The following is a 48,574-nucleotide window of genomic DNA, read 5'->3' on the forward strand; positions in this document are numbered from 1 at the left end:
TACCGGGCGGGCGCGCGGGCCGCCGCCCGGGTCACCGAGGACCGGCAGCAGGCCGACCGCACCCCGGCCGACCTCACGAAGCCGACGCCGCCCGGGGGCCGAGCCGCCCCGGAAGCCGACAGCCCCGGATCCGCACCCGGCACCGACGCCACGGACCCGGGCACGAACACCGACGGCACCGACACCGCTCGCGACACCACCGGCAGCGCTCGCGGCACCACCGGCACCACCCCCGACGCCCACGCCCTGCCCTTCCAGCGCTCGGCCCCCGGTGCTCCCGACGCCCCCGCCACCCCCCGACTGACCGCACCCTGGGGCAGCCCCGCCGACGACCCCTACGACGACGAGGACGACGAGGACGACGAAGAGGGCCCCCGGCCGCCCGGCCGTCGCGTTCACCTCGCGGGGACCTGGGACGACGGGCCAGGGTCGGGGCGGTCCGTCTCCGCGGGCGGCTCCGGCGCGGACGCGCTGCGCGCCGACTCCCGGCGGCCCGGACCGCCGGCCCCCGCGCCCAAGCAGCTCGCCCGCACCGCACCGCCCCCGGACGGCCGGGCCGCCTCCCGAGCCTGGGAGGACGCCGTCGCGGGCGGTGGCGAACCCGCCGTCTACCGCGGCCCCACCACCCCGCTCGCCGCCGAACGCGCCCGCCAGGCACGGATAGCCGTCGTCGGAGCCGTCACCGAGCGCTGGGCCCCCGAGCAGGCGGGCCCGGTCCACGACAACTGGCAGCTCGCGCCCCCGATCGGCCCCTCCACCGACCTGTGGGCGCTCGGCGCGCTGCTCTACCGCGCCGTCCAGGGCCACGCCCCCTACCCCGAGGAGAACGCCGCCGAGCTCGTCCAGATGGTGTGCGGCGAGCCGCCCGCCTTCGCCGAGGAGTGCGGCCCGCTGCGGCCCGTCGTCGAGTCGCTGCTGCGCCAGGACCCCACGGAGCGGCCGGACTTCGAGGAGCTGCGCGGCTGGCTGCGCTCGCTGGTGCGCTCCGCGCCGGAGCCGGAGGCGGGCGCCGATGTCGTCCCGCTGCCCGCGCCCGACGCCACCCGGCTCCCCGTCGTACGCCGCAGGGGCGAGCTGGTCCGTCGGCGCCGGGGCCGTTTCGGCGGCGGGGCCGCGCACGGCAGGCACCGGCAGGGGAAGCGTCAGCAGCCGCCGAAGCAGCGCGGCGGCGGCAAGCAGCGCGACCGCCACGACTCGTTGCTGCCGCCCGACCGGTCCGTGCGGATGCCCATCGAGTCCTGGGAGGAGGAGCGCCCGGCCCGTGCGCCGCGTGCGCCCAAGGGCCCCCGGGTGCTGCGGGAACCGCCGCGCCGGGGCGAGGGTTCGTCCTCGCCGCGCAGTCTGGGCCGGCTGCTGCTCGTCCTGATCCTGCTCCTGATGGCCGCCGCCGTCGCGTACGCGGTGATGTTCCTGCCGAAGCAGGGGGAGGGTGAGGACAGCGGCGCGCCGACGTCGCCCACCGGCTCCGCCGCACCGCCCGCCGCCTCGGGGGAGCCCGAGCCGTCCGCCTCGTCGGACAAGTCCGCCGATCCCGGCTCCCAGCAGCCGCAGACCAGCCGGTCGGCGGTCGCGCTCGCCTCCGGCTACACGCTCCGCAAGGACGCGGAGGGCTTCGAGGTCGGCGTACCGAAGGACTGGCAGCGCAGCCCCGCCAACGCGGACCGTCAGATCCGCTACGGCAGCGACGGGTTCACCCTGCTCGTGGTGCCCGGCCGGGACACGGTGAAGGCGGGCGGCAGCGATCCGCTGGACTACCAGCGGAACAAGGAGCCCGAGCTCCAGCCGTTCCGGGACTCCAGCTGGTCCTCCTCGTCCGGGCTGCGCCGGGTCGACGTCGGCCGGCAGGCCATGGCCGAGGGGCAGTTCACCTGGCAGGAGAGCGGCGGGCGCGAGGTGTACGTCCGTAATCTCGCGATGATCGTCGACGGCAGGTACCACGTCATCCAGGTCATCGGGCCGGAGAGCGACCGGGACAAGGTCACCGAGATCTACGAGCAGGCCATCGCCTCGTACCGGGTCGACGCCTGACCCGCCGGCCCCGGACGCGCCTGACCGCACGTCATCGTGAGCGCCCCGTCACGGGCGTTGTGCGGTGTCGACAACCATCACAGTGCGGTCTCGTGGGCGATCCCCGGTTCCGCCTTTCCGCTCCGCCTCCGTAATCTGGCAAGCCGAGGAACGGGGCGGGGACATCACGTGGATCGATCACAGGGCACGGACGCGGGACCGGTGCTGGCGGGGCGCTACCGGCTGGGCGACGTCCTGGGCCGGGGCGGCATGGGCAAGGTCTGGCGCGCCCACGACGAAGTGCTGCACCGCACCGTCGCCGTCAAGGAGTTGACCGCCGGGCTGTACGTCGCCGAGGCCGACCGGCTCGTCCTGCACGCCCGGACGCAGAAGGAGGCGCGGGCGGCGGCCCGCATCACCCACCCCGGCGTCGTCACCGTCCATGATGTGATCGAGTACGACAACCGCCCCTGGATCGTCATGCAGTACGTCGACGGGCCCTCGCTCGCCGACGCCGCCAAGGAGAGCGGCGAGGTCGCCCCGCGCGAGGCGGCCCGCATCGGGCTGCATGTGCTCAGCGCCCTGCGCGCCGCCCACGGGGCCGGGGTGCTGCACCGCGACGTCAAGCCCGGCAACGTCCTGCTGGCCCGCGACGGGCAGGTGCTGCTGACCGACTTCGGGATCGCCGCGATCGAGGGCGACTCCACCATCACCCGTACCGGCGAACTGGTCGGCTCCATCGACTACCTGGCCCCGGAACGGGTACGCGGCGGCGACCCGGGACCGGCCTCCGACCTCTGGTCGCTGGGCGCGACGCTGTACACGGCGGTCGAGGGCACCTCCCCGTTCCGCCGTACGTCCCCGATCTCCACCATGCAGGCCGTCGTCACCGAGGAGCCGCCCGCCCCGGTCAACGCCGGACCGCTCGGTGCCGTGATCATCGCGCTGCTCCGCAAGGACCCGGCCGACCGCCCCACGGCCGCCGAGACCGAGCAGATGCTGCTGGACGCCATGGAGGGCCGCGAACCCCGCGCGGCCCATGCGCATGTGCCGACCCAGCGCTTCCCCGAGGACGCCCGGTACGCCCACCCGGACGCGAACGGCCCCGGCGGCGCGAACGGCTCCCGCGCCTCGGACGGCTCCGACGGCGCCACCGCCCGGCTGCCCGGAACGGCCCCCGCCCCGGCCGCACCGCCCGCCACCGGCCCCGACCACGCGAACCCGGCCGGCGGCCCCGCCTCCGCCCCGGTGACCCGGCGCGCCGGATCCCGGTGGCGCACGGTGCTCGTCGTGGTCGTCGCCGCCGCCGTCCTCGGCGGCGCGGGCGGACTGTTCGCGATGAAGTACGGGGACGGCTCGGAGACCCCGGGCGGCACGGACGGCGGTACGTCCGCGGGCCGTACCCCGCCCGCGAAGCAGACCACCCCGGAGCCCACGGACCCCGCCCAGGGCGCACCGGAGATACCCGACGGCTGGCACCGGGTCGACGACCCGGCGGGGTTCAGCCTGGTCGTGCCGAAGAGCTGGACCCGGCAGTACCAGGACGGCCAGATCGACTACACCCCGGACGGCGGGGCCCACCGGATCCGCATCAGCGTCGACCCGGACCCGGACTTCGACCATCCGTATCTGCATATGCAGAACATGGAGGACCAGCTCTCCGGGCGGCTGCCGGGCTACCAGCGGATCGGGATGGAGAAGAACACCTTCCGCGACCGGCCGGGCGCCCTCTGGGAGTTCACCTGGAACGAGACCAAGGACCATCCCGGGCCCCGGCACGGGATCGACCAGATGTACTACGGCGGCTCCGGCGGACCCGAGTACGCGCTGTATCTGACCGCCCCGCAGGAGGGCTGGGAGGACAGCCGGAAGAAGTTCGACATCATGCTGCGCAGCTGGAGTGCCCCGAAGACGTGACCGTGAGCGCCCGATGCCCTGCCCGGGTCGCCGAACGGTCACGGCTCTGCATCCACCGGCCGCCGCCGGTGGTGCCCGGCCCGGCCCGTGAACCAGGATGGGCGCATGACAGATCACGGGGGACGGGCGAACGAGCCCACCAGCTACGGACTCCAGCCACCGCACGCTCCGGGCGGCTCCGGCGCGCAGCATCCCGCGCCCCCGGCGTACATCCCTTCCCCGACCGCCCCGGCGAGCGCCCCCGACCATGCGGCGAACCGCCTCATCGGCGGCCGCTACCGGCTGCTGGCCCGGCTCGGGCACGGCGGAATGGGCACGGTGTGGCGGGCGCACGACCAGGTCGTCGACCGCGAGGTGGCCGTCAAGGAACCGCGCGTACCGGAGCACCTCGGCGAGCGTGAACACAGCACCGTGCACCAGCGCATGCAGCGCGAGGCGCGGGCCGCCGCCCGGATCGACCACCCCTCCGTCGTCACCGTCCACGACGTGGTGATCGAGGACGGCAAGCCGTGGATCGTCATGGAGCTGGTGCGTGGCCCGTCGCTCGGCGACCGCCTCCAGGAAGGCACCCTGGACCCCCGCGAGGCGGCCAGGATCGGTCTCGCGGTACTCGACGCCCTGACGGCCGCCCACGCGATCGGCATCCTGCACCGGGACGTCAAGCCGGACAACGTCATGCTCGGCACCGGCGACCGGGTCGTCCTCACCGACTTCGGGATCGCCCAGGTCGAGGGCGAGCAACAGCTCACCGAGACCGGCGCGTTCGTCGGCTCGCCCGAGTACATCTCGCCGGAGCGGGTCCTCGGGCAGCGCCCCGGTCCGGAGTCGGACCTGTGGTCGCTGGGCGTCGTGCTGTACGCGGCGGTCGAGGGGATGTCCCCGTACCGCCGCTCGCACACCCCGGCCACCCTCCAGGCCGTGCTGTCCGCCGAGCCGCAGGCGCCCGCCCGCGGCACGGGCGCGTTCGGCACGCTCGTCATGCAGCTGCTCCGCAAGGACCCGGCCGCGCGCCCGCCGGCCGCCGAGGTCCGCCGGACGCTCCAGCAGCTGGCCGCCCCGGCCCCGGCGCCGGTGACCTCCGCGTACGGACCGGTCACGGCCGGCGGTGGCGGCGGCAGCAAGTGGGTGCCGCCGGTGCTGCACCGCAACCGCGTCGCCCAGTTCGCCCTCGGCGGCGGGGCGCTGGCGGTGGTGGTCGCGCTCGTGCTGATCCTGCTGAACCCGTTCGCGGGCGACGGACCGCCCGAGAGCTGGCAGATCCGGCCGGAGAACGAGGTCCTGTCGGCGGACGTGGCCGTGCCGGAGGAGTACAAGCGGGTCCAGGACGACGACGGCGAACTGGTCTGGTACGCGGACCCCAGCGGCGTCTTCGAGATCGACTTCTGGCACCGCGCCCCGAAGAGCGACGACGCCTTGGACGACAACCCCGGCGCCGACCCGGCGGCCCGCAAGACGTACTACGAGAAGGGCGGGGCGAACACCACCCAGATGGAGGACGCCACCGTCACGTACGAGGACGCCACGCACCAGGGGCGGAAGGCGGTCGAGATGAACACCGAATACACCCCCTACGCCTCCTCCGACGACGACCCGGTGCGCTACCGCTTCCGGGAGCTGCTGATCCCCGGCGAGAAGAAGAGCGACCCCTACTGGCATGTGCGGGTGCGGATGCCCGCGAAGGGGCAGGCGGCGAAGGACGGCGACGCGATCTTCACCGAGGTCACCGAAGGACTGAAGATCCACGCTTCCTGAGAAGGCCGGGAGTTCCCCGCTTCCCGAGGCGCCGGAAAATTCACGCTTCCCGGTCGTCGCGCGTCGGTCGTCGCCGGGCGGTCGGCCGCATAGCCACTGATCAGCGGTTATGTCGCCAGCGATCACTGGCTCGTTCGAGGAGGGCGTCGGACGGGGGTGGCGGGTCCTGTGAAAAACTGTTACCGACGGGTACCCAAAGGCTGCGGCTGGACATACTCTCGGCCTCATGACGGACTCGCAGGCCCCTGACGCCCCTCTCGGTACGAACCCCGTGGCGGTCGCCCCCGCCGGTGTGCGCACCGCCGCCGACGTGGTCACCCCCGAGGTGATCGCCCAGCTGACCCGTGGCGTCGTCGGGTCGGGTCGCACGGCCAACCACACCCCGTTCACCGGGGAGAAGCTTGCCGACCTGCCCGAGTCCACCCCCGAGGACGTGGCCACCGCCTTCGACCGGGCCCGCGCCGCTCAGCCGGTCTGGGCCGCCGTACCCGTACGGCAGCGGGCCGCCGTCCTGCTGCGCTTCCACGACCTCGTCCTGAGCCGCCAGGCCGAGGTCCTCGACCTCATCCAGCTGGAGACCGGCAAGGCCCGCCTGCACGCCCACGAGGAGGTGCAGGCCGTCGCCGTCGCCGCCCGCCACTACGGGCGCAAGGCCGCCTCCTACCTCAAGCCCCGCCGCCACACCGGTGTCGTCCCGACCCTCACCAAGGTCACCGAACTGCGCCAGCCGCGCGGCGTCGTCGGCCAGATCGCCCCCTGGAACTACCCGCTCGAACTCTCCGTGGGCGACGCCCTGCCCGCGTTCGTCTCCGGCAACGCCGTCGTGATGAAGCCCGACACCGAGACCGCGCTCACCGCTCTGTGGGCCCGCGATCTGCTGATCGAGGCCGGGCTGCCCGCCGAGGTCTTCCAGGTCGTCCTCGGCGAGGGCCCCGTCGTCGGCCCCGAGGTCGTCAGCCGCGCCGACTACGTCTCCTTCACCGGCTCCACCCGCACCGGCCGCGAGGTCGCCGTCGGCGCGGCGTCCCGCCTGGTCGGCGTCTCGCTGGAGCTCGGCGGCAAGAACGCCATGCTCGTCCTGAAGGACGCCGACGTGGAGAAGGCCGCCGCCGGAGCCGTCCGCGCCTGCTTCTCCTCCGCCGGACAGCTCTGCATCTCCATCGAGCGGCTGTACGTCCACGAGTCGATCGCCGACGACTTCGTCCAGCGCTTCGCCACCCGGACCCGGGCCATGCGGCTCGGCAGCGCCCTCGCGTACGGGGCCGACATGGGCTCCCTCGTCGGCGAACGCCAGCTGGAGACCGTCACCCAGCACGTCGACGAGGCCGTCGAGAAGGGCGCGACCCTCGTCGCCGGCGGCGTCGCCCGCCCCGACATCGGCCCGCTCTTCTACGAGCCGACCATCCTCGACGGCGTGGAAGCGCCGATGTCCGTCTGCACCGAGGAGACCTTCGGGCCGGTCGTCGCCATCTACCGCTTCAGCGACGAGGACGAGGTGATCGCGCAGGCCAACGCCACCCCGTACGGCCTCAACTCCAGCGTCTGGACCACCGATTCCCGGCGCGGCCACCAGGTCGCCGCCCGGCTGCGCACCGGCACCGTCAACATCAACGAGGGGTACGCCCCCGCCTACGGCAGCGTCCAGTCCCCGATGGGCGGCATGAAGGAGTCCGGCCTCGGCCGGCGGCACGGCTCCGAGGGCATCCTCAAGTACACCGAGGCCCAGACCGTCGCCCAGCAGCGGCTGATCCCGCTCGCGCCCGCCTTCGGGATGGACGACGAGAAGTACGCCGCGTTCATGACCCGCAGCCTCAAGGCGATGAAGGCGTTCCGGCTGCGCTGACCGCCGTCGCCGATGCCGTAGCGGCTCCGGCAGGCCGTAGCGGCTTCCGCCCTTTTCGTACCGATTCCGTTCCGAGGAGTGCCATGTCCCAGGACAGCCCTGCCCAGAAACAGGCCGTGAGCCCTGCGCCGGCGATCCCTGTTCCGGCCGAGGACGACGCCGCGTACGACTACGACGTCCTGGTCGTCGGCTCGGGCTTCGGGGGCGCGGTGTCGGCGCTCCGGCTCACCGAGAAGGGCTACCGCGTCGGCATCCTGGAGGCGGGCCGCCGCTTCACCCCCGGCACGCTCCCCAAGACCTCCTGGGACCTGAAGAACTACCTCTGGGCCCCGGCGCTGGGCCTCTTCGGCATCCAGCGCGTCCACCTCCTGGGCAACGTCATGGTGCTCGCCGGGGCCGGGGTCGGCGGTGGATCGCTCAACTACGCCAACACGCTGTACGTGCCGCCCGCCCCGTTCTTCGAGGACCGCCAGTGGGCCTCGATCACCGACTGGCAGGACGAGCTGAAGCCGTACTACGACCAGGCCCGCCGGATGCTCGGGGTCCGCCTCAACCCGACCATGACCCCCTCCGACATCCACCTCAAGTCCGCCGCCGAGGCCATGGGCGTCGGCGACACCTTCCACCTGGCCCCGGTCGGCGTCTTCTTCGGCGACGGCAAGGACGCCGACGGCACCGCGAAGGCCAAGCCCGGCGACACCGTCCCGGACCCCTACTTCGGCGGCGCGGGCCCGGCCCGCAAGGCCTGCACCGAGTGCGGCGAGTGCATGACCGGCTGCCGCCACGGCGCGAAGAACACCCTCAACGAGAACTACCTCCACCTCGCCGAGAAGGCCGGAGCGGTCATCCACCCGATGACCTCCGTCGTCGGGATCACCGACGACCCCGAGGGCGGTTACCGGGTCCTCACCGTCCCCACCGACCGCCGCCGCAAGGCGAAGCCCACGAAGCTGCGCGCCCGCAAGGTCGTCGTCGCGGCGGGCACGTACGGCACCCAGACCCTGCTGCACGCCATGAAGGACCGCGGTCTGCTGCCCCGGCTCTCCGCGAAGCTCGGCGAGCTGACCCGCACCAACTCCGAGGCGCTCGTCGGCTCCCAGACCAGCGACCGCCGCTACCGGAAGAAGCACGGCATCGCGAAGGCCGACTTCTCGCAGGGCGTCGCGATCACCTCCTCGATCCACCCCGACGACAACACCCACATCGAGCCCGTCCGCTACGGCAAGGGCTCCAACGCCATGGGCGCGATGTCGATCCTCCAGGTCCCCTACGGGGCCCACCGGGTGCGCGGCTGGCTCGCCAACATGATCAAGCACCCCACCCTCGCCGCGCGTTCGCTCTCCAACCACCACTGGTCCGAGCGCACCATCATCGGCCTGGTCATGCAGTCGCTGGACAACTCCCTGACCACGTACCGCAAACCGGGCGGCATCGGAAAGGGCCTGCTCACCGCCCGCCAGGGCCACGGCGCGCCCAACCCGACCCAGATACCCGAGGCCACCCGCAGCGCCACCCTGCTGGCCGAGGAGATCAACGGCTTCGCCGGGTCCAACGTCGGCGAGCTGATGGGCACCCCGCTCACCGCCCACTTCCTCGGCGGCTGCCCGATCGGCGCGAGCGCGGAGGAGGGCGTCATCGACCCGTACCACCGCCTCTACGGCCACCCCGGCATCAGCGTCGTCGACGGCTCCGCGGTCTCCGCCAACCTCGGCGTCAACCCCTCGCTGACCATCACCGCCCAGGCCGAGCGCGCGATGTCCTTCTGGCCCAACAAGGGCGAGGCGGACCCGCGCCCCGAGCAGGACGCGGCCTACGAGCGGCTCACCCCCGTCGAACCGCTCGCGCCCGCCGTGCCCGAGGAGGCGTTCGGCGCGCTGAAGCTGCCGTTCCTGGGCGTGCCCGTGGTGCCGCCGAAGGGGACGGCGGAGGCCGGGGCGGACGTGAAGGGCGTCGGGAACACCCCCGTACCCAATCCGTGATCCGTGCCCAATCCGTGATCTTGGGGAGGGCAACTGTTCGGGGAGCTGCGCGGTCGAACCCGTACTGCCTCACAGCAGTCACACAGCTCCTGCCGCGTACCAGAAGGTCCCCGATGACACGCTTCTCCCCGAGAACCGCCCTGCACCGCGCAGCCGGTTCACTCGCCGCCGCGGGCCTGCTGGCCGTGGCCTCGCTCGCCGGGGCGGCCGCCCCGGCGAACGCCGCCGACCTCCCGGTGCTCGCCCTCGGCGGCCCCGCCGAGACCGCTCTGCACCCGTACCCGGAGAGCGGTGAGGCGCAGCGGTCCACGGCCGAGTTCACCGTCAACCACCCGAGCGGGGACGCGGAGGACGACGACTACGAGACCGAGTTCACCGTCACCTTCGACCTCAGCGGCATCGCGGGCGTCGCCGACGCGGCGGTGGAGGACACCTCGGACTGCGAGATCACCGGCACGAAGGCGGTCTGCACGGACCGGGGCATCTGGGCCGGCCTCCGGGGCATCGACGACCTGCTCCTCACCGCCGCCAAGGGCAGCGAGGTGGGCGACACCGGCACGATCACGGTGACCGGACAGTCGAAGGGCGCGACCTTCACCCCGTTCACCACCAAGGTCACCGTCGGCGGCCCCGACCTCGTCATGGAAGAGCTGCCCTTCAAGGAGCAGACGAACCCGGGCGACAAGCAGCAGGCCCCGATCACCTTCACCAACCGGGGCACCCGGGCCGCCGACGGCGTCCTCCTCGGCCTGGTGTACTCCCGCGGCCTCGACATCCCCGAGCGCTACTCCAACTGCGAGTACACCGAGGACGACCCGGCCTCCCGGGGCATCGGCTGGACCACCGCCCTGTGCTCGGTCGAGGGCTCCTTCGAGGTGGGCGAGACGTACACCCTGGCGACCCCGCTGACCATCGAGGTCACCGACCGCGCCTACTACGACATCTTCGTCTACGGCATCCACGAGGACAGCGCCGCCCAGCGCACCGCCCAGCGCGCGGGCGCCCCCTTCGAGCGCGGCTCCGGCAGCGTGCTGAAGGCGGTCCCGGTGAAGGCGGAGAAGAGCGCGGCCGCCGCCCGCGGCGGGGACCTCGACCCGTGGGACAACCAGCACGAGGCCGACTTCCGTACGAAGAACACGGCCGACTTCGTGGCGTACGGCGACAAGGTGGCCGGGGCCGAGGGCTCCACCGTCACGGCCGACATCGGCTTCCGCAACGAGGGCCCGGCGTGGATCGGCCACCTCCGCTCCGGCGAGCCCGTCGCCTCCCTCGACTTCACCGTCCCGCAGGGCGCGACCGTCACGGCGAAGCCGGACCTCTGCCGCGCGGTGACCGCCGCCGGTGGGTACCGCGAGGACCAGACGAGCCCCGCGCCGCGCTACGTCTGCGGCCGCTCCGCGATCGTGAAGGACGGCGGCGGCCTCGACCTGTCGTTCGAGCTGCGGATCGACAAGAGCATGGTCGGCGCGGAGGGCGCGGTCACCGTCCGCAGCCCCTGGCTCCAGGACCCGAAGCTGCCGTTCGACCCGAAGCCGGCCAACAACACCGCGTACCTGATCCTGAACGGTGAGGGCGAGGGCTCCGACTCCGGCGGCTCGACGGGCGGCTCCGACGGCGGCTCCGGCGAACCGTCCACCCCGCCGACCTCGGCCCCGGACCCGGCGGAGAGCCCGTCCGGCACCCCCGGACCCTCGGCGTCCACCACCTCCGCCGGAGGCGCGGCGGGCACGACCGGTGGCTCCGGCGGCGGGGGCGGCCTGGCCTCGACGGGGTCGGTCGCGCTGATCGCCTCGGGCACGGCGGCCGCGGCGCTGGCGGCGGGCCTGCTGCTGTTCACGGCGGCACGGCGACGGTCCGCCGCGCGGCACGCCTGACGCCTGACCGACGGCGGAGGGGGAACAGGGCCTCCGCCCGGACGTTCCGATGCGGCCGACCCGGGCGTCCCCGGGTTCGGCCGCATATGGGGTGACCGGGCTGCTGTCCCCTGCGGACCGGTCACTTACGCCGGGTCGTGGTCCCACGACGCACCTGCAGTACGTCACACTTCCCGGCGGAGCCACGCGTGGTTTCCTACCGATGCCGCCCCTGGTTGGCACGGACATCAGGACCAACGAAGGCACCGCGCCCCCGGTCACGCGCCGTACGGGTGAGACGGGGTCCGAACGCAGATACGGCCCCTGTCCGGCAAGCGGAGAACCGTTCCCGCGGAGGTTTTCCCGGCGGTCTTCCCGGAGGTCCTGCCGGGGGTCCTGCCTGGGGCCTCACACCCGGCCGCGGCACAGTTCCAGGAGCGTCATCGCCAGCGCGGTGCCCGGCTTGCCCAGCGCGTCCCTGTAGTGGCCGAGCACGGCCGTCTCCCGGGAGAGGTTGACCCGGCGGCCGCCGGAGGTGATCCGGGCCTGCTGGATCACCGCCGAGACGGCCATCCGTTCCTGGACGAGACCGATGATCCGGTCGTCGAGGGCGTCGATGCGCTCCCGGGCGCCGCCGATCAGGGCCGCGGCCTCGTCGGTGTGGGCGCCGGTGGCCGTGGTGGTGTCCGTGGCGGTGGTGGTGCTGCTCATGGTGGTGACTCCCGGTGGGGTGACGGCCCCCCGGAGCTACCGGCCCGGATACGCGAGACGCCCCGGGCCTGATGGCCCGGGGCGCCTGGAACGTTGCTTGTCAGTAGCTCAAGCAGCACGACCATGGCAGCCGGCGGGCCGGATGCCATAGGTAAAGACGAAGATCGTGTGCTGACGCATGGGCACAGTATGGCCCCGCTCCCGCGGCCCCGACAAAACGCCGCCCGGATCCTGAGACGCGGAGCCCCGCGCCCGGCCCGGCGGAGGGTGTGCGCACGGCCGGTAGAATCGGAAGAACCGACCCCCTTCACCACCGCCGGAAGGCCGCCCCGTGCCAGCAGCACCCCCCGCCGCCCCCGACGCCACGGCCGACGTGGTCCTCGTCGTCGACTTCGGCGCGCAGTACGCCCAGCTCATCGCCCGCCGGGTCCGTGAGGCCCGGGTCTACAGCGAGATCGTCCCGTCCACCATGCCGGTGGCGGAGATGCTGGCCAAGAACCCGCGCGCGATCATCCTGTCCGGCGGCCCCTCGTCGGTGTACGCGGAGGGCGCGCCGTCCCTGGACCGCTCGCTCTTCGAGGCCGGGGTGCCCGTCTTCGGCATGTGCTACGGCTTCCAGCTGATGGCCACCACGCTCGGCGGCACGGTCGACGACAACGGGGCCCGTGAGTACGGCCGTACCCCGCTGCACGTCACCAAGGCGGGCTCGACGCTCTTCGAGGGCACGCCCACCGAGCAGCCGGTGTGGATGTCGCACGGCGACGCCTGCTCGGCCGCGCCCGAGGGCTTCACCGTCACCGCGTCCACCGACGTCGTGCCGGTCGCCGCCTTCGAGAACGACGAGAAGAAGCTCTACGGCGTCCAGTACCACCCCGAGGTCCTGCACTCCACCCACGGCCAGCAGGTCCTGGAGCACTTCCTCTACCGCGGCGCGGGCATCGAGCCGAACTGGACCACCACCAACGTGGTCGAGGAGCAGATCGCCGCGATCCGCGAGCAGGTCGGCGACAAGCGCGCCATCTGCGGCCTCTCCGGCGGCGTGGACTCCGCGGTCGCCGCGGCCCTCGTCCAGAAGGCCATCGGCTCCCAGCTGACCTGTGTGTACGTCGACCACGGTCTGATGCGCAAGGGCGAGACCGAGCAGGTCGAGAAGGACTTCGTCGCCGCGACCGGCGCGAAGCTGAAGGTCGTCGACGCCGAGAAGCGCTTCCTCGACGCGCTGGCCGGGGTCTCCGACCCGGAGCAGAAGCGGAAGATCATCGGCCGCGAGTTCATCCGCGTCTTCGAGCAGGCCCAGCTGGAGATCCTCCAGGAGGACGGACCCGAGGTCGCCTTCCTCGTCCAGGGCACGCTCTACCCGGACGTCGTGGAGTCCGGCGGCGGCACCGGCACCGCCAACATCAAGTCCCACCACAACGTCGGCGGCCTCCCCGACGACATCGAGTTCCAGCTCGTCGAGCCGCTGCGCCAGCTGTTCAAGGACGAGGTCCGGATGGTCGGCCAGGAGCTGGGCCTCCCCGAGGAGATCGTCCAGCGCCAGCCGTTCCCCGGCCCCGGCCTCGGCATCCGCATCGTCGGCGAGGTCACCAAGGACCGCCTGGACCTGCTCCGCGAGGCCGACGCCATCGCCCGCGAGGAGCTGACGGCGGCCGGCCTGGACCGCGACATCTGGCAGTGCCCGGTGGTCCTCCTCGCCGACGTCCGCTCGGTCGGCGTCCAGGGCGACGGCCGCACCTACGGCCACCCGATCGTGCTGCGTCCGGTCTCCTCCGAGGACGCCATGACGGCCGACTGGTCGCGCCTGCCGTACGAGACGCTGGCGAAGATCTCCACCCGCATCACCAACGAGGTCGCCGACGTCAACCGCGTCGTCCTCGACGTGACGAGCAAGCCGCCGGGGACCATCGAGTGGGAGTGACCCCTCCCGCCGCCTGAGAGCCCCCGGAGGCCCCAGGTCAACGCCGATGCCGTCGCTCATTCGTTTGGGCGGCGGCATTGTCGTATCGGATGGGTACGCTGAGTGAAGAGACGAGACTTCGGCGTATGGGAGTAACTATGAGCGCCGCACCCGAGGACAGGCTTGAGCAGGAGCCGAACCGGTGGCCGGTTCCGCCCGAGGGCGGCTGGACGGCGGACGACCTCGACCGGATTCCGGGCCTCCCGCCCCACACCGAGCTGATCGACGGGAGTCTCGTCTTCATGAGTCCGCAGCGGAAGTTCCACACGCGAGCCATGTGGCTGCTGGAGTCCGCCCTCCTCGCCCACGTACCCGCGGATCTGGACGTCGACCGGGAGATGACCATCAGGCTGGACACCAGCAACCGCCCGGAGCCTGATCTGCTGGTGTACAGGGCCGACGCCGACACCGGCCCCGACCAGACCTGGTACGCACCGGAGGACGTCGTTCTCGCCGTCGAGGTCGTGTCCCCCGATTCCCTGGAGCGCGACCGGGGCGTCAAACCGCGCAAGTACGCCGAGGCCGGGGTCAAGCACTTCTGGCGGGTCGAGCAGGGCGACGACGATCTGCCCGTCGTCTACGTCTACGAGCTCGACCCGGCGACGCGCACCTACACGCCCACCGGAATCCACCACCAGAAGATGAACCTGTCTGTTCCCTTCCCGATCGACGTGGACCTCAGCGAGATCTACCGCCGGGGCCGCCGGTAATTCCCTGGCACCGGCCTCCCCGCCCGTGCCACCCGACCCCACCCCTTCTCACCGACCCCACCTGGCGGTAACTTCCGGTCCCGTACGCCCTGGGAACCCGAGGAGCCGCCATGTCCGAGCCGGTCGCCGTGCCCGCCCCCGCCCCCGCCCCTGCCCCGATCCCCGTCGACCAGCTCCAGTTCGCGATGCCGCCCGTGCACTCCTCGCCGGACGAGGAACGCGCGTACCGCAGGGAGCGACTGGCGGGCGCGCTGCGGCTGTTCGGGCAGCTCGGCTACGAGGACGGGGTCTCCGGGCACATCACCGTGCGCGACCCCGAGCTGGCGGACTGCTTCTGGGTCAACCCGTTCGGCGCGCCGTTCGCCGACATCGCCCCGCAGGACCTGATCCTCGTCAACGGCGACGGCCAGGTGGTCCGGGGCCGCTTCCACGTCAACCAGGCCGCGTTCGCGGTGCACGCGGCGGTCCACCGGGCCCGGCCGGACACCGTGGCCGTCGCCCACACCCACTCCACGCACGGCCGGGCGCTCGCCGCGCTCGGGGAGCCGATCGAGCCGATCACCCAGGAGTCCTGCGCCTTCTACGAGGATCACGCGCTGTACGACACCTACTCCGGGGTCGTCGTGGACGAGGAGGAGGGCCGGCGGATCGCCGCCGCGCTCGGGCCGCACAAGGCGGTGATCCTGCGCAACCACGGGCTGCTGACGGTCGGCGACTCGGTGGACGCGGCGGCCTGGTGGTTCCTCACGATGGAGCGCGCCTGCCAGGTCCAGCTGCTGGCGAGGGCCGCCGGGAAGCCCGTGCTCATCTCGCACCGGGACGCGGTCACCACCCGCGACCACCTCGGCAGCGACCTGGTGGCCTGGATCAACTACCAGCCCCTGTGGCAGCGGATCGCTCGAACGTTCTGACGACACCCGCCCCCGGACCGCCCCGATGCACGGCCCGGCCGCCCGGTACGGCACAATTCGCGGATATCGCAAGTGAGTTGGCTGTACCGGGGCGGGAAAGGGCGTAATCCTCCGTGGCGTTGGACGAAGCAAGGACGAGCGGCACGCACGGCGGCGGCTGTACCTGCGGCGACTGCCCGCACGGAGCCCGTCGCGGACACCGGCGCGCGGTCGCCGCGTTCCTGGCCAAACGCGACGAACTGGCGGCCGGCAACGGGCTGCCCGCCGCCGTCGCCCAGTCGCCGTCCGCCTCCCGGCAGTGGGTCTCCGACGAGCTGACCGGATCCGCCCGTACCGTCGCGGAGCGGGCCCGCGAGGCCGGTGACGCCTGGCTCCACCAGGTGTGGCGGGGCACGCTGTTCGCCGTCTGGGGCGCGGCCGGGGCGCTGCTCGTCGGGGCGAGCCTCACCGCGATCGGGGCCGGCTGGTCCACCGCCCGCACCGCCGGTCTGATCGCCGCCCTCGTCACCGCCGGGCTGCTCACCGCCGCCGCCCGGCTCCACCGCGCCCGGGGCGGCCTGCTCGCCCCGTTGATCGGTGAGGACAACCGGCTCTCCACCTCCCGGACGGTCGCCGCCGGCTGGGTGCTGCTCGCCGTCTTCGCCGTCCTCGTCCTCGCGCTGCAACTGGCCGGGGCCTCCGACCCGGACGACCGGGACGCGCTGATCGAGGGGCTCGACCTGGTGCGCTCCGCCGGGGTCGTGGCCGTGCTGGCGCTGGTGTGCGCGGTCGCCGTCGTCGTGCGCCGCGTGGTGACCGTACGGGTGCTGAGCCAGCGGCTCCAGAAGCTGCGCGCGGACCGGCCGCGCGCCGCCGACCTGCTCACCGACGACTCGGGGCGCGGCTCCTTCACGGATGTGCAGTACGTGCTGGTCAGCGCCGTCGCCGTACTGTTCGCGGCGGTCCGCCTGGCCCGCCGCCCCGAGCAGCTGCCCGACCTGCCGTGGGGGCTCGCGCTGCTGGTGGCGGTCTCGGCGGCGACCTACTTCGCCGGGAAGTACGCGGAGGGCGGCCGGCCCGTCGTGCTCTCCGTCGTGCGGGCCCGGGAGGCCGGGGACCTGGACGGCGCGATCCGGACCGGCGACGACATCGAGATCCGGGGCGCGGGCTTCGTACCGCCCGGCGCGGGCGGCCCCGACCGGCTGGCCCGGCTCGTCGTGCGGATAGGGACCGTCCATGTGCACGTCCCGCTGGTCCCGGTCGCCGGAGGCTTCGCCAACCCGACCGACACCGTCCTCACCGTGCCCGTCCCGGTCGAGGTCGAGCCGGGCACCGTGGACGTCCAGGTCGTCACCGCCGCCGGGGTGGAGACCAACCGCTGTCCGATCGACGTGACGGACTGACGCTCCGTCCTTTCTTCCGCTGATTGCCCCGCAGCCCTGGTGAGCAGCGCGCCGAAGGCGTACGTATGGTCGAGGTGACGGGACTTCGGGAAGTAGGGCAGTGGCGATGAACGGTTACGGCGGCGGTTCGTACGGTCTGGGCGAGCGCAGGACGCTGCGGGAGCAGGCGGGCACGTACGCCCTGCTGCCGCTGCGGATCTTCCTCGGCGTCACCTTCGTCTACGCGGGCCTCGACAAGCTCACCGACAGCGGGTTCCTGTCCGCGACCGGCACCGGATCCATCGGCGAGATGATGCGCGGGGTGCGCGACTCCTCCGCCATCCCCGCCCTCGTCGACCTGGCGCTGAAGAGCCCCGAGGGCTTCGGGTACGCCATCGCGATCGGCGAACTCCTCGTCGGCCTGGGCACCCTCGTCGGCCTCTGGGCCCGGCTCGCGGCGCTCGGCGGCGCACTGATCTCGCTGAGCCTCTGGCTGACCGTGAGCTGGCAGGCCACCCCGTACTACTACGGCAACGACCTGCCCTATCTGATGGCGTGGCTGCCGCTGGTGCTCGCGGGCGCCACCGTGTTCTCCGCCGACGCCTTCCTCGCCTCGCGCCGCCGCCGGAGCATGTAGGCGGCCCAGGTCACCGTCGCGGCCAGCCACAGCCCGCCGAGGAACAGCGGCAGGAAGAACGTCCACGGGACCTCCCAGGCCCCGGCGGCGTCGGCCGCGTACCCGCCGGCCAGACCCAGCATCGCCAGGCCCGCCACCGCGCGGCCGGGCCGGAATTCATGACGCAGCACGGGTGACCTCCACCTGTCCGATGCCGACTTCCAGTTCCAGTTCGATCGTTCCGGCGGCCTTCGTGCCCGCCGGCGGTGGCAGCGTCCGCTGCGTCGACTCGTCGCTGTTGATCCGGACCTGGACCCGCTGGCCCTCCTCCAGCCGGATCTCCCCGAGACCCGCCTCGGCGCGCACCTTCACCGTCACGTTCGCCGGGACGACGACGGCCGCCCGGCCCGCCGCCACGTCGAGCCCCGTGCGCACGGTCTCGCCCTTGGGCACCTTCAGACCGGACAGGTCCAGCCGGGCGTCGCCCGTACGCAGCTCGTAGTGCGGCTCGACGGCGGCCACCGAGGCGGGCCGCCACTCCTGACGGGCCCACGAGGTGTCGATGTCCTTCGGCACCGCCGCGGCGCCCGCCAGCAGACCCGCCGTGATCATCGCCATCAGGACCGTGCCGAAGCCGGTCCGCCCCAGCACCGAGGCGATCAGCAGACCGAGGCCGAACACCGCGAGGGCGGCGACCAGACCGATCTGGAGCGCGGTGCCCAGCGGCTGGTGCTGCCAGCTCAGCCCGGTGCCGAGACCGCCCGCCACCAGCGCCGTCAGAAAGACCAGGCCGCCGATGGAGCGCGGCCCGCGCGGTGCGGGCGACGGCCGAGGCGCGGTGAACGGGGCGTCCGGCGTGGGCCGCCCGGCCTTCACACCGGCGCGCGCCGCGCCGACGTCCGTGTCCGACGGCCCCCACAGATAGCCGGAGCCGACCGGGCCCGTGGTCCCGTCCTTGACGATCGGGTCCCGCCACCACGACGGGCCGCCGGGCGTCGGCGGGGCCTTCACCTCCGGCGGCGGCGTGCCGAGCCCGCCGGCGTGCGCGGGCCCGGGCGGGGAAGCCGGTGCGCCGGGCGGGGCCGCCGGGCCCTCCGGGGCCGCCGTCCGCCGGGACTGCGTCCATACGGAGAACCCGACGACCGCCAGCGTCAGCAGCGCGGCGAACGCCAGCATGCCCCGGTTGTGCAGCATCGACAGGAAAAGACCGCAGCCGATCAGCGCCAGCAGCAGCGCCACCAGGGAAGCCCCGTCGACCCGCCCCGACAGCAGCTTGCGCGCCTCGTTCTCGTCGTCGCCGTCCGCGGGCAGCAGCAGCCAGGCGAAGCCGTAGAAGATCAGACCGATGCCCCCGGTCGCCGACAGCACACCGAGCACGATCCGGAAGATCACCGGGTCCACGTCGCAGTACCGGCCGAGTCCGCCGCACACCCCGGCGACGACCTTCTGTCGCGGGGTGCGCCGCAGCGTCGGCTTCGGCGCCTCGGGGGGCGCGACGCCGGGAGCGGTGGGGGAGGGAGCGGTCATGCCTCCATGGTGACGGGCCGGACCGCCCGCCGGGACCCGCGCCGACCCTGGCCGGTCCCTGATATTGCCCGCGCCCGCCCCGGAAGGGCCGTCCACGACGGCCGTACAGCGCTGTTCCGCCTTGCCCGGGCACGTAATCAGGGTCGCCTCCGGGACCGACCCTGATGCCGCCCCGCGTCTGCGCGTGTGACGATCGGGGTATGCCAGCCGCCACCGCCCGAGCCGCCAGCTCCCTCGCCGCCGATCCGGAGGAGCCGCCGCTGCGCAAGCTCTACCGCAGCGCGGACGGCCGGCTGCTCGGCGGCGTCGCGCGCGGGCTCGCCGGGCACCTCGGGCTGCCGGTCGCCTGGGTGCGGTTCCTCTTCCTCGGGCTGTTCTTCACCGACGGCCTCGGCGCGGTGCTCTACGCGGTGTTCTGGATCGTCGTCCCGCTCGGCGTCGGCGGCGTCGACGCCGAGCGCTCGGTGTTCGAGACCTCGACGGACGGCCGCCGCAAGCTCCGCAAACCGGACAAGGGCCAGGTCTTCGCGCTGGTCGCCCTGACCGTCGGGGCCGTCGCGTTCGTCGTCAACGTCGACATGGGCAGCGACGCCGACCGCTACATCTGGCCGACCCTGCTGATCGGCGCGGGCTCCGTCCTGGTGTGGCGGCAGGCGGACAACGCCCGCCGCGCCCGCTGGATGGAGACCGGCCGCAACCGCAAGCTGCTGCACCTGGCCCGCGGCCTCGCCGGAGTGGCCCTCGTCGGCCTCGGCCTCGCCGTGTTCATGGTGGTGCGCGGCTCGGCCGCCCAGCTCGGCAACGTCCTCACCGCGGCCATCGCCGTACTCACCGGCATCGCCCTGCTCGCCGGCCCTTACCTGGTGCGGATGACCCAGGACCTCTCCGAGGAGCGCCTGATGCGCATCCGGGCCCAGGAGCGGGCCGAGGTCGCCGCCCACGTCCACGACTCGGTGCTGCACACCCTCACCCTGATCCAGCGCAACGCGGACGACGGCGGCGAGGTCAGACGCCTCGCCCGCGCCCAGGAGCGCGAGCTGCGCAACTGGCTCTACAACCCCGAGGGCACCGGCAAGGACGAGGACGACGAGCCGGAGACGTTGGCCGAGGCGGTCAAGCGGGCCGCCGCCGAGGTCGAGGACAAGCACGGCGTACCGCTGGAGGTCGTCGTGGTCGGCGACTGCCCCCTCGACGACAAGCTGACCGCGCAGATGCAGGCCGCGCGCGAGGCGATGGTCAACGCCGCCAAGTACGGTGGCGAGGGCGGCGCCGTGCAGGTCTACGCGGAGGTCGAGGGCACTACGGTCTTCGTGTCCGTACGGGACCGGGGTCCGGGGTTCGACCTGGACGAGGTTCCCGGGGACCGCATGGGCGTACGAGAATCAATCATCGGCCGGATGCAGCGCAACGGCGGCAGCGCCCGGCTGCGTTCGGTGCCCGGCGGGGGCACCGAGGTCGAGCTGGAGATGGAGAGGGCGAGCGAATGACCGAGAACACCGAAGCCACCGGGGGCCCGGAGCGGCGGGTACGGGTCGTGCTCGTCGACGACCACCGGATGTTCCGCACCGGGGTGCAGGCCGAGATCGGCCGCACCGAGGAGACCGGCGTCGAAGTGGTCGGCGAGGCCGCCGACGTCGACCAGGCGGTCACCGTCATCACGGCGACCCGCCCCGAGGTCGTCCTCCTCGACGTCCACCTCCCGGGCGGCGGCGGCGTCGAGGTGCTCCGCCGCTGCGCGCCCATGATGGGCACGGCCGAGAACCCGGTCCGCTTCCTCGCGCTGTCCGTCTCGGACGCCGCGGAGGACGTCATCGGCGTGATCCGGGGCGGCGCGCGCGGCTATGTCACCAAGACGATCACCGGCACCGACCTGGTCGACTCGATCTTCCGGGTCCAGGAGGGCGACGCGGTCTTCTCCCCGCGTCTGGCCGGCTTCGTCCTGGACGCCTTCGCCTCCACGGACGCCCCGCCGGTCGACGAGGACCTGGACCGCCTCACCCAGCGCGAGCGCGAGGTGCTGCGGCTGATCGCGCGCGGCTACGCGTACAAGGAGATCGCCAAGCAGCTGTTCATCTCGGTGAAGACGGTCGAGTCGCACGTCTCGGCGGTGCTCAGGAAGCTCCAGCTCTCCAACCGCCACGAGCTGACCCGGTGGGCCACGGCACGACGGCTGGTCTGAGACCGTCGGTCAACCGGCGGCCGGGTCGAGCGAGATGTTGACCTTCTCGCCGATCCGGCGGTAGCCGATGCCCGTGTAGATCCGCTCGACGTCGGCGTCGCCCGGCTCCAGCCAGACGGCCCGGCAGCCCTGGTCGAGGGCCCGTTCCGTCAGCCAGGCGGAGAGCGCGGCGCCGACGCCCCGGCGGCGGAAGGACGCGGCGACGGCGAGACCGGCCAGTTCGCTGAGGCCGTCGACCGCGACCGAGCAGCCACCGGCCCCGGCCGGCGTGCCGTCGAGGACGGCCAGGGCGGCGACCCCGTCGCCGGCGGCCGCCGCACGCAGCCAGTCGGTCGTTCCGCTCTCGGGCTCGCCCTCGCCGCCGAAGCCGTGATGCTGGACGCGGGCGGCGTCGGTGAATTCCGCTTCGGTGCCGGGCACCATGATGCGGAGGCCGTCGACCGGGCTCGGCGTCCGGAGGTCCTCGCGGCCGCAGGCCAGCAGCGGGGCCCGGTTCTCCACGGTGAAACCGGCGGCGAGCAGGGCCGGTTCGACAGCCGGGGCCCAGGCGGGCAGGAACTCCAGGCGGGGCAGCCGCTCGCGCCGCCGGAACGCCTCGACCAGGGCCGCCACCTCGTCCGCCGTGGGTTCCGCTTCGCGGTCGGGGATGGCGTAGTTGGCGTACTTCAGCTCCCAGCCCGGGTTGTGCCGGACGGTGAACGGGCCCACGCGGTAGTGGTCGGGCGACCGCAGCGTGAGCGTACGGGCGTAATCCTGGACGGCGTTCGCCATCGTCATACGGGAGTTCCTTCGGCGGTACGGATCGGCGCCGGGGACTATGCCACGCGCGTCGCCCCGGCGAAAGGCATCTGATCGATGGGCGCGATGCGCACCGGTGCTCCCGGGCGCGGGGCGTGGATCATCTGGCCGCCGCCGATGTAGAGGCCGACATGGCTGATCCCGGAGTAGAAGAACACCAGGTCGCCGGGGGCCAGTTCGGAGCGGGAGACCCGGGATCCGGCGTTGATCTGGGTGTAGGTGGTGCGTGGCAGGCTCACGCCCGCCGCCTTCCAGGCCGCCTGGGTCAGGCCCGAGCAGTCGAAGGCGTTGGGGCCCGTCGCGCCCCAGACGTACGGCTTGCCGATCGCCCCGTGGGCGAAGGCGATGGCCTGCCCGGCGCGGGAGTTCGGGGCCGCTGCCGGGCCGCTCCGGGCGGTGGAGCGGTCGGCGTGGGCGGGGCCGCCCCCGTGCCGGGCGTCGGCGGAGCGTTCGTAGGCGGCGCGTTCGTCGGCGGTCAGGGTGTCCAGGAGCCTGCGGGCGTCGGCCAGCTTGGTGCGGATCGCGGTGCGGTGTTCGCGCAGCTCGGTGCGGCGGGCGGCGAGGCGTTCGGTCTCCTGGTCGGCGGTGGCCTTGACGCGGGTGATCTGGGAGACCTGCCGCTTGATGTTCCGCAGCAGGCCGCTCTGGCGGTCGCCCGCCCGGTCGAGGTAGGAGGCGCGCTGCAGATAGGCGTCGGGGTCGGAGGAGAGCGCCAGTTGCAGGGCCGGGTCGAGGGTGCCGCCGCGGTACTGCGCGGTGGCCAGCGAACCCAGGGCGTTCCGCGTGGTGTTGAGGCGGTCGGTGCGGCGGGCGGCCTCGTCGGTCAGGGCCTCGACCCTGCGGGTGGCGGCGGCCGCCTTCTCCTTCGCCCCGTTGTACTTCTCGGTGGCGACCTCGGCGTCGTGGTAGAGCCGGTCGACCTTCGCCTTGACCTGGTCGGCGGTGGGAGCCGGTTCGGCGGGGGCCGCGCCGGCCCCGCTGACCGAGACGGCGGTGGCGGCCCCGGCGAGCGCCAGGGTGGCGGCGGTGCGGGCAGCAGGGCCGGTGAACGGGCGCTGCTTGGGTTTTCGGTGAGCTGACCTGCGGTGCGCTGCCACGGGGGCGGCATCCTTCCTGTCGGCCGACCGCCGGGGGATACCGGCGGGTCCGTGAAGGACGCTAATCCGGGTGCGCGGAAAAGGGTCACCATGACAGCTATTGCCCTGATGTGACGTTTCGCCGATCGCTGATGATCGAAGCGATCAATGAAGGCTTGCCTCACTGAAAGGTAAAACTTTGGCCATGGCTAGGCTCCGGAGCCATGGACGTACTCATCAATGTCTTCGTCGCCCTGCACATCATCGGCATCGCCTCCCTGCTGGGCGGCTTCCTGACGCAGATGAAGGCCATGGGTGAGGGCACCGCCCGCTTCGGCCCGGCCATGCTCCACGGTGCGCTGACCATGCTCGTCACCGGCATCGCCCTCGTCGGCCTCAACCAGGCCGACGACCAGACCGTGAACAACGTCAAGATCGGCATCAAGCTGGCGCTGCTGGTCGTGATCCTCGCCCTGGTCTACGTCAAGCGGGACGACGAGACGGTCGACGAGGGCGCGTTCGGGGCGGTCGGCGGGCTGACGGTCGCCAACATCTTCATCGCCACCGTCTGGACCTGAGGCCGGACCACGGCCTTCCGGGGGCGGCCGCCGAAGAGCCGCCCCCCGGCCCGTACCCGTACTACGCCGGGCGGACGCTCCCGTAGATCGGCATGTAGTAGATCGACTCCTCGCGCACGTTCGCACCCGGCTTCGGGGCGTGGATCATCATGCCGTCGCCCTTGTAGATGCCGACATGGCTGATGTCGTCGTAGAAGAAGACCAGGTCCCCCGGCCGCAGGTCGGACGTGGCGACCCGGGTCCCGACCTTCACCTGATCCCAGGTGGTCCGCGGCAGGGTCACGCCCGCCTCCCGCCACGCCGCCTGCGTCAGCCCCGAGCAGTCGTACGAGGAGGGGCCCGACGCGCCCCAGACGTACGGCTTCCCGATCTGGGCGCGGGCGAAGTCCAGCACCTTCTCCGCCTTGGCGGCGTAACCGCTGCCCGTACCGGATCCGGAGCCCGAACCCGTGCCCGTACCGGAACCGGAGCCCGTGCCCGAACCGCCCGACTCCTTCGCGGCCTCCTCGCGGGCCTTCTCCTCCGCCTCGGCCTTCTCCTTCGCCTCGGCGGCCTGCCGGGCGGCCAGCTTCGCCGCCTTCTCCTTGGCCTCGGCCTCCTTCTTGCGCTCCAGCTCCGCCAGCCGCGCCTTCTCCTCGGCGGTCAGCCGGGACAGCAGCCCACGGGCCTCGGTGAGCTTGGTCTGCACGTCCTTCTTGCTGGAGGCGAGCGTGGCCTGCGTCTCGGTGAGGGTCTCCAGGCTCTTCACCGCCTCCGCGCGCTTCTTCGCCGCCGAGGCCTGCTGCGTACGGAAATCGGTGACGGCCTTCTGCTGCCGCTCCGTCGCCCGGTCCATCAGCCGGCTCTGGTCGAAGTACCCCTGCGGGTCGTCCGCCAGGAAGAACGTCGCCGTGGGCGCGATGCCGCCGCTGCGGTACTGCGCCGCCGCGTAGGAGCCCAGCGCCCGGCGCGCCTCGTTGATCTTCTCGGTCCGCTTCGCCACGTCGGAGAGCAGCGTGTCGACCTTCTTCTGCTGCGTGGCGGAGGCGGCCTTGGCCCGGTTGTACTCCTGGGTCGCGGTGCCCGCCTGCCGGTACAGGGCGTCGACCTTCTTCTGCACTTCCTCGATGGCGGGCTTCGGCTCCGCGGGCGCGGCCGTGGCGCTCTGCGTGGAGAGCAACGTCACGGAGGCCAGCGCGGCCGTCGTCAGCCCGACGGCGGGAGTGGTGGTGCGCACCTTCGTGCGCGGCTTGCGATGCGATGCCAAGACCGGCATCTCCTTCCGTGGACCGCCTACCGGGTTAGCTGTCGGGTTCGGACGGAACGGAAGGCTGTCCTACGGTCCGGATCGAGGTCACGGACCGATTCACCCCGGTTCTGCGTGTGGGTCCCCGGTTCCGAACTGCCTGGAGGGCAGGACGGATTCGGCAGAGGTGTCCGTTAGGCGCGGTTCGCCTCAGGGAGGTACGGATCACCTGACCGAGCACGCTAGCCAACCCGTGGCACCGCTGGGAAGCACGATGAGCGATATGCCCGATACATTTTCGTGACCTTTTCGGATCGAGGGCTCCGCACCCCCTCCGACCGGGCACTCCTTCACGGAACGTCGACGTCCGCTCTCCGTGCGTAGAGCCGAAACCGTCGCTTCCCGGCTTCGGCGGAAGGTTGTCAGTCCGGCCGCCTAGACTCAGTAGGCGATGAGCAGCCTCTTTGACGACAGTTTCCTGACCGGCCTCCAGCCCGCGGAGGACGGCCCCCCGCCGCCCCCCGAGGACCACGCGCCCGAAGCGGTGCCGGAGGGACTCTTCGAGGGCGTCTACGACGCGCCCCCGCCTCCCCGGGACGGGTACTACCGGGACGGTCACCCGCGCCCGGTGATCGACTCCGCCGCGCTGCTCGACGGGCTGAACACCGAGCAGCGCGCCGCCGTCGTGCACGCCGGATCCCCGCTGCTCATCGTCGCCGGGGCCGGCTCCGGCAAGACCCGGGTGCTCACCCACCGCATCGCCCATCTGCTGGCCGAGCGCGGCACGCACCCCGGGCAGATCCTCGCGATCACCTTCACCAACAAGGCCGCGGGCGAGATGAAGGAGCGCGTCGAGCAGCTGGTGGGCCCGCGCGCCAACGCCATGTGGGTCATGACCTTCCACAGCGCGTGCGTCCGCATCCTGCGCCGCGAGTCGAAGAAGCTCGGCTTCACCTCGTCGTTCTCGATCTACGACGCCGCCGACTCCAAGCGCCTGATGGCCCTGGTCTGCCGTGACCTCGACCTGGACCCCAAGCGCTATCCGCCGAAGTCCTTCACCGCCAAGGTCTCCAACCTCAAGAACGAGCTCATCGACGAGGAGACCTTCGCCGGACAGGCGGCGGACGGGTTCGAGAAGACCCTCGCCCAGGCGTACGCGCTCTACCAGGCCCGCCTGCGCGAGGCCAACGCCCTGGACTTCGACGACATCATCATGACGACGGTCCACCTCCTCCAGGCCTTCCCGGACGTCGCCGAGCACTACCGCCGCCGCTTCCGCCACGTCCTCGTCGACGAGTACCAGGACACCAACCACGCCCAGTACACGCTGGTCCGTGAGCTGGTCGGCCCGGCCGGGGAGAACGACGCGCCCGCCGAGCTGTGCGTGGTGGGCGACGCGGACCAGTCGATCTACGCCTTCCGGGGCGCGACCATCCGCAACATCCTCCAGTTCGAGGAGGACTACCCGAGCGCGACGACGATCCTGCTGGAGCAGAACTACCGCTCCACGCAGACGATCCTCTCCGCCGCCAACGCCGTCATCGAGCGCAACGAGAGCCGCCGCCCCAAGAACCTCTGGACCAACGCCGGCTCCGGCGCCCGCATCACCGGCTATGTCGCCGACACCGAGCACGACGAGGCGCAGTTCGTCGCCGACGAGATCGACCGGCTCACCGACGCGGGCGACGCCAAGGCGGGCGACGTCGCCGTCTTCTACCGGACCAACGCCCAGTCCCGTGTCTTCGAAGAGATCTTCATCCGCGTCGGCCTGCCCTACAAGGTCGTCGGCGGCGTGCGCTTCTACGAGCGCAAGGAGGTCCGGGACGTCCTGGCCTACCTCCGCGTCCTCGCCAACCCCGAGGACACCGTCCCGCTGCGCCGCATCCTCAACGTCCCCAAGCGCGGCATCGGCGACCGCGCCGAGGCCATGATCGACGCCCTGTCGACGCGCGAGAAGATCTCCTTCCCGCAGGCGCTGCGCCGCGTCGACGAGGCGTACGGCATGGCCGCCCGCTCCTCCAACGCCGTCAAGCGCTTCAACACGCTGATGGAGGAGCTGCGCACGATCGTCGAGTCCGGCGCCGGGCCCGCCGTCGTGCTGGAAGCCGTCCTGGAGCGCACGGGCTATCTCGCCGAGCTCCAGTCCTCCACCGACCCGCAGGACGAGACCCGTATCGAGAACCTTCAGGAACTCGCCGCCGTCGCCCTGGAGTTCGAGCAGGAGCGCGGCGACGAGGAGGGCGCGGGCACGCTCGCGGAGTTCCTGGAGAAGGTCGCGCTCGTCGCGGACTCCGACCAGATCCCCGACGAGGACGAGGACGGCTCCGGCGTCATCACGCTGATGACCCTGCACACCGCGAAGGGTCTGGAGTTCCCGGTGGTCTTTCTCACCGGCATGGAGGACGGCGTCTTCCCGCACATGCGCGCCCTCGGCCAGACCAAGGAGCTGGAGGAGGAGCGCCGCCTCGCGTACGTCGGCATCACCCGCGCCCGCGAACGGCTCTATCTGACCCGGGCCGCGATGCGCAGCGCCTGGGGCCAGCCCTCGTACAACCCGCCCTCGCGGTTCCTGGAGGAGATCCCGGAGCAGCACCTGGAGTGGAAGCGCAAGGGCCCGATGGCCGCCCCCGCCGGACCGACCTCCGGCATCACGTCCTCGCTCTCCTCCTCCCGCGCCCGCACCGGCCCCTCGGGCTTCGCGACCCGGCGCGGCGCGGAGAAGCCGACGGTCACCCTGGTGGTCGGGGACCGGGTCACGCACGACCAGTTCGGGCTCGGCACGGTGACGGCCGTCGAGGGCTTCGGCGACCAGGCCAAGGCGACGGTCGACTTCGGCGACGAGCGCCCGAAGAAGCTGCTCCTGCGGTACGCGCCGGTCGAGAAGCTGTAGACGCACGGACGGACGCGAAAAGGGGGGCCCTCGGGCCCCCCTTTTTTCACATGCTCGTCAGGTCGGGTTGACGCCCTTGCTGCGCAGCCACACCAGCGGGTCGATCGCCGCACCGCCGCCGGGCCGGACCTCGAAGTGCAGGTGAGGACCGGTGGAGTTGCCCGAGTTCCCGGAGTACGCGATGACGTCACCGGCCTTCACCGGACCCGAGCGGATCTTGGTGCTGCTGAGGTGGCAGTACCAGGTCTCGGTGCCGTCGGCCGCCGTCACGATCGCCATGACCCCGTAGGCGCTGTTCAGCTGGGTGCGCACGGTGCCGTCGGTCGCGGCCATCACCGGAGTGCCGTACGAGACGGGGAAGTCGATGCCCGAGTGCACGGACATCCAGTTGACGCCGGCCTGACCGTAGTAGGCGCTGAGCCCGTGCTGCTTGACCGGCAGGACGAACTTGGGTCGCAGCGCCTCACGGCGTGCGGCCTCCTCCTCGCGCTTCTTCTTCTCCGCCGCCTGCCGCTCCCGCAGGTCGATGCGCTCCTGGGTGCGGCTCGCGCGCTCACGGAAGTCGTCGCTGCCCTCGGAGAGCTGCTCCAGCTGGCTGTCCAGCTGGTTGTTCGCGGCTACCGGCTTGACCGTGCTGGGGTCGGCGACCGCCAGCGAGGTGGTCGTCTCGTCCTGCTTCTCCTCGCCGCCGGGCATCCCGCTGACCGAGGCCGCGGCGATGCCCGCGACGCTCATCACGCAGGCGGAGGGCACCGCGACGGTCAGCAGGGCGGAGCGCTTGGCGGGGGTACGCCGACGGGCCCGGTTGCGGGGTGCGGGGGCACGGACGGCGGTGCGGTTCACGGGGTGCGGGGCGGGGAAGTCGTCCCCGGCGTCCCGCTCCCGCTCCGGCGCGGCGTCCGGTTCGAGGACGGCGAACGCGGCGGTGGCGGTCGGGTCGGCCTGCGGCTCCTCGGCCGTACCGTCCGGCTCGGCCGAGGCCTCGGGCGCCGTCGCGTCGGCCGACTGCTGTTCGTACAGCGGGTACGACGTCTGTTCGGGCTCGTACGCGGTGTCCCCGGGCGTGGCGCCGGAGTTCCACGCGGTCGCGTCGTAGGCGCCCGTGTCGTAGGCCCCGCCGCCGTACGTGCCCGTGTCGTAGACGCCGGTGGTGGCGTACGTCCCGGTGTCGGCGGCGACGGCCGCCGTGCCGTACGCGCCGGTCGGATACGCCCCGGTCTCGTAGGCGTCCGCGCCGTGGACGCCGCCGGTTCCGTACGCGGTGCCGGCCGGATACGTACCGGTGTCGTAGGCGCCCGTCTCGTACGTTCCGGTCTCGTACGCCTCCGTGGCGTACGGGGCCTCCGCGCCGAACGAAGTGCCCGTGCCGAAGGTGGTGTCCGTGCCGTACGAGGTGTCCGTGCCGTACGGGGCGGTGGGGAACGCGCCGGTGTCGGCGGTCGCCCACTGGCCGGTCAGGTCCTGATCGGTGACCTGCTGCCAGGCCCCGGAGGTGTCCCACTGCTGCGGGGCCTGTTGCGAGGCCTGCTGCGGGGTCTGCTCCTGGGCGGCGTAGCCGTCGTAGGCGAGCGTCTGCTGTGCGCCGGTGTTCCAGGCGGAAGCGTCGTACTGGCCGCTGTGGTTCGGCTGTCCGGTCGCGTACGTGGTGTCGTAGCCGGCGCCGTAGGTGCTGTCGCCGTATCCGGCGGCGGGGTGACCCGTGTCGTAGCCGGTGTCGTGGCCGCCCGGAAGGGAGCCGAAGAGCGGGTCGGTGTCGAAGCTGCCGGTCGATCGGTCGTCGTACCCGACGTGCCCGGCGTGGGGGTGCTGGTCGTTCACCAACTTCTCTCTCGCCTCGGCAGCAGGACTGTTCTGGGTCCCGGTCAGGGGGGTCCCAGGGGGAAGCAGTGGCCGCGACTGTACCCGGCGGTATGTGAGGACGACAATCTTCGACAGGTTTTGCGTCCGTAGGAAACGGGCAATCGGCCGTCTTTCGGTGGACGATAGACGCAGCCTTGGCCCTACGTTCGATAAATGTTCTATTTCAGGCCACGGAAGTCGCACCGTCGGCGGGCGCCGCGTCCTCTTCTGTCCCCGGCGCATCCAGAGCCTCACGGATCGCGGCGGCCACCGTCGGGTGCACGGGCAGGGCGAGGTGCCCGATGCCGGTGACGCGTACGTTCACCGCGTCGAGATCGGGGTGGTCGACGCACGCCGTCTCGATGGGGACCATCACCTGGTCCAGCTCGCTCCAGAAGCTCACGAACCGGGTCCGGCAGCCGGGGGCGGGGGCGCGCAGTTCCTCGATCACCGAGGAACTGCCGCGCATCTGCCGCACGATGGGGTGAACGCCCGCCCCGGGGGCGACGGCGGTGCCTCCGTGCGGGGTTCCGAGCGTCACCAGGGTGCGCACCCGCCGGTCGCCGCCGAGTCGCTGTACGTAGTAGCGGGCGATCAGGCCGCCGAGGCTGTGCCCGACGATGTCGACCCGGTGGTGCCCGGTGCGCGCGCAGATCTCCTCGACATGCCGCCCGAGCAGTCCGGCGGCGGTGCGGATGTCGCGGGTCAGCGGGGAGTAGTTGAGGGATTCCAGGTGGCGGTGGCGGTGGCGGTGGCCGTGACCTTGGCCGTTCCGGATCAGCGCGCGGCGCAGGAGGACGAACACGGAGCGGTTGTCGATGAAGCCGTGCAGCAGGAGGACGGGCGGCGCGGCGGCGGCTGTGACCGGGAGGGCGGTGGCCGGCGGGGCGGCCTCGTCCGGGCCCCGGTCCGGGTCCGGGCCCCCGGCGGTGGTTTCGGTGCCGGTTCCGGCGTCGGTGCCTGTGCCCGTCCCTGTGCCTGTGCTTGTCGGCCGGGTCGGTGGGCGGCGCTCCGGGGTGAGGCCGAAGGGGTAGACGACCAGGTGTCCGGCGAGGACGACCAGTTCCAGTGCGGTGGCGCCGAGCAGTGCGGACGAGAGCCGGGGGACCGGCGGGCGGGGGAGGCGGGGCAGTAGGGAGAGGAGAGGGAGGAGCTTCACGGCCGACCTCCTGCACTGGCGTACGGGGGAGGCGGCTCCCGTCCCCGTATGCCCTCATGGGGTGTCGGCACGAGCGCCGCGCGGCCGGTGGCGGCCGGGCGGACGTGGGGCCGTACCACCGTGCCGTGCGGCTGGCGGCGCGGTGGTACGGCGACCTCGTAGCGGCTCCCTCAGGGGGTGTGTCGCGCCGGTCCCCGCGCGGCCGGAACACCGCGTGGTACGGAGGACGGCGCCTGGCGAACATGTCCCACGTGTGATTTCCCCCTCCCCGCCTGCCGCGAAACAGCGGCTTGCGGGATGCTGTGGATAACGTTCGTTCACATCCCCGGCCCTTCAGGCACGGGAGACCAGGTGGAGGCAGTGATGGGTGTGACCGGTCCGATCCGTGTGGTGGTGGCCAAGCCGGGCCTCGACGGCCACGACCGCGGGGCCAAAGTCATCGCGCGGGCGTTGCGGGACGCCGGTATGGAGGTGATCTACACGGGCCTTCACCAGACGCCCGAGCAGATCGTCGACACGGCGATCCAGGAGGACGCCGACGCCATCGGCCTCTCGATCCTCTCCGGGGCGCACAACACGCTGTTCGCCAAGGTGATCGAGCTGCTCAAGGCCCGGGAGGCGGAGGACATCAAGGTGTTCGGCGGCGGGATCATCCCGGAGGACGACATCGCACCGCTGAAGAAGCTGGGCGTCGCCGAGCTCTTCACGCCGGGGGCGACGACGACCGAGATCGTCACCTGGGTCAACGCCAACGTCCGCCAGGCCGCCCAGGCCTGAACGCCGACCCCGGGGCGGGCCCGCTGCACACGGGGCCCGCGCGGGCCGCTGTCACGCCTGACGCCGGCCGGTGCGGGGCGGGCGTGCACGCCTGGCGTCGGCCGGGGCGGTGCGGGGCGGTGCGGGGCCGGTGTGCGGTCCCGGGCCGGGCGGGCCTGTCGCGGGCGTCCTGGTCAGGCCATCAGCTCCGCCTCCATCGTGGCGCGCAGCCGCAGCGTGGAGACCAGGCGCTGGAAGGCCTCCGACCAGTAGCCGCCCGCTCCCGGTGACGCCCCTTCCCGCTCGTCCTGCGCGGCCGTCAGGACCTCCAGCCGGTCGGCCTCGGCCGGATCCAGACAGCGTTCCGCGAGCCCCATCACTCCGCTGAAGCTCCACGGATAACTCCCGCCGTCCCGCGCGATGTCGAGTGCGTCGACCACCGCGCGCCCGAGCGGCCCGGCCCAGGGGACCGTGCACACCCCGAGCAGCTGGAACGCCTCCGACAGGCCGTGCGCGGCGATGAACTCGGCCACCCAGGCGGCCCGTTCGTCCTTGTCCAGGATCGCGAGGAGCTTCGAGCGCTCGGCGATCGAGGCCGTCCCGGGCGCACTGGCCGGAGGCGCCGACGGACGCCCGAGCAAGGCCCGGGCCCAGCGCGGATTCCGCTGCCGCACCGTCGCCCGGCACCATGCGGCGTGCAGCTCCCCGGCCCAGTCGTCGGCGACGGGCAGCGCCACGACCTCCTCGGCCGGGCACCCGCCGAACCGCCGCTCCCAGACGTCGAGCGGGGTGGCCTCCACCAACTGCCCGAGCCACCAGGACCGTTCGCCCTGGCCCGTCGGCGGCACCGCGGCGACGCCGTCACGCTGCATCCCCGCGTCGCACTCGTGCGGCGCCTCCACGGCGATGGAGACGGCGCCCCCCGTACGGTCGGGGCTGACGCAGGACATCGCGCGGGCCGCCATCCGGCCGGCGAGGGCCGACGCGGGCAGGGCGGACAGCAGTTCGGCGGCGGTGGCGCGCACGTTGCGGCTGCGGTCGGACAGGGCCTGCTCCAGGAACGGCTCGTCGTCGGCCCCGAGCCCGGACCGCAGGGAGTCCAGGAACATCAGCCGGTCCTCGGCCCGTTCGGCCGACCAGGTGGTGGCGAGCAGGGCCAGCCCGGCGGGCGGATCCTGCGCCCGTACGGCGTCGAGCAGCGCGACCCGCTCCGCGAACAGTCCCTCCTCCCACAGCCGGCCCACCGCATCCGGGTCCTCGGTGTCGGGCCGGAGCGTGCCGCTCGCGGAGCCCCGCAGGGCGAACTTCCAGTCGGGGTTCAGCCCGGCCAGCCACAGTCCGCGCGGTCCGGCGAACGCGAGCGCCTGCGGGCGCAGGTCCGTCCGGGCGCGGGCGGCGTCCAGCAGCGGCGGCAACAGGGCCGCCGGGGCGCGATAGCCCTTCCGGTTGGCGGTGGCCAGCCACTGCGGGATGAGCTCGGTGAGGTCGGGCGCGGTCCCGCGCCGCCCGCCGCCCGAGGGCGCGGCGCGATCGGCCAGCAGATGGGCGAGCCGGTGCCGGGCGGCCTCGGGGAGGGCCGGGCGAGGATCCGGGGCGGCGGGCTCGGGGCGGGCCTCCGGAACGGCGGGCAGCAGCCCGGCCCGCTGCCGCACGGTGTGCAGCGCGACGGCGTCCAGCAGGGCCGCGGGAGCGTCGGCGGCCGGTACGGGGTGGCCGCGTGGCGTCGGAGGCCGGCGGTCGGTGCCCAGGAGCGCCGAGGTGACCAGCTCCTCCCAGGGGAGGGAGTCGACGGACGCGGAAGCGGTGGCGCTGGGGCCGGTTGCGGTGGTGGTGGGGTTGGCGGTGGGGTCGGTCGTGCGAGGCATCTTTCCCCTCCAGTGGCAGGGCTGCGCGGGTGTCGGGCCGGGGCGGCAGGCGCGGACGCGGGTGCTGGGCGGCGGACAGCGGACGGCGGTCAGCGGACGGTGGATAGCGGACGGCGGTCAGTGAACGGCGAGTGGCGAACGGCGGGCAGCGGGCGGCGAGTGGCGAACGGCGGGTGGCGGGTGGCGGGTGGTGGGCGAGCGCCGGTCGCCGTCTCAGACCAGTTGGACGACCGCCCCGCCCGTGGTGCGCCCGTCCTCCTTCTTCTCCTCCTCCGTCTCGCCCGGGTCCCAGGCCGCGAACGGGTCGAAGCCGCGGTGGCCGATCTCGCCGAACACGGTGACCGGGCCGCCGCCGGACAGGGCGACGAGCTTCCACAGGCCCGGCCGGGACAGCGCGGCCGGGGCGATCGGCAACGCGGAGTCGGCGTGTGCGTCGGCCACCTGCCAGCCGTCCTTGGACGGCACGGGTATGACGTCGCGCAGGGTGACCGGGCAGGCGTCCAGCCAGGGGTCATCCCGCAGGGCCGTGCCGTAGACGGCCGGTGCGGCCGCTGCGGCGATGCCCGGCGGAGGACCGGCCGGGGCCGTGACTCCGAACTGCTCGCCCAGCTCCGCACGGAGCTGCCCGCCGCCCGGATACGGCGTCAGCTCGGCGTCGATCGTGGTGCCCACCGGCAGCGCCCGGGCCGGGGAACGGCCCGCCGCGCCGAACGACAGCAGCAGGGCGGTGCGGCCCGACCCCCGCCCGTACAGCCAGATCCGCCGGGTGACGATCTTGCCGTCCGGGGTGTCGTACTGCGCGAGGACCAGCCAGTGGTCGCGGACCGGGGCGCCCTCGGCGGACACCGGCAGCCCCACTCTCGTCCGCACGGTCGCGGCCAGCGGGTCCGGCAGCCGCTCCCGGCCGAGCCAGGCCGTGTCCAGCAGATGGAGCAGGCCGCACTCCTCCAGCAGACGGACCGGCCAGCCAGGACCGGACCCGGTGATCGCGCCCAGCTCCCGCACCCGGGCCGCGAGACCGGGGGCCTGGGCGTCGACCATGCGGGCCGCGGTCTCCTCCCACAGGCCGTAACCCGAGCGGTCGGTCGCGGCGAGCCCGCCGCGCAACAGGTCGGCCAGGCGCTGCTCCAGCTCCTGGGCGCCGCCCGTGACCCGCTCGGCGCGGCGCTCCGCCCGCTTCCTGGCGGCGGCGGTGTCGGCGGGCCCCCGCGCGGTGTCGCCACCCGCCGCCGCCCCGGCCTGCTCCGCCGTACGTCCGCGCCGGCCCTCGATCCAGGCCGCGGCCCAGTCGGCCGGCTCGCCCGGCCGGAACGCGGCGTCGTCGGAAGCCAGGAGCAGCAACAGCCCCAGTGCGTGCTTGCACGGGAACTTCCGGCTCGGGCAACTGCAGGAGTAGGCCGGGCCGTTGGTGTCGACCACCGTCCGGTACGGCGTGCTCCCGCTTCCCTTGCACAGGCCCCACACCGCGCCCGCGGCATCGCGGCCCGTGCCGGACCACGGGCCGGCCGCGCCGAGTCGCGTACTCGCCTTGCGTGATGCGTCGTCAGGAGCCAGTGCCAGCACCTGCTCCACCGGCCAGCGCGCCACCGGTCCGCCGGTGGGCGAGGGTTCTCCCCCGTGAGATAGCAGCATGTCCCCGACGGTAGGCGGCACCACTGACAGCCCCCTCCGACCTGCGACGCAGCAGCCCGAGCGGGATTTGACTTCGCCATTCCCCTGCGTTTCTCTGCGGTCTCCGCGTACGGAACAGATCCGGGCGGACCGATCCAGGGGGGATCCCAGATGAACCGCACCATCCGCACCACGCGTACCGCCAGAATCACCCGCCCCGTAGGTGCCGTTGCGAGCGCCCTCGCCGTCACCGGGCTCGTGTTCGGACTCGGCGCCTGCTCGTCCGAGTCCGTGGACGAAGCGGTCGGCAAGGCGGTCGACAAGACCGTGGACGAGACGTATGAGGTCACGTACGAGGTGACCGGCACGAGCGTCGACGAGATCACGTACCACGGGGGTGGCGGCGAGGCCATGGAGCCCGAGCTGGAGACCGTCGAATCGCCGACCCTGCCGTGGAAGAAGACCGTCACGCTGCGCGGCATCATGCCGCCCGCCGTCATGCCGATGGCCTTGGAAGAGGGCGGCGCCGACGTCGCCTGCACCATCACCTACAAGGGCAAGGTGATCATGGAGTCGAAGGGGGACGGCATGCTGACGGCGGGCGGCTGCGTCACCGTGTCGCCGATCGTGGGCTGACCGAGGCCGGCCGGGCCGGTCCCGGATGCTCGTGCACGGGCCCTGACCTGCGGTCAGGGCCCGTTGTCAGTGGCATGGTGCACGGTGGAACCAGATCAGGTCGAACGATCTGGAGGGGGATCCATGACCGTGCCCGAAACCACCGCGGCCGTCGAGCCGGAGGCAGGAGCCGAGGCGCTCCGCCCGCACGCCGAGGACGCGTTCGCCGACGAGCTGAAGGCGCTGGCGGCCGCCGACGACCGCCCGAGGCCCGCTCGTTGGCGGCTGTCGCCCTGGGCCGTCGCCACCTATCTGCAGGGCGGGACGCTGCCGGACGGGACGGTGATCACGCCCAAGTACGTGGGCCCGCGCCGCCTGGTCGAGGTGGCCGTGACCACGCTCGCCACGGACCGGGCGCTGCTCCTGCTCGGCGTTCCCGGTACGGCCAAGACCTGGGTGTCCGAGCACCTCGCCGCCGCCGTCAGCGGTGACTCGACGCTGCTCGTGCAGGGCACCGCGGGGACGCCCGAGGAATCCGTCCGCTACGGCTGGAACTACGCCCAGCTGCTCGCCCACGGCCCCAGCCGCGACGCCCTGGTGCCCAGTCCGCTGATGCGGGCCATGTCCGAGGGCATGACCGCCCGGGTCGAGGAGCTGACCCGTATCCCGGCCGATGTGCAGGACTCGCTCATCACGATCCTGTCCGAGAAGACGCTCCCCGTCCCCGAGCTGGGCCAGGAGGTCCAGGCCGTCCGCGGGTTCAACCTCATCGCCACGGCCAACGACCGGGACCGCGGCGTCAACGAGCTGTCCAGCGCGCTGCGTCGCCGGTTCAACACCGTCGTGCTGCCGCTGCCCGCCACCCCGGACGCCGAGGTCGACATCGTGTCCCGGCGGGTCGACCAGATCGGCCGTTCGCTCGACCTGCCGGCCGCGCCGGAGGGGCTGACCGAGATCCGGCGCGTGGTGACGGTCTTCCGCGAACTGCGCGACGGGGTGACCACGGACGGGCGCACCAAGCTCAAGTCGCCTTCCGGCACGCTCTCCACGGCGGAGGCGATCTCCGTCGTCACGAACGGCCTCGCCCTCGCCGCCCACTTCGGCGACGGCGTCCTGCGCCCCGGTGATGTCGCCGCCGGCATCCTCGGCGCGGTCGTCCGGGACCCTGCGGCGGACCGGGTGGTCTGGCAGGAGTATCTGGAGACCGTGGTGCGCGAGCGGGACGGCTGGAAGGACTTCTACCGCGCCTGCCGCGAGGTATCCGCATGACGAGCCCGGCCGCGAGGACCGGGAGGCCCGGGACGGCCGGGACGAGCGCCGGCGCGACTACCGGAGCGGCTGGGCCAGGTCCTCGTGTGGCCTCCGGCCCCTGGCTCCTGGGGGTGCGGCATCACGGTCCCGGGTCCGCCCGCGCGGTCCTCGCCGCGCTCGCGGCGGCCCGCCCGGCCGCCGTCCTCATCGAGGGGCCGCCCGAGGGCGACGCGCTGCTCCCTCTCGCCGCCGACCCGCAGATGCGTCCGCCCGTCGCGCTGCTCGCGCACGCCGTGGACGACCCGGGGCGGGCCTCCTTCTGGCCGATGGCCGCGTTCTCGCCGGAGTGGGTGGCCATCCGCTGGGCGCTCGACCACGACGTCCCGGTCCGCTTCATCGATCTGCCCGCCGCCCACTCCCTCGCGCTCAAGGAACCCGCGCCGGGCATGGGGCGGGACAAGACGCCGGGGGAGCGGGCGGCGGAAGCGGAAGAGGTCACGCCGGTCGTCGACCCGATCCGGGTGCTCGCCGAGACCGCCGGATACGACGACCCCGAGCGCTGGTGGGAGGACGTCGTCGAGCACCGCGCACCCACCGGAGGAGCACCCACCGGAGGAGCGCCTGCCGGAGGAGCACCCACCGGAGGAGCACCCACCGGAGGAGCGCCCACCGCAGGGACGCCCGCCGGAGAAGCGTCCGCCGCAGGGACGCCCGCCGGAGAAGCGTCCGCCGCAGGGACGCCCGCCGGAGAAGCGTCCGCCGCAGGAACGCCCATCGGAGAAGCGTCCGCCGCAGGAACGCCCATCGGAGAAGCGCCCGCCGGAGAAGCGTCCGCCGCAGGGACGCCCGCCGGAGAAGCGTCCGCCGCAGGAACGCCCGCCGGAGAAGCGCCCGCCGCAGGAACGCCCATCGGAGAAGCGCCCGCCGGAGGGACGGCTGCCGGAGGAACGCTCGGCGGAGGGACATCCGGCGACGCCCTCGCGCCGTTCGTCGCGCTGGCGGAGGCCATGAGCGCTCTCCGCGAGGCGTACGGCGACGGCGGGCAGCCCCGGGACGCGGTGCGCGAGGCGTACATGCGGATCCAGCTGCGTACCGCGCGCAAGGAGTTCGGTGACGGCGTCGCCGTCGTCTGCGGGGCCTGGCACGTGCCCGCGCTCGCCGCGCGGACCACCCTCGCCGCCGACCGAGCCCTGCTCAAGGGCCTCCCGAAGATCAGGACCGACCTGACCTGGGTGCCGTGGACCCACCGCCGGCTCGCCCGGCACAGCGGATACGGCGCCGGAATCGACTCACCCGGCTGGTACGGGCACCTCTTCGACGCGGCCGACCGGCCGATCGAGCGATGGATGACCAAGGTCGCCGGACTGCTGCGCGAGGAGGACCGGTTCGTCTCCACCGCCCATGTCATCGAGGCCGTCCGGCTCGCCGAGACCCTCGCCGCCCTGCGGGGCCGCCCGCTGGCGGGGCTCGGCGAGACGACCGACGCGGTGCGGGCCGTCATGTGCGAGGGGTCCGACGTCCCGCTCGCCCTCGTCCGGGACCGGCTGATCGTCGGCGAGACCCTGGGCGAGGTGCCGGACGCCGCCCCGGCCGTCCCGCTGCAACGGGACCTGACCCGCAGCCAGCGCACCCTGCGGCTCAAGCCGGAGGCGTCGGAACGCGAGCTGGACCTCGACCTGCGCAAGGAGACCGACGCCGCCCGCAGCCGCCTCCTGCACCGGCTGCGCCTCCTCGACATCGGCTGGGGCGACCCGGTCGCGGGGCGAGGCAGCACCGGCACCTTCCGGGAGAGCTGGCGGCTGAGCTGGGAGCCGGAACTGCACGTCCGGGTCGCGGAGGCGGGCGTATGGGGCACCACCGTGCTCACCGCCGCCACCGCGAAGGCCGAGACCGGGGCCGTGGCGGCGACCGCGCTGGCCGACGTCACCGCACTCGCCGAGCACTGCCTCCTGGCCGAACTGCCCGACGCGCTGCCCGTCGTGATGAAGGCCCTCGCCGACCGGGCCGCACTCGACGCGGACGTCGGCCACCTCTCGGACGCGCTGCCCGCCCTGGCCCGCTCCCTGCGGTACGGGGACGTGCGCGCCACGGACACGGCGGCGCTCGCGGAGGTCGCCGCCGGACTCGCCGAGCGGATCTGCGTCGGCCTGCCGCCCGCCTGCACCGGCCTCGACGCCGACGGGGCCGAGGCGCTGCGCCGTCAGGTGGAGGCCGTGCACGGCGCGATCGGGCTGCTGCTCGCCGGAACGGCCCCCGCCGAAGGGCTGCGGGAGCGCTGGGACGCCGTCCTGCACAAGCTGGCGGGCCGGGACGCGGTCGCCGGGATCATCCGGGGCCGGGCCACCCGGCTGCTCCTGGACGAGGGACGGCTCGCGGAGGACGAGGCGGCCCGGCTGATGGGCCTGGCGCTCTCGCCCGGCACCCCGCCCGCCGAAGCCGCCGCCTGGATCGAGGGGTTCGTCGGCGGTGCGTCGGGCGGCGGCATGCTGCTGGTCCACGACGAGCGGCTGCTCGGCCTCGTCGACGCCTGGCTGACCGGTGTCCCCGCCGACATGTTCACCGATGTGCTGCCGCTGCTGCGCCGCACGTTCTCCGCGTACGAACCGGGCGTACGGCGCACCCTGGGCGAGCTGGTCCGGCGCGGGCCCGCCCCGGAGGGCGCCCGCCGGGGCGACGCCGCCCGGGTGCCCGGGGGCTTCGGACCCGGTCTCGACGCGGCCAGGGCCGACGCGGTGGAGCCGGTGCTGCGCCTGCTGCTCGGCCGCACAACCGAGCCCACGGAGGCGGCCGTATGACAACGACCAGGAGGACGGACCCGATGGGGGAGACGACACCGTCGCCCGACGCCGAACGGCTGCGGCGCTGGCGGATGGTGCTCGGCGCGGACAGCGCCGACAGCACCGGATGCGCCCTCACCGGCCAGGACGCCGCGATGGACGGTGCGTTGAACGCGCTGTACGGCGGAGGCGCGGGCAAGAAGCCCGGCGGCCGGGGCACCGGCGGCCGTTCGGCGGGGCTCGGCGCGTCCGCGCCCTCCGTCGCCCGCTGGCTCGGCGACATCCGGACCTACTTCCCCAGCTCCGTGGTCCAGGTCATGCAGCGCGACGCGATCGACCGGCTCGGCCTGGCGGCGCTGCTCCTGGAGCCGGAGATGCTGGAGGCGGTCGAGGCGGACGTCCACCTCGTCGGCACCCTGCTCTCGCTCAACAAGGCGATGCCCGAGACGACGAAGGAGACCGCACGCGCCGTCGTCCGCAAGGTCGTCGAGGACCTGGAGAAGCGCCTGGAGAGCCGCACCAGGGCCACCCTGACCGGCGCCCTGGACCGCTCGGCGCGGATCAGCCGGCCGCGCCACCGCGACATCGACTGGAACCGCACCATCCGGGCCAACCTCACGAACTACCTCCCCGTCCCGGGAAGCACGGAGGGGAGGGGGACGATCGTTCCCGAGCGCCTCGTCGGCTACGGGCGCGCCTCCCGGTCGGCCAAGAAGGACATCGTCCTGTGCGTCGACCAGTCGGGCTCGATGGCCGCGTCGGTCGTCCACGCCTCCGTCTTCGGCGCGGTGCTCGCCTCCATGCGCACCCTGTCGACCCGGCTCGTCGTCTTCGACACGGCGGTCGTCGACCTCACGGACCAGCTCGACGACCCGGTCGACGTCCTCTTCGGCACCCAGCTCGGCGGCGGCACCGACATCAACAGGGCGCTCGCCTACTGCCAGTCGAGGATCACCCGCCCCGCGGACACCGTCGTCGTCCTCATCAGCGACCTCTACGAAGGCGGCATACGCGATGAGATGCTCAAACGGGTCGCCGCGATGAAGGACTCCGGCGTGCAGTTCGTGACGCTGCTCGCACTCTCCGACGAGGGCGCACCCGCCTACGACCACGAGCACGCGGCGGCGCTCGGGGCGCTGGGCGTACCCGCGTTCGCCTGTACGCCGGATCTCTTCCCGGATGTCATGGCGGCCGCGATCGAGAAGAGGCCACTGCCCATACCGGACAAGGAGACCCAACAGTAACCAGGGACTTGCGTGACCCCCACGGGCTCGTGCAAGCATCGACCCGTCGTTCGCGGAGGGCGGCATTCCGCCGTCCGCGTACCAGGGAGGAGCCACCGAGGTGACCACGACCACCGCTGCCCGCGCAGCCGTCGACCCGCGCCCGGCGCAGGGTACGGCGGGGCGTCGCGTGGCACAGGTGGTGGTGTCGGTGCTGTTCCTCGGCGGGCTGCTGGCCCTGGGAATCCTCACGGGCGGACGCGCGGAGGCGCAGGAGCGCCCGGATCCGGGCCCGCTCACGGCTTCCGTCGCGGACGCCCTGCCGGACGCTGTGCCGGATGTCGTGCCGGATGCCACGGCCCCTGAGACCGCCGCCCGTAAGGCAGCCGAGCCCCCTGCTCAGCCGATCGCCGAACGGCCCGTCAAGTCGGCGGCCGAGCCGGTGGTCGAGTCGGCCACCGGGCCGGTCACCGAACGGGTCGTCAAGCCGGTCGTTGAACCGGCCGCCGAGCGTGCCGTCGAGCCGGTGGCCACAGCGGCCGATCGGGCCGCGGAGCAGACCGCGCGGCAGCAGGCGGCGGCAGGACAGCAGGCCGTACGGGAATCCTCCGTGCCCCCTCGGGTCAGCGATGCCGTGGTCGAAGGAGCGCAAGACGCGGGAGACGCCGTGGAGCGGGTCGCCGGGGAGGTGCGGCCGCTGGTGCCGGACCTGCCGGGGCTTCCCCCGCTCTTCTCCGTGCTGCCCGTGCCCGGTGGCGGACCGGACGCACCCGGTGCCCCGTCACCTTCCGTGCCGGGCCCCGGCCGTGGTGCCGAGGACGGCACCGCCACGCCGGGCGACGCCGCACCGGACGCCTCCGACGAGTCCGTCGGGCGCGAGGCGGACCGAAACATCGGGGCGCCGTTCTCCGCCCCGGCGACCACGGCCGTGCCGGACGGGTCCGGTACGCCGGGCGCCGGGCACGCGCAGAGCCCCGCGCCCACGCCGACGCCGTACCGCGCACCGTTCGACCCCTGCGGCGACCTCGTGCGTACGGCGACCGCCGATGTCCAGGGTCCGCGCGGCGGCGACCTGCACGCGGTTCCGGCCCCGGGCGGTCCGCATGCCGCCCTGGTCCGGGGAGCGGGTCTCCCGGCGACCGCCGCCCCGATAACCGACAGATCCGGCGAGATCCTCGAATTCCCCGGCTAGGGCAGGCCGTTCCCCGCCTCGACCTGCCGCGCGGGGGCGGAACAGGTCTGCCCGCGTCCGGACTTCTCCGGACTGCCGAACACCTTCGAAGGATCTGACACACCCATGCACAAGAACATGCGCCGATCCATAGCCATCGCCGCCACCGCCACCGGAATGTGGGCGCTCGGCACCGCCGCCGCGAGCGCGGACGAGCTGCCCGTGTCCGTACCGCTCGCGACCCCGGACCTGGCGGCCGAGGCGCCCGACGCGACGGAGATCGTCGAGGACGTCAAGGACGCGACGGCCGTGAAGGACGCGGCGCCCGTCAAGGACGTCACCGACGCCAAGGTCCTCAAGAGCGCCAAGGACGCCAAGGTCCTCAAGGGCGCCGAGGTCATCGAGGACGTCAAGGGCGTCGACGCCGCCGACGGTGTCAAGGACACGTTGTCGGAGGCCGGGAGCAAGGCCGCCGGTGCGACCGACGTACGGGACCGCCTCCCGTCCCAGGTGCGCGCGCCGCAGACCCCGGAGGTCCCGGACCTCGGTGACGTACAGCAGCTGCCCGGGGACGTGCGGGCCCCCAAGGTGCCCGCAGCGCCGGTCGACGAGATCGACTACCTCTTCGGGCCGATCGAGCAGATCCCCGGCTACGCCCAGAACCAGGCTCCGGCCGCCGTCCAGGGCGCACTGGCCGAGGCCGGGCCCGTGGTCGGGCAGACGTCCGACTCCGTGCTGCCCCCGCTCGCCGCGGGTGCGGTCGATGCCGCGCTCCCGGTCGTCGGACAGGCGGTCGGCGACGTCGGCACGCTCGCCCAGGGCGTGCTCGGCGAGGTCGGGCCGTTCGCCCAGGGGGTCGTCGGCGACGCCGCCGCGCCCTTCGTGCAGGGCGTCACCACCGAGGTCCAGCCGCTGGCGTCCGGCGTCACGGGTGCGGCCGTGCCGTTCGCCGGAGGCGTCGCGTCCGAGGTCCAGCCGCTGGCGCAGGGGCTGACCGGTGACGCGGTCGCGCCGTTCGCCCAGGGCGTCACCACCCGGGTCCAGCCGCTGGCCGAGGGCGTCGGGCAGCAGGCCCGGCCGTTCGCGGGCGGTCTGGCGGACACGGTCCGCGAGGACGCCCGCCCCGCCGTCGGTCACGCGGCCACCGGCGCCCAGGGCGTCACCTCGGTCACCCCGTCCTTCGTGACGGACGCGCTGCCCGCGCGGTAGGACGGACGCGCTGCCCGCGCGGTAGGCAGGAGCGCGGTCAGCAGCACGATTCGGCCTCACTCCGGCTCCCGGCGAACCCCGGCCGGGAGCCGGAGGGGCCACCCTCTGTGACCGTTATCACCGCTCAGGTGTGATCTGCGATTTAGGGTCACACGGGGCACGGGGATAACCTGCCGGATGGACATGCCGCGTACTCGGACACCGTGTACGCCTCCCTAGTGACAGCGCAGTCACGTTGCCCTTCGCGGCACGCCCACGCAGAAGAACGAACCGCGATACCACTAAAAGGGACGGACGCGCGTGGACCTGTTCGAGTACCAGGCGAGGGACCTCTTCGCCAAGCACGGTGTACCGGTGCTGGCCGGTGAAGTCATCGACACGCCTGAGGCAGCCCGCGAGGCGACCGAGAAGCTGGGCGGCAAGTCTGTCGTCAAGGCGCAGGTGAAGGTCGGCGGCCGCGGCAAGGCCGGCGGTGTCAAGCTGGCCGCCGACGCCGACGAGGCGGTCGCCCGGGCGACCGACATTCTCGGTATGGACATCAAGGGCCACACGGTCCACAAGGTGATGATCGCCGAGCTGTCCCCGGAGATCGAGGCGGAGTACTACGTCTCGTACCTCCTCGACCGCACCAACCGCACCTTCCTGGCCATGGCCTCGGTGCAGGGCGGCATGGACATCGAGGAGGTCGCGGAGAAGACCCCCGAGGCCCTCGCGAAGGTCCCGGTCGACTCCAACTCCGGCGTCGACATCGTCAAGGCCCGCGAGATCGTGGCCCAGGCGAAGTTCCCGGCCGATGTGGCCGAGGGTGTCGCCGAGGCCCTGGTGACCCTGTGGGAGACCTTCGTCGCCGAGGACGCCCTCCTCGTCGAGGTCAACCCGCTGGTGAAGACCAAGGACGGCCGCATCCTGGCGCTGGACGGCAAGGTCTCGCTCGACGAGAACGCCGACTTCCGCCAGCCCGGCCACGAGGCCCTCGAGGACAAGGCCGCAGCCAACCCGCTCGAGGCTGCCGCCAAGGCCAAGAACCTCAACTACGTCAAGCTGGACGGCGAGGTCGGCATCATCGGCAACGGCGCCGGCCTGGTCATGTCGACCCTGGACGTCGTCGCGTACGCCGGTGAGAACCACGGCAACGTGAAGCCCGCCAACTTCCTCGACATCGGTGGCGGCGCCTCCGCCGAGGTCATGGCGAACGGCCTGGAGATCATCCTCGGCGACCCGGACGTCAAGTCCGTCTTCGTCAACGTCTTCGGTGGCATCACCGCCTGCGACGAGGTCGCCAACGGCATCGTGCAGGCGCTCGCGCTGCTCGAGTCCAAGGGCGAGAAGGTCGAGAAGCCGCTGGTCGTGCGTCTCGACGGCAACAACGCGGAGCTGGGTCGCAAGATCCTCTCCGACGCCAACCACCCGCTCGTGCAGCGCGTGGACACCATGGACGGCGCGGCCGACAAGGCCGCCGAGCTCGCCGCGGCTGCGAAGTAAGGAAGAGGGACTCAGACCACCATGGCTATCTTCCTCACCAAGGACAGCAAGGTCATCGTCCAGGGGATGACCGGCGCGACGGGCATGAAGCACACCAAGCTCATGCTCGCCGACGGCACCAACATCGTCGGCGGCGTGAACCCGCGCAAGGCCGGCACGTCCGTCGACTTCGACGGCACCGAGGTCCCGGTCTTCGGCTCCGTCAAGGAAGCGATGGAGAAGACGGGCGCGAACGTGTCCGTCCTCTTCGTGCCGCCGGCGTTCTCCAAGGCCGCCGTCGTCGAGGCGATCGACGCCGAGATCCCGCTCGCGGTCGTCATCACCGAGGGCATCGCCGTTCACGACTCCGCCGCCTTCTGGGCGTACGCGAACGAGAAGGGCAACAAGACCCGGATCATCGGTCCGAACTGCCCGGGTCTCATCACCCCCGGCCAGTCCAACGCCGGCATCATCCCGGGCGACATCACCAAGCCCGGCCGCATCGGTCTCGTGTCCAAGTCCGGCACGCTGACCTACCAGATGATGTACGAGCTCCGTGACATCGGCTTCTCCTCCGCCGTCGGCATCGGTGGCGACCCGGTCATCGGCACCACGCACATCGACGCCCTCGCGGCGTTCGAGGCGGACCCGGAGACGGACCTCATCGTGATGATCGGCGAGATCGGCGGCGACGCCGAGGAGCGTGCCGCCGACTTCATCGCGAAGAACGTCACCAAGCCGGTCGTCGGCTACGTCGCGGGCTTCACCGCCCCGGAGGGCAAGACCATGGGCCACGCCGGCGCCATCGTCTCCGGCTCCTCGGGCACCGCCCAGGCGAAGAAGGAGGCCCTCGAGGCCGCCGGCGTCAAGGTCGGCAAGACGCCGACCGAGACCGCCAAGCTGGCGCGCGAGATCCTCGGCGCCTGACGCAGGCCGCGCGAACGCGTACGAACGGCGCGGGCCCGCACCCCCTTTTTCATTCAGGGGTGCGGGCCCGCGCCGTTTCTGTCACCTGCCCGCCGGTATCACCGCGGTTGCGGAACCAGCCGCTCCGGGCCGTGCTCCAGCTGCTCGCTCAGCGACTTCTGCAGCTTCAGGTCCTGTGCGGTGAGCTTCTGCGGGCCACCGCGCGGCGGTACGCCCCCGACCCGTTCGGCGGGGGAGATCGGCTGCTCGTAGTGGGTGGGCGCGGTGTGCAGGGTCAGCCCGGTCACGGCGATGAGCAGCGCGACGCCCGCGATGGCGGCCCGGGTCCACAGCCTGGCCTTGTTCTCGCTGCCGGTGCGCACGGCACGGGCCGGCTGCGGTACGGGTACGTGCTCGGCGCGGGCGAGGGCGCCGAGCCGGTCGTGCAGCAGGGCCGACTGTTCGGCGGGCGATTCGGCGGCCGTCAGCTCGGGAAGCCGCTCGGCGACGGCGGCGCGGGCGGTCATCAGCCGGCCCGCCGTCGCCGGGGTGCTGGCCTCCGTCTCGGCCGCCGTCTCCGGGAGATCGAGGCCGACCCCGTCGTACAGGAGCAGCGTGCGGCGGTAGGCCGGAGGCAGATCGAGCAGCGCGTCGAACAGCGCCCGCTTGCCCGGCTCCGTGGGCGGGGCGTCGGGGTGCCGGTGCGTGCGGCGCAGCCGGTGCCAGGGGGAAATCGCGTACTCGTACGCCGCCGCGCGCACCCAGCCGGCCGGGTCGCGGTCGACGGCGACCTCGGGCCAGCGCTGCCAGGCCAGTTGGAAGGCGCGCTCGACGGATTCGCGGGCCAGGGCGCGGCGGCCGGTCAGCAGATAGGTCTGCCGGACGAGGGCGGGGGCGGTACGGGCGTACAGCTCGTCGAACGCCTCGGCGGGCGAGAGCGGCCGCGCGCCGGTCGCTCTCACCTCGGTCTCGGTCTTCGCCTCGGCCTCTACGGGCGCGGTTGAGGTCGCGGCCGGGGCCTCCGGGGCGGCTTCGAGGACGGCTTCCGGAGCCGCCGGAGCCGCCCCAGCTTCCGGAGCCGCAGAGGGCACCGGGGGCACTGCCGGCGCCGGGGGCACCGGCGGTGCGGTGGTGGGGGGTGCCTTCGGTTCGGGCGCGATGAGCTTCGCGTACAGCGCGCGCTTGCGTCCGCGCGGGCTCGTGCGCCCCGTCTCCCAGGAGCGCACGGTGGCGCGCGTGACGCCGACCGCCGCCGCCACCTGATCCTCGCTCAGCGATTTCGCCTCGCGCAGTCTGCGGCGCTCCTTGGGGGAGGGCAGCGGCGGCGCGGCGGCCTCGTCGGTCGTGCTCCGGGTCATGGACGGCCCCCGGCAGCGCCGCACTGGGTGAAAAAGTACATAAACGTATATTGAGCGACACGGCGGCTCTTCGCGCGTTACGCGGGATAAGCGCGTGTCGTTGGCAGCATGGGCCGCGTGACCCAAATGACGCAACGCAGCCCGAAGGTGACGGTCGAGCGGAACCGCACCCTCGCCCTCGCCTCCGCCCTGGTGCGGGGCGCCGTCGCCGCCGGGCTCGGCCTCGGGACGCTGACGGTGCTGGTCATGGTGGTGTGGATCAGTTCCCCGTACCCGGACAGCGGACCGGGTGGGGCGCTGCGCGCGGCCGCCGGGGTGTGGCTGCTGGCCCACGGCGCCGGACTCGTGCGGCCCGACACCCTGAGCGGCGTCCCCGCCCCCGTCGGCATGGTGCCGCTGCTGCTCGTGCTGGGCCCGGTCTGGCTGACGCACCGTGCGGCGCGCGATGCGGCGGAGCCGGAGGAGGGGCGGCCCGGGCCCTCGCAGGCGGGCGCGTTCTGCGCGGTGACCGCCGGGTATCTGCTGGTCGTGGCGGGTGCGGCGGCCTACGCCCGGGACGGTTCGCTGCGCGCGGACCCGGACACGCTGGTGTTCCCGGTGGCGCTGGTGGTGGCCGGTGCGGCGGCGGCCGGGGTGTGGACGGCGGCCGGGCGGCCGTTCGGGCCCCTGCCGTCCTGGTCGCCCCTGGTGCTTCAGGAGGCGTTCGCGCGGACGCTCTTCCGCGACCGGGCCGAGACGGCGTGCCGTTCGGCGGCGGTGGGCGTGACGGTGCTGCTCGGGGGCGGTGCGCTGCTGGTCACGGTGGCGCTCGGCCGGAACGCGGCGGTGGCCCAGGACGCCTTCCTGGCGCTCGCGGGCGACTGGTCGGGCCGGTTCGCCGTGCTGCTGCTGGCCGCCTCGCTCGTGCCGAACGCCGCGCTGTGGGGCGCCGCGTACGGGCTCGGGCCCGGCTTCTCGCTCGGTACGGGAGCCACCGCCACCCCGCTGGGCCTCGACGGAACCCCGGCGGCGCCCCACTTCCCGCTGCTGGCGGCCGTACCGGACCAGGGCCCCGGCACCCTGCTGAACGGGGCGGCCCTGGCGGTGCCGGTGGCGGCCGCGCTGGCGGTCGCCTGGTTCACCGTACGCAGGGCGGCCCCCGCCGACGCGCCGCGCGCGCAGGCGTGGAGCCCGCGCGAGACAGTGCTGGTGACCCTGCTCGCCGCGCTGGGCTGCGGCCTGGGAACGGCGCTGCTCACGGCGGTGGCCGGCGGGCCGCTGGGCACCGGGGCGCTGAGCGCGTTCGGCCCGGTGTGGTGGCTGACCGGCCCGGCCGCGCTGGTGTGGACCGCGGCCGTCGGCGTACCGGCGGCCCTGCTCCTGCGGCTGTGGCGTCTGCGCACCCCGGGCTGGGCCTGGCGCAGGGACGTGGAGGCGGATGCGGACGTGGACGTACCGGAGGTGGCGGAGCCCTCGGAGGCGGCGGCCCAGGAGGAGGCGCCGG

At 73.2% G+C, this 48,574-nt stretch carries 35 protein-coding genes, 1 pseudogene and 1 riboswitch; of the genes and pseudogenes, 25 read left to right on the plus strand and 11 right to left on the minus strand.

Annotated elements, in window-relative coordinates:
* The 6 genes and pseudogenes from G3I54_RS08370 to G3I54_RS08395 form a co-directional block, all read left to right on the plus strand.
* Positions 1-2,028, plus strand: a pseudogene (locus tag G3I54_RS08370) (serine/threonine protein kinase); the annotation flags it as partial.
* A 168-nt stretch (positions 2,029-2,196) separates the two neighbouring features.
* Positions 2,197-3,924: a serine/threonine-protein kinase gene (locus tag G3I54_RS08375; RefSeq protein ID WP_164612610.1), complete on the plus strand. Its 1,728-nt coding sequence runs from the start codon at positions 2,197-2,199 to the stop codon at positions 3,922-3,924.
* 105 nt (positions 3,925-4,029) lie between these two features.
* Entirely contained in the window at positions 4,030-5,676 is a 1,647-nt protein-coding gene (locus G3I54_RS08380; RefSeq protein ID WP_164612611.1) for a serine/threonine-protein kinase, read from the plus strand.
* A gap of 226 nt (positions 5,677-5,902) precedes the next feature.
* Entirely contained in the window at positions 5,903-7,519 is a 1,617-nt protein-coding gene (locus G3I54_RS08385; protein ID WP_164612613.1) for a succinic semialdehyde dehydrogenase, read from the plus strand.
* An 83-nt stretch (positions 7,520-7,602) separates the two neighbouring features.
* The gene (locus tag G3I54_RS08390) at positions 7,603-9,498 is read left to right on the plus strand and encodes a GMC family oxidoreductase (protein ID WP_164612615.1); all 1,896 of its coding nucleotides are present in this window, start codon (positions 7,603-7,605) and stop codon (positions 9,496-9,498) included.
* A gap of 113 nt (positions 9,499-9,611) precedes the next feature.
* The gene (locus tag G3I54_RS08395) at positions 9,612-11,372 is read left to right on the plus strand and encodes a peptidase (RefSeq protein WP_164612617.1); all 1,761 of its coding nucleotides are present in this window, start codon (positions 9,612-9,614) and stop codon (positions 11,370-11,372) included.
* Positions 11,373-11,759: 387 nt separating this feature from the next.
* Here G3I54_RS08395 and G3I54_RS08400 read toward each other — a convergent pair whose 3' ends face one another.
* Positions 11,760-12,062 (minus strand): chorismate mutase, encoded by a 303-nt coding sequence (locus tag G3I54_RS08400; RefSeq protein ID WP_098025327.1) that lies wholly within the window; start codon positions 12,060-12,062, stop codon positions 11,760-11,762.
* 331 nt (positions 12,063-12,393) lie between these two features.
* Between G3I54_RS08400 and guaA the strand changes: the two genes are divergently transcribed.
* The 5 genes from guaA (at position 12,394) to G3I54_RS08425 (ending at position 17,638) form a co-directional block, all read left to right on the plus strand.
* Positions 12,394-13,980, plus strand: a complete 1,587-nt coding sequence (gene guaA, locus G3I54_RS08405; RefSeq protein WP_164612619.1) for a glutamine-hydrolyzing GMP synthase — start codon at positions 12,394-12,396, stop codon at positions 13,978-13,980.
* 137 nt (positions 13,981-14,117) lie between these two features.
* Positions 14,118-14,729 (plus strand): Uma2 family endonuclease, encoded by a 612-nt coding sequence (locus G3I54_RS08410; RefSeq protein ID WP_164612621.1) that lies wholly within the window; start codon positions 14,118-14,120, stop codon positions 14,727-14,729.
* Between the two features lie 110 nt (positions 14,730-14,839).
* Positions 14,840-15,640: a class II aldolase/adducin family protein gene (locus G3I54_RS08415; protein ID WP_164612623.1), complete on the plus strand. Its 801-nt coding sequence runs from the start codon at positions 14,840-14,842 to the stop codon at positions 15,638-15,640.
* A 113-nt stretch (positions 15,641-15,753) separates the two neighbouring features.
* On the plus strand, positions 15,754-17,022 hold the full coding sequence (locus G3I54_RS08420; RefSeq protein WP_164612625.1) for a hypothetical protein: 1,269 nt from the start codon (positions 15,754-15,756) through the stop codon (positions 17,020-17,022).
* A 106-nt stretch (positions 17,023-17,128) separates the two neighbouring features.
* A complete protein-coding gene (locus G3I54_RS08425) occupies positions 17,129-17,638 on the plus strand; it encodes a DoxX family protein (protein ID WP_164612627.1) in 510 nt (169 codons plus the stop codon).
* On the opposite strand, the gene G3I54_RS08430 is transcribed toward G3I54_RS08425, so the two are convergent.
* Positions 17,545-17,808, minus strand: coding sequence for a hypothetical protein (locus G3I54_RS08430; protein WP_030628728.1), 264 nt, complete (start codon positions 17,806-17,808; stop codon positions 17,545-17,547). The genes G3I54_RS08425 and G3I54_RS08430 overlap by 94 nt on opposite strands.
* A complete protein-coding gene (locus G3I54_RS08435; protein WP_164612629.1) occupies positions 17,795-19,144 on the minus strand; it encodes a PspC domain-containing protein in 1,350 nt (449 codons plus the stop codon). Before G3I54_RS08435 ends, G3I54_RS08430 begins: the two co-directional genes overlap by 14 nt.
* A 200-nt stretch (positions 19,145-19,344) precedes the next feature.
* On the opposite strand from G3I54_RS08435, the gene G3I54_RS08440 reads away from it, so the two are divergent.
* Both G3I54_RS08440 and G3I54_RS08445 read left to right on the plus strand, forming a co-directional pair.
* On the plus strand, positions 19,345-20,631 hold the full coding sequence (locus tag G3I54_RS08440; protein ID WP_164612631.1) for a PspC domain-containing protein: 1,287 nt from the start codon (positions 19,345-19,347) through the stop codon (positions 20,629-20,631).
* The gene (locus tag G3I54_RS08445) at positions 20,628-21,323 is read left to right on the plus strand and encodes a response regulator transcription factor (protein ID WP_137232412.1); all 696 of its coding nucleotides are present in this window, start codon (positions 20,628-20,630) and stop codon (positions 21,321-21,323) included. Before G3I54_RS08440 ends, G3I54_RS08445 begins: the two co-directional genes overlap by 4 nt.
* A 9-nt stretch (positions 21,324-21,332) precedes the next feature.
* Here G3I54_RS08445 and G3I54_RS08450 read toward each other — a convergent pair whose 3' ends face one another.
* The gene (locus G3I54_RS08450; protein WP_164612633.1) at positions 21,333-22,100 is read right to left on the minus strand and encodes a GNAT family N-acetyltransferase; all 768 of its coding nucleotides are present in this window, start codon (positions 22,098-22,100) and stop codon (positions 21,333-21,335) included.
* A 38-nt stretch (positions 22,101-22,138) separates the two neighbouring features.
* Complete coding sequence (locus G3I54_RS08455; protein ID WP_164612636.1) at positions 22,139-23,218, minus strand: NlpC/P60 family protein; 1,080 nt, start codon at positions 23,216-23,218, stop codon at positions 22,139-22,141.
* Between the two features lie 203 nt (positions 23,219-23,421).
* Between G3I54_RS08455 and G3I54_RS08460 the strand changes: the two genes are divergently transcribed.
* The gene (locus G3I54_RS08460) at positions 23,422-23,775 is read left to right on the plus strand and encodes a hypothetical protein (protein ID WP_164612639.1); all 354 of its coding nucleotides are present in this window, start codon (positions 23,422-23,424) and stop codon (positions 23,773-23,775) included.
* 61 nt (positions 23,776-23,836) lie between these two features.
* Here G3I54_RS08460 and G3I54_RS08465 read toward each other — a convergent pair whose 3' ends face one another.
* Complete coding sequence (locus G3I54_RS08465) at positions 23,837-25,030, minus strand: C40 family peptidase (RefSeq protein ID WP_203685719.1); 1,194 nt, start codon at positions 25,028-25,030, stop codon at positions 23,837-23,839.
* Positions 25,029-25,194: riboswitch (cyclic di-AMP (ydaO/yuaA leader) on the minus strand. It overlaps the preceding gene by 2 nt.
* 257 nt (positions 25,195-25,451) lie before the next feature.
* Between G3I54_RS08465 and pcrA the strand changes: the two genes are divergently transcribed.
* On the plus strand, positions 25,452-27,890 hold the full coding sequence (gene pcrA, locus G3I54_RS08470; RefSeq protein WP_164612644.1) for a DNA helicase PcrA: 2,439 nt from the start codon (positions 25,452-25,454) through the stop codon (positions 27,888-27,890).
* 57 nt (positions 27,891-27,947) lie between these two features.
* Here the strand turns inward: pcrA and G3I54_RS08475 are convergent, their stop codons facing one another.
* Together G3I54_RS08475 and G3I54_RS08480 are read right to left on the minus strand one after the other, a co-directional pair.
* Entirely contained in the window at positions 27,948-29,708 is a 1,761-nt protein-coding gene (locus tag G3I54_RS08475) for a peptidoglycan DD-metalloendopeptidase family protein (RefSeq protein WP_164612646.1), read from the minus strand.
* A 205-nt stretch (positions 29,709-29,913) separates the two neighbouring features.
* Positions 29,914-30,888: an alpha/beta fold hydrolase gene (locus G3I54_RS08480; RefSeq protein ID WP_164612650.1), complete on the minus strand. Its 975-nt coding sequence runs from the start codon at positions 30,886-30,888 to the stop codon at positions 29,914-29,916.
* 363 nt (positions 30,889-31,251) lie between these two features.
* Here G3I54_RS08480 and G3I54_RS08485 point away from each other — a divergent pair, with 363 nt between their 5' ends.
* Positions 31,252-31,665: a cobalamin B12-binding domain-containing protein gene (locus tag G3I54_RS08485; protein ID WP_030577840.1), complete on the plus strand. Its 414-nt coding sequence runs from the start codon at positions 31,252-31,254 to the stop codon at positions 31,663-31,665.
* Positions 31,666-31,838: 173 nt separating this feature from the next.
* Here G3I54_RS08485 and G3I54_RS08490 read toward each other — a convergent pair whose 3' ends face one another.
* Together G3I54_RS08490 and G3I54_RS08495 are read right to left on the minus strand one after the other, a co-directional pair.
* Positions 31,839-33,509 (minus strand): DUF5691 domain-containing protein, encoded by a 1,671-nt coding sequence (locus G3I54_RS08490; RefSeq protein WP_164612652.1) that lies wholly within the window; start codon positions 33,507-33,509, stop codon positions 31,839-31,841.
* A gap of 213 nt (positions 33,510-33,722) precedes the next feature.
* The gene (locus G3I54_RS08495) at positions 33,723-35,141 is read right to left on the minus strand and encodes an SWIM zinc finger family protein (RefSeq protein WP_203685722.1); all 1,419 of its coding nucleotides are present in this window, start codon (positions 35,139-35,141) and stop codon (positions 33,723-33,725) included.
* 150 nt (positions 35,142-35,291) lie between these two features.
* Between G3I54_RS08495 and G3I54_RS08500 the strand changes: the two genes are divergently transcribed.
* The 8 genes from G3I54_RS08500 (at position 35,292) to sucD (ending at position 45,754) form a co-directional block, all read left to right on the plus strand.
* The gene (locus tag G3I54_RS08500; protein WP_164612658.1) at positions 35,292-35,756 is read left to right on the plus strand and encodes a hypothetical protein; all 465 of its coding nucleotides are present in this window, start codon (positions 35,292-35,294) and stop codon (positions 35,754-35,756) included.
* Between the two features lie 123 nt (positions 35,757-35,879).
* Complete coding sequence (locus G3I54_RS08505) at positions 35,880-37,004, plus strand: AAA family ATPase (protein WP_164612661.1); 1,125 nt, start codon at positions 35,880-35,882, stop codon at positions 37,002-37,004.
* A complete protein-coding gene (locus tag G3I54_RS08520) occupies positions 37,001-39,781 on the plus strand; it encodes a DUF5682 family protein (protein WP_239144293.1) in 2,781 nt (926 codons plus the stop codon). Before G3I54_RS08505 ends, G3I54_RS08520 begins: the two co-directional genes overlap by 4 nt.
* Positions 39,778-41,007 (plus strand): VWA domain-containing protein, encoded by a 1,230-nt coding sequence (locus G3I54_RS08525; protein WP_239144294.1) that lies wholly within the window; start codon positions 39,778-39,780, stop codon positions 41,005-41,007. The genes G3I54_RS08520 and G3I54_RS08525 overlap by 4 nt, the downstream gene beginning before the upstream one ends.
* 100 nt (positions 41,008-41,107) lie before the next feature.
* Positions 41,108-42,178 (plus strand): hypothetical protein, encoded by a 1,071-nt coding sequence (locus G3I54_RS08530; protein WP_164612663.1) that lies wholly within the window; start codon positions 41,108-41,110, stop codon positions 42,176-42,178.
* A 105-nt stretch (positions 42,179-42,283) separates the two neighbouring features.
* Positions 42,284-43,366 carry a hypothetical protein gene (locus G3I54_RS08535; protein WP_164612666.1) on the plus strand — a complete coding sequence of 361 codons (1,083 nt, stop codon included), beginning with the start codon at positions 42,284-42,286 and terminating at the stop codon, positions 43,364-43,366.
* Between the two features lie 300 nt (positions 43,367-43,666).
* A complete protein-coding gene (gene sucC / locus G3I54_RS08540) occupies positions 43,667-44,848 on the plus strand; it encodes an ADP-forming succinate--CoA ligase subunit beta (protein WP_164612668.1) in 1,182 nt (393 codons plus the stop codon).
* 21 nt (positions 44,849-44,869) lie between these two features.
* Positions 44,870-45,754 (plus strand): succinate--CoA ligase subunit alpha, encoded by an 885-nt coding sequence (sucD, locus tag G3I54_RS08545; RefSeq protein WP_164612672.1) that lies wholly within the window; start codon positions 44,870-44,872, stop codon positions 45,752-45,754.
* Positions 45,755-45,852: 98 nt separating this feature from the next.
* Here the strand turns inward: sucD and G3I54_RS08550 are convergent, their stop codons facing one another.
* Positions 45,853-47,091 carry a helix-turn-helix domain-containing protein gene (locus tag G3I54_RS08550; protein ID WP_164612675.1) on the minus strand — a complete coding sequence of 413 codons (1,239 nt, stop codon included), beginning with the start codon at positions 47,089-47,091 and terminating at the stop codon, positions 45,853-45,855.
* A 126-nt stretch (positions 47,092-47,217) separates the two neighbouring features.
* On the opposite strand from G3I54_RS08550, the gene G3I54_RS08555 reads away from it, so the two are divergent.
* Positions 47,218-48,574, plus strand: a 1,357-nt coding sequence (locus tag G3I54_RS08555) for a DUF6350 family protein (RefSeq protein ID WP_239144296.1), incomplete at its 3' end; no start/stop codon positions are given.

This window comes from Streptomyces sp. SID14515, from assembly GCF_010548505.1.
Classification (GTDB): Bacteria; Actinomycetota; Actinomycetes; order Streptomycetales; family Streptomycetaceae; genus Streptomyces; species Streptomyces caviscabies.

Bases quoted from the DNA above. Each gene is read 5' to 3' on its own strand.
- G3I54_RS08380 (WP_164612611.1), top strand. From the start codon at position 4,030: ATGACAGATCACGGGGGACGGGCGAACGAGCCCACCAGCTACGGACTC.
- G3I54_RS08385 (WP_164612613.1), top strand. From the start codon at position 5,903: ATGACGGACTCGCAGGCCCCTGACGCCCCTCTCGGTACGAACCCCGTG.
- G3I54_RS08490 (WP_164612652.1), bottom strand. From the start codon at position 33,509: ATGCCTCGCACGACCGACCCCACCGCCAACCCCACCACCACCGCAACC.
- G3I54_RS08440 (WP_164612631.1), top strand. From the start codon at position 19,345: ATGCCAGCCGCCACCGCCCGAGCCGCCAGCTCCCTCGCCGCCGATCCG.
- G3I54_RS08520 (WP_239144293.1), top strand. From the start codon at position 37,001: ATGACGAGCCCGGCCGCGAGGACCGGGAGGCCCGGGACGGCCGGGACG.
- G3I54_RS08550 (WP_164612675.1), bottom strand. From the start codon at position 47,091: ATGACCCGGAGCACGACCGACGAGGCCGCCGCGCCGCCGCTGCCCTCC.
- G3I54_RS08425 (WP_164612627.1), top strand. From the start codon at position 17,129: ATGAACGGTTACGGCGGCGGTTCGTACGGTCTGGGCGAGCGCAGGACG.
- G3I54_RS08535 (WP_164612666.1), top strand. From the start codon at position 42,284: ATGCACAAGAACATGCGCCGATCCATAGCCATCGCCGCCACCGCCACC.
- G3I54_RS08460 (WP_164612639.1), top strand. From the start codon at position 23,422: ATGGACGTACTCATCAATGTCTTCGTCGCCCTGCACATCATCGGCATC.
- G3I54_RS08495 (WP_203685722.1), bottom strand. From the start codon at position 35,141: ATGCTGCTATCTCACGGGGGAGAACCCTCGCCCACCGGCGGACCGGTG.
- G3I54_RS08410 (WP_164612621.1), top strand. From the start codon at position 14,118: ATGAGCGCCGCACCCGAGGACAGGCTTGAGCAGGAGCCGAACCGGTGG.
- G3I54_RS08390 (WP_164612615.1), top strand. From the start codon at position 7,603: ATGTCCCAGGACAGCCCTGCCCAGAAACAGGCCGTGAGCCCTGCGCCG.
- G3I54_RS08525 (WP_239144294.1), top strand. From the start codon at position 39,778: ATGACAACGACCAGGAGGACGGACCCGATGGGGGAGACGACACCGTCG.
- G3I54_RS08445 (WP_137232412.1), top strand. From the start codon at position 20,628: ATGACCGAGAACACCGAAGCCACCGGGGGCCCGGAGCGGCGGGTACGG.
- G3I54_RS08450 (WP_164612633.1), bottom strand. From the start codon at position 22,100: ATGACGATGGCGAACGCCGTCCAGGATTACGCCCGTACGCTCACGCTG.
- sucD (WP_164612672.1), top strand. From the start codon at position 44,870: ATGGCTATCTTCCTCACCAAGGACAGCAAGGTCATCGTCCAGGGGATG.
- G3I54_RS08485 (WP_030577840.1), top strand. From the start codon at position 31,252: ATGGGTGTGACCGGTCCGATCCGTGTGGTGGTGGCCAAGCCGGGCCTC.
- G3I54_RS08465 (WP_203685719.1), bottom strand. From the start codon at position 25,030: ATGCCGGTCTTGGCATCGCATCGCAAGCCGCGCACGAAGGTGCGCACC.
- pcrA (WP_164612644.1), top strand. From the start codon at position 25,452: ATGAGCAGCCTCTTTGACGACAGTTTCCTGACCGGCCTCCAGCCCGCG.
- G3I54_RS08395 (WP_164612617.1), top strand. From the start codon at position 9,612: ATGACACGCTTCTCCCCGAGAACCGCCCTGCACCGCGCAGCCGGTTCA.
- G3I54_RS08435 (WP_164612629.1), bottom strand. From the start codon at position 19,144: ATGACCGCTCCCTCCCCCACCGCTCCCGGCGTCGCGCCCCCCGAGGCG.
- G3I54_RS08500 (WP_164612658.1), top strand. From the start codon at position 35,292: ATGAACCGCACCATCCGCACCACGCGTACCGCCAGAATCACCCGCCCC.
- G3I54_RS08400 (WP_098025327.1), bottom strand. From the start codon at position 12,062: ATGAGCAGCACCACCACCGCCACGGACACCACCACGGCCACCGGCGCC.
- G3I54_RS08415 (WP_164612623.1), top strand. From the start codon at position 14,840: ATGTCCGAGCCGGTCGCCGTGCCCGCCCCCGCCCCCGCCCCTGCCCCG.
- G3I54_RS08505 (WP_164612661.1), top strand. From the start codon at position 35,880: ATGACCGTGCCCGAAACCACCGCGGCCGTCGAGCCGGAGGCAGGAGCC.